52 protein-coding genes (1 of these 52 running past the window's edge) are annotated in these 56,975 nt (G+C 67.5%); 13 read left to right on the forward strand and 39 right to left on the reverse strand.

Annotated elements, in window-relative coordinates; all coding sequences use genetic code 11:
* Together H0523_RS13510 and H0523_RS13515 are read left to right on the forward strand one after the other, a co-directional pair.
* A partial coding sequence (locus H0523_RS13510; protein WP_218950879.1) for a hypothetical protein occupies positions 1-476 on the forward strand: 476 nt, incomplete at its 5' end.
* Between the two features lie 121 nt (positions 477-597).
* A complete protein-coding gene (locus H0523_RS13515) occupies positions 598-1,092 on the forward strand; it encodes a WG repeat-containing protein (RefSeq protein ID WP_231689820.1) in 495 nt (164 codons plus the stop codon).
* Between the two features lie 31 nt (positions 1,093-1,123).
* Here the strand turns inward: H0523_RS13515 and H0523_RS13520 are convergent, their stop codons facing one another.
* The 13 genes from H0523_RS13520 to glmS form a co-directional block, all read right to left on the reverse strand.
* A complete protein-coding gene (locus H0523_RS13520) occupies positions 1,124-2,428 on the reverse strand; it encodes an NtaA/DmoA family FMN-dependent monooxygenase (protein ID WP_054433827.1) in 1,305 nt (434 codons plus the stop codon).
* 26 nt (positions 2,429-2,454) lie between these two features.
* Positions 2,455-3,276: an ABC transporter ATP-binding protein gene (locus tag H0523_RS13525; protein WP_054433821.1), complete on the reverse strand. Its 822-nt coding sequence runs from the start codon at positions 3,274-3,276 to the stop codon at positions 2,455-2,457.
* 25 nt (positions 3,277-3,301) lie between these two features.
* Positions 3,302-4,339, reverse strand: a complete 1,038-nt coding sequence (locus H0523_RS13530) for a FecCD family ABC transporter permease (RefSeq protein WP_156333402.1) — start codon at positions 4,337-4,339, stop codon at positions 3,302-3,304.
* Position 4,340: 1 nt separating this feature from the next.
* A complete protein-coding gene (locus H0523_RS13535; protein WP_054433820.1) occupies positions 4,341-5,360 on the reverse strand; it encodes a FecCD family ABC transporter permease in 1,020 nt (339 codons plus the stop codon).
* The gene (gene fepB, locus H0523_RS13540) at positions 5,357-6,298 is read right to left on the reverse strand and encodes a Fe2+-enterobactin ABC transporter substrate-binding protein (protein ID WP_231689822.1); all 942 of its coding nucleotides are present in this window, start codon (positions 6,296-6,298) and stop codon (positions 5,357-5,359) included. The genes H0523_RS13535 and fepB overlap by 4 nt, the downstream gene beginning before the upstream one ends.
* Positions 6,295-8,514 (reverse strand): TonB-dependent siderophore receptor, encoded by a 2,220-nt coding sequence (locus tag H0523_RS13545; protein ID WP_231689823.1) that lies wholly within the window; start codon positions 8,512-8,514, stop codon positions 6,295-6,297. The genes fepB and H0523_RS13545 overlap by 4 nt, the downstream gene beginning before the upstream one ends.
* Before the next feature lie 128 nt (positions 8,515-8,642).
* Positions 8,643-9,494 (reverse strand): AraC family transcriptional regulator, encoded by an 852-nt coding sequence (locus tag H0523_RS13550; protein ID WP_180180075.1) that lies wholly within the window; start codon positions 9,492-9,494, stop codon positions 8,643-8,645.
* A gap of 188 nt (positions 9,495-9,682) precedes the next feature.
* A complete protein-coding gene (locus H0523_RS13555) occupies positions 9,683-10,456 on the reverse strand; it encodes a hypothetical protein (RefSeq protein WP_054433816.1) in 774 nt (257 codons plus the stop codon).
* Between the two features lie 73 nt (positions 10,457-10,529).
* Positions 10,530-12,011, reverse strand: a complete 1,482-nt coding sequence (locus H0523_RS13560; RefSeq protein ID WP_054433815.1) for a methylenetetrahydrofolate reductase C-terminal domain-containing protein — start codon at positions 12,009-12,011, stop codon at positions 10,530-10,532.
* 78 nt (positions 12,012-12,089) lie between these two features.
* Positions 12,090-12,599, reverse strand: a complete 510-nt coding sequence (locus H0523_RS13565) for a flavin reductase family protein (RefSeq protein ID WP_054433813.1) — start codon at positions 12,597-12,599, stop codon at positions 12,090-12,092.
* Positions 12,600-12,709: 110 nt separating this feature from the next.
* Entirely contained in the window at positions 12,710-13,738 is a 1,029-nt protein-coding gene (locus H0523_RS13570) for a methionine synthase (protein ID WP_180180076.1), read from the reverse strand.
* Between the two features lie 25 nt (positions 13,739-13,763).
* Entirely contained in the window at positions 13,764-14,747 is a 984-nt protein-coding gene (locus tag H0523_RS13575) for a DUF1852 domain-containing protein (protein WP_054433809.1), read from the reverse strand.
* A gap of 331 nt (positions 14,748-15,078) precedes the next feature.
* Positions 15,079-16,911 carry a glutamine--fructose-6-phosphate transaminase (isomerizing) gene (gene glmS / locus H0523_RS13580; RefSeq protein WP_054433807.1) on the reverse strand — a complete coding sequence of 611 codons (1,833 nt, stop codon included), beginning with the start codon at positions 16,909-16,911 and terminating at the stop codon, positions 15,079-15,081.
* A 151-nt stretch (positions 16,912-17,062) separates the two neighbouring features.
* Between glmS and H0523_RS13585 the strand changes: the two genes are divergently transcribed.
* Entirely contained in the window at positions 17,063-17,554 is a 492-nt protein-coding gene (locus H0523_RS13585; RefSeq protein WP_054433805.1) for an Lrp/AsnC family transcriptional regulator, read from the forward strand.
* 9 nt (positions 17,555-17,563) lie between these two features.
* Here H0523_RS13585 and H0523_RS13590 read toward each other — a convergent pair whose 3' ends face one another.
* From H0523_RS13590 to H0523_RS13615, 6 genes are all read right to left on the reverse strand, one after another.
* Entirely contained in the window at positions 17,564-18,625 is a 1,062-nt protein-coding gene (locus H0523_RS13590) for a glycosyltransferase family 4 protein (protein ID WP_054433803.1), read from the reverse strand.
* Complete coding sequence (locus H0523_RS13595; RefSeq protein WP_054433801.1) at positions 18,622-19,944, reverse strand: UDP-glucose dehydrogenase family protein; 1,323 nt, start codon at positions 19,942-19,944, stop codon at positions 18,622-18,624. Before H0523_RS13595 ends, H0523_RS13590 begins: the two co-directional genes overlap by 4 nt.
* Positions 19,945-20,067: 123 nt before the next feature.
* Entirely contained in the window at positions 20,068-21,459 is a 1,392-nt protein-coding gene (locus H0523_RS13600; RefSeq protein ID WP_054433799.1) for an MFS transporter, read from the reverse strand.
* The gene (gene glmU, locus H0523_RS13605) at positions 21,456-22,829 is read right to left on the reverse strand and encodes a bifunctional UDP-N-acetylglucosamine diphosphorylase/glucosamine-1-phosphate N-acetyltransferase GlmU (RefSeq protein WP_054433798.1); all 1,374 of its coding nucleotides are present in this window, start codon (positions 22,827-22,829) and stop codon (positions 21,456-21,458) included. Before glmU ends, H0523_RS13600 begins: the two co-directional genes overlap by 4 nt.
* A gap of 63 nt (positions 22,830-22,892) precedes the next feature.
* The gene (locus tag H0523_RS13610; protein ID WP_054433795.1) at positions 22,893-23,672 is read right to left on the reverse strand and encodes a PhaM family polyhydroxyalkanoate granule multifunctional regulatory protein; all 780 of its coding nucleotides are present in this window, start codon (positions 23,670-23,672) and stop codon (positions 22,893-22,895) included.
* 43 nt (positions 23,673-23,715) lie between these two features.
* Positions 23,716-24,381, reverse strand: a complete 666-nt coding sequence (locus H0523_RS13615; RefSeq protein ID WP_054460579.1) for an outer membrane lipoprotein — start codon at positions 24,379-24,381, stop codon at positions 23,716-23,718.
* Between the two features lie 131 nt (positions 24,382-24,512).
* Here H0523_RS13615 and H0523_RS13620 point away from each other — a divergent pair, with 131 nt between their 5' ends.
* Positions 24,513-24,734 (forward strand): DUF3717 domain-containing protein, encoded by a 222-nt coding sequence (locus tag H0523_RS13620; RefSeq protein WP_054433793.1) that lies wholly within the window; start codon positions 24,513-24,515, stop codon positions 24,732-24,734.
* A gap of 39 nt (positions 24,735-24,773) precedes the next feature.
* Here H0523_RS13620 and H0523_RS13625 read toward each other — a convergent pair whose 3' ends face one another.
* Genes H0523_RS13625 through H0523_RS13645 form a run of 5 tightly spaced genes read right to left on the reverse strand, consistent with a single transcriptional unit; the run spans position 24,774 to position 28,819 of the window.
* Positions 24,774-25,379 (reverse strand): SCO family protein, encoded by a 606-nt coding sequence (locus H0523_RS13625; protein WP_049070643.1) that lies wholly within the window; start codon positions 25,377-25,379, stop codon positions 24,774-24,776.
* An 18-nt stretch (positions 25,380-25,397) separates the two neighbouring features.
* Positions 25,398-26,288, reverse strand: a complete 891-nt coding sequence (gene cyoE / locus H0523_RS13630; RefSeq protein WP_006392377.1) for a heme o synthase — start codon at positions 26,286-26,288, stop codon at positions 25,398-25,400.
* A gap of 13 nt (positions 26,289-26,301) precedes the next feature.
* Positions 26,302-27,336, reverse strand: coding sequence for a COX15/CtaA family protein (locus H0523_RS13635; protein ID WP_054433791.1), 1,035 nt, complete (start codon positions 27,334-27,336; stop codon positions 26,302-26,304).
* A gap of 21 nt (positions 27,337-27,357) precedes the next feature.
* A complete protein-coding gene (locus H0523_RS13640; RefSeq protein ID WP_054433789.1) occupies positions 27,358-27,972 on the reverse strand; it encodes an SCO family protein in 615 nt (204 codons plus the stop codon).
* A gap of 49 nt (positions 27,973-28,021) precedes the next feature.
* Positions 28,022-28,819, reverse strand: coding sequence for an SURF1 family protein (locus H0523_RS13645; protein ID WP_054433787.1), 798 nt, complete (start codon positions 28,817-28,819; stop codon positions 28,022-28,024).
* A 36-nt stretch (positions 28,820-28,855) separates the two neighbouring features.
* Between H0523_RS13645 and H0523_RS13650 the strand changes: the two genes are divergently transcribed.
* Complete coding sequence (locus H0523_RS13650; RefSeq protein WP_006392373.1) at positions 28,856-29,056, forward strand: twin transmembrane helix small protein; 201 nt, start codon at positions 28,856-28,858, stop codon at positions 29,054-29,056.
* A 163-nt stretch (positions 29,057-29,219) separates the two neighbouring features.
* On the opposite strand, the gene H0523_RS13655 is transcribed toward H0523_RS13650, so the two are convergent.
* The 5 genes from H0523_RS13655 to coxB form a co-directional block, all read right to left on the reverse strand.
* On the reverse strand, positions 29,220-30,095 hold the full coding sequence (locus tag H0523_RS13655; RefSeq protein WP_054433785.1) for a cytochrome c oxidase subunit 3: 876 nt from the start codon (positions 30,093-30,095) through the stop codon (positions 29,220-29,222).
* Between the two features lie 38 nt (positions 30,096-30,133).
* Positions 30,134-30,358 (reverse strand): DUF2970 domain-containing protein, encoded by a 225-nt coding sequence (locus H0523_RS13660; protein WP_006392371.1) that lies wholly within the window; start codon positions 30,356-30,358, stop codon positions 30,134-30,136.
* A 6-nt stretch (positions 30,359-30,364) separates the two neighbouring features.
* Complete coding sequence (locus H0523_RS13665; RefSeq protein WP_006392370.1) at positions 30,365-30,493, reverse strand: cytochrome oxidase small assembly protein; 129 nt, start codon at positions 30,491-30,493, stop codon at positions 30,365-30,367.
* 35 nt (positions 30,494-30,528) lie between these two features.
* Complete coding sequence (gene ctaD, locus H0523_RS13670; protein WP_006392369.1) at positions 30,529-32,136, reverse strand: cytochrome c oxidase subunit I; 1,608 nt, start codon at positions 32,134-32,136, stop codon at positions 30,529-30,531.
* 101 nt (positions 32,137-32,237) lie between these two features.
* Positions 32,238-33,395: a cytochrome c oxidase subunit II gene (coxB, locus tag H0523_RS13675; protein ID WP_035359862.1), complete on the reverse strand. Its 1,158-nt coding sequence runs from the start codon at positions 33,393-33,395 to the stop codon at positions 32,238-32,240.
* A gap of 292 nt (positions 33,396-33,687) precedes the next feature.
* Here coxB and H0523_RS13680 point away from each other — a divergent pair, with 292 nt between their 5' ends.
* Positions 33,688-34,494, forward strand: a complete 807-nt coding sequence (locus H0523_RS13680) for an NUDIX hydrolase (protein ID WP_054433783.1) — start codon at positions 33,688-33,690, stop codon at positions 34,492-34,494.
* A 1-nt stretch (position 34,495) separates the two neighbouring features.
* On the opposite strand, the gene H0523_RS13685 is transcribed toward H0523_RS13680, so the two are convergent.
* On the reverse strand, positions 34,496-37,285 hold the full coding sequence (locus H0523_RS13685) for a cation:proton antiporter (protein WP_054433781.1): 2,790 nt from the start codon (positions 37,283-37,285) through the stop codon (positions 34,496-34,498).
* 233 nt (positions 37,286-37,518) lie between these two features.
* On the opposite strand from H0523_RS13685, the gene H0523_RS13690 reads away from it, so the two are divergent.
* On the forward strand, positions 37,519-38,313 hold the full coding sequence (locus H0523_RS13690; protein ID WP_502711663.1) for a phosphodiesterase: 795 nt from the start codon (positions 37,519-37,521) through the stop codon (positions 38,311-38,313).
* 343 nt (positions 38,314-38,656) lie between these two features.
* On the opposite strand, the gene rpoH is transcribed toward H0523_RS13690, so the two are convergent.
* The 3 genes from rpoH to fghA all read right to left on the reverse strand — a co-directional run bounded on the left by rpoH (position 38,657) and on the right by fghA (position 41,386).
* Complete coding sequence (rpoH, locus tag H0523_RS13695) at positions 38,657-39,541, reverse strand: RNA polymerase sigma factor RpoH (protein ID WP_006388088.1); 885 nt, start codon at positions 39,539-39,541, stop codon at positions 38,657-38,659.
* A 195-nt stretch (positions 39,542-39,736) separates the two neighbouring features.
* Complete coding sequence (locus H0523_RS13700) at positions 39,737-40,426, reverse strand: hypothetical protein (RefSeq protein WP_054433778.1); 690 nt, start codon at positions 40,424-40,426, stop codon at positions 39,737-39,739.
* A gap of 96 nt (positions 40,427-40,522) precedes the next feature.
* Positions 40,523-41,386, reverse strand: a complete 864-nt coding sequence (fghA, locus tag H0523_RS13705) for an S-formylglutathione hydrolase (RefSeq protein ID WP_054433776.1) — start codon at positions 41,384-41,386, stop codon at positions 40,523-40,525.
* A gap of 231 nt (positions 41,387-41,617) precedes the next feature.
* On the opposite strand from fghA, the gene H0523_RS13710 reads away from it, so the two are divergent.
* The 5 genes from H0523_RS13710 (at position 41,618) to H0523_RS13730 (ending at position 50,240) form a co-directional block, all read left to right on the forward strand.
* Positions 41,618-42,412 carry a hypothetical protein gene (locus H0523_RS13710; RefSeq protein ID WP_054433774.1) on the forward strand — a complete coding sequence of 265 codons (795 nt, stop codon included), beginning with the start codon at positions 41,618-41,620 and terminating at the stop codon, positions 42,410-42,412.
* A 369-nt stretch (positions 42,413-42,781) separates the two neighbouring features.
* Positions 42,782-47,521: a glutamate synthase-related protein gene (locus H0523_RS13715; protein WP_054433773.1), complete on the forward strand. Its 4,740-nt coding sequence runs from the start codon at positions 42,782-42,784 to the stop codon at positions 47,519-47,521.
* 8 nt (positions 47,522-47,529) lie between these two features.
* Positions 47,530-48,996: a glutamate synthase subunit beta gene (locus H0523_RS13720; protein ID WP_054433771.1), complete on the forward strand. Its 1,467-nt coding sequence runs from the start codon at positions 47,530-47,532 to the stop codon at positions 48,994-48,996.
* Between the two features lie 141 nt (positions 48,997-49,137).
* Positions 49,138-49,716, forward strand: a complete 579-nt coding sequence (locus H0523_RS13725; protein ID WP_054433770.1) for a chromate transporter — start codon at positions 49,138-49,140, stop codon at positions 49,714-49,716.
* Positions 49,713-50,240 (forward strand): chromate transporter, encoded by a 528-nt coding sequence (locus H0523_RS13730; RefSeq protein ID WP_054433768.1) that lies wholly within the window; start codon positions 49,713-49,715, stop codon positions 50,238-50,240. Before H0523_RS13725 ends, H0523_RS13730 begins: the two co-directional genes overlap by 4 nt.
* A gap of 64 nt (positions 50,241-50,304) precedes the next feature.
* Here H0523_RS13730 and H0523_RS13735 read toward each other — a convergent pair whose 3' ends face one another.
* The 6 genes from H0523_RS13735 to H0523_RS13760 form a co-directional block, all read right to left on the reverse strand.
* Complete coding sequence (locus tag H0523_RS13735) at positions 50,305-51,642, reverse strand: purine-cytosine permease family protein (RefSeq protein ID WP_054433766.1); 1,338 nt, start codon at positions 51,640-51,642, stop codon at positions 50,305-50,307.
* Positions 51,643-51,796: 154 nt separating this feature from the next.
* Positions 51,797-52,786, reverse strand: a complete 990-nt coding sequence (locus H0523_RS13740; protein WP_054433764.1) for a 5-oxoprolinase subunit C family protein — start codon at positions 52,784-52,786, stop codon at positions 51,797-51,799.
* On the reverse strand, positions 52,776-53,651 hold the full coding sequence (locus H0523_RS13745; RefSeq protein ID WP_054433762.1) for a 5-oxoprolinase subunit B family protein: 876 nt from the start codon (positions 53,649-53,651) through the stop codon (positions 52,776-52,778). Before H0523_RS13745 ends, H0523_RS13740 begins: the two co-directional genes overlap by 11 nt.
* Positions 53,648-55,036 (reverse strand): acetyl-CoA carboxylase biotin carboxylase subunit, encoded by a 1,389-nt coding sequence (locus H0523_RS13750; protein WP_054433760.1) that lies wholly within the window; start codon positions 55,034-55,036, stop codon positions 53,648-53,650. The genes H0523_RS13745 and H0523_RS13750 overlap by 4 nt, the downstream gene beginning before the upstream one ends.
* Before the next feature lie 3 nt (positions 55,037-55,039).
* Positions 55,040-55,282 (reverse strand): acetyl-CoA carboxylase, encoded by a 243-nt coding sequence (locus tag H0523_RS13755; protein ID WP_054433758.1) that lies wholly within the window; start codon positions 55,280-55,282, stop codon positions 55,040-55,042.
* A 38-nt stretch (positions 55,283-55,320) separates the two neighbouring features.
* The gene (locus tag H0523_RS13760; RefSeq protein ID WP_049070601.1) at positions 55,321-56,091 is read right to left on the reverse strand and encodes a 5-oxoprolinase subunit PxpA; all 771 of its coding nucleotides are present in this window, start codon (positions 56,089-56,091) and stop codon (positions 55,321-55,323) included.
* Positions 56,092-56,349: 258 nt separating this feature from the next.
* On the opposite strand from H0523_RS13760, the gene H0523_RS13765 reads away from it, so the two are divergent.
* Positions 56,350-56,975 carry the 5' portion of a LysR family transcriptional regulator gene (locus tag H0523_RS13765; RefSeq protein WP_054433757.1) on the forward strand. 292 nt of this gene lie beyond the right edge of the window, so the window shows 626 of its 918 coding nt (coding positions 1-626); it begins with the start codon at positions 56,350-56,352; its stop codon lies beyond the right edge, outside the window.

Raw genomic sequence — 56,975 nt, forward strand, 5'->3', positions numbered from 1 at the left:
CCTATGCGGCCGCCAGCGACACCGCCGTCGCGACCGCCGCCGACACGGCCGACGCGGCGGATCCCGCCCCCGCGGCGCAAGGCGCGACCCCGGCGCCGCGCGACGCCGCCAAGGGCGTCTCGGTGCCCGGCGAGCAAGACAAACCCGACGGCGCCAGCGGCGAGGACGACAAGTCGACGTCCGCCGCCGACTCCCGCCAGGAACGGCAGGTCGAGCAGAAACGCCGCCAGGACGATGCCCAGGCGGTGCGCGACGCCATCCGCGCCATGAAGGAACTGCTCGCCATGCTCAAGAGCAAGCTGCGCATGCAGGACAAGGCCACCCAGAAACAGGTCGCCGAGGTGCAGGACGCCCTGGCCGACGCCGAAAAGACGGCGCACGCGATCGAAGGCGGCGGCGCAATGAGCGGTCTGGACAGTGGCGGCCTGGGCGCCGCCAGCATGGATGCCGGCGGCGCCATGACGGCGTCGGCCTGACCCGGCGGCGTCTTGCCGCCATTCACGGCCCCGGGGTTTCACCCCGGCGCCGCGCGGCTCGCGGGAAGCGGCATATGATGACGCTCCGTCCCTCTTGTCACGGCCGTTGCCGCCCTCCGCGATGTCCTTCATCCGCCCGTTCCTGCTCGTCCTGCTGGCCCTGCCGCTCCCGGCCATCGCCCAGGCCGACATCGAAGACGCCGCCGCACAGGCCCGCGCGACCTTGAAGCAACAGGCCCTGGAGCCCGAATGGATAGACGAGTGCTTCCTCGCCAGCAATCCATTTCGCTACTGCATCTACCTCGACAAACAAGCCGGCGGATTCCGTGTCGCCGACGTGCAATTGCGCGAGCCCTACCAGGTCTACCTGTTCGACAACGGGCCTGACTATCCGCAGGACGGGCGCTACCGCATCCGCCTGAACGGCAAGATCGGCTATGCCGACGAGGAAACGGGCGCCATCGTCGTCGCCCCGGTCTACGACTGCGCCTTTCCGTTCAAGGACGGCAAGGCCAGCGTGGGCCATGGCTGCAAGAATGAAAGCGATGGCGAGCATCGCTGGTGGTCGGGCGGAGACTGGCAATCGATCGACCGGCAGGGCAAGGTCATTAACTAGCCGGCGGCGCGAACGCACGCGCCGTCGACCCTCACGCCAACCCCAGGTTGCCCGCGAACGTCGTGCTGGCATATGCGCGCCGCGCCAACCCCAGCGCCGCCAGCCGCGGCACCACCGCCTCCAGGAACAGGTCCAGCGACTGCATCGCGCCGCCCGGCAGGGCGATGAAGCCGTCTGCCGCCCCGGCGTCGGCACGCTGGCGGATCGCATCGACCGCATCGTCGACGGTGCCGACCACCGTCCAATGCGCCGACGCGCTGGCCTCGGGCCGCGCCAGCAATTCGCGCAGACAGGGTTGCTCGCGTTCGATCAGACGACGCAGCAACTGGGCATGCGTCGGGCTGCGCAACCCCTTCTGCGGCTGCCCCAGCATGCGCGCCGTAATGGGCGCCGCCGGATCAAGGTGCTCGACGTCCAGGCCGAGCGCCTGCCCGATGTAATGGCGCTTGCGCGACGCATCCTGGCCCGCGTGGGTCGCCTCATGGAGCGCCCGGGCCTGCGCCCGGGTGGGCGCCAGGTACAAGCTCAGGCCGGGCAGCATCCGTATCGCGTCCGGCTCGCGGCCATAGGCGGCCACGCGCCGCCGCAGGTCCTGCCGCAAGGCCTGGCCGCAAGCCACGTCGGGCGTTGCGGCAAACACCGCGTCGGCCACCCGGGCGGCGAAATCCCGCCCCCAGTCCGAGGCGCCCGCCTGGAACAGGGGAATGCGGCCGCCGGCGCGGGCGGGCACATTCAACGGCCCCTGCACACTGAAATACTCGCCGCGATGCGCGATCGGGCCAATGCGGGCCAGATCGGCGTACCGCCCGGATGTCCGGTCCGCCAGCACCGCGTCCTGCGGATAGCTGCGCCACAGCGCCTGCACCACCTCGGTGAACTCCAACGCCTTGCGATAGCGCTGCGCCGACGGCGGCAGCGGCGCATCGCCAAAGTTCTGGCTGCCGTCGAGCGCCGTGACGATGTTCCAGCCCGCGCGGCCATCGCTGATCCAATCGAGCGATTGCAATTGCCGCGCCACCACGTAGGGGGGATTGAACGAGGTGGCGGCGGTCGTCACCAGGCCGATGTGCCGCGTGTCCCGCGCCAGCGCAGCCAACAACAGCGCCGGGTCGAGGCTGCTGAAACCCGGGCCTTGCGCCAGCGCCGGCAGGTCCAAAAACAACGCATCGGGGCGGAACACGAAGTCCAGGCAGGCGTCCTCCGCGCGCTGCGCGACACGACGGTAGAAATCCAGGTCGCACAAGCGCTCGACCTGGCTGTCCGGCCGCCGCCATGCCGAGGCGGACAGCCACGTGGCGGCCAGGGACAATCCGATGCACAAGGGGGATGACTGCATGACGCGGAACTCCTTGAAATACGCATTCAATCGCCAGCGGCGCTGGCAATGGGCACGACCAGGGGCGTGCCGGACACGGGATCGGCCATCACCACGCAGCGGATGCCGAACAGGCGCTGCACCCGCTGCGGCGTGAGGACGTCGACCGGCGGCCCGCAGGCCTCGACCTTGCCGTCGCGCAGCGCGATGATGTGATCGGCATAGCGCGCCGCCTGGTTCAGGTCATGCAGCACCATCACCAGCGTCTTGCCCTGCTGCCGGTTCAACCGACGGCACAGGTCCAGCACCTCGAGCTGGTGGGCGATATCGAGATAGGTAGTGGGCTCGTCGAGCAGCATCACCGGCGCGTTCTGCGCCAACGCGAACGCCAGCCATGCGCGCTGGCGCTGCCCCCCCGACAGGGTGTGCACCGGCCGGTCGGCCAACGCGGTCAGGCCGGTCTGCGCCAGGGCCTGTAGCACCGCGTCGTCATCGGCCGCGCACCAAGGCCGCCAGAAGGTCTGGTGCGGATAACGGCCGCGCGCGACCAGCTCCCCTACCCGAATGCCGTCTGGCGCTTGCGGCGCCTGGGGCAGAAGGCTCAACCGGGCCGCCAGTTCGCGCGCGCCATAACGCTGCAGCGCCTTGCCCTCGAGTTCCACCCGGCCCGCCTGCGGCGCCAGCAGGCGGGCCAATCCTCGCAGCAGCGTCGACTTGCCACAGCCGTTGGGCCCCAGGATGACGGTGATGCGTCCGGCGGGAATATCCAGGTCCAGGTCCTGGCACACGGGCGACAGCTCATGCGACAGCGTGAGTCCGCGCGCGCGCAACACGACATCTGAGGGCGGAGGTGGAGGGCAGTCGCGCATGCAGGCTTTTCGCAATCGGATTGTGTCAGCGGGGGCCGCGGCGCAGCAGCAGCCAGATCAGGTAAAGCCCCCCCAGCAAGCCGGTCAGCTTGCCGATGGGCAGGTTCAATTGCCACGGATGCCGCTGGCCGAGCACGTCAGCGCCGATCACCAGGCAGGCGCCCATGGCGGCCGAGCCGATGATCGAGGGGCCCGCGCCGCCCAGCAGGCGCCGGGCCAGTTGCGGCGCGGCCAGCGCGATGAAGGCGATCGGCCCGGCCGCGCCCGTGGCCAGCGACGCCAGCATCACCGCGCAGAAAAACATCGTCACGCGCACCCGCGCCACCGGCACGCCCAGCTGGTTGGCCAGGTCATCGCCCATTTCCAGTAAAGCCAGACCGCGCGCCGACGCGCACACGAGGGGCAGGCACAACGCGAGGGCGCCCCCCGCCAGCCAGGCATGCGTCCAGGTGCGCGCATTGAGGGAGCCAGACAACCAGAGATTCGCCAACAGCGCATGATCCAGGTCGCCCTTGACCAGCAACAGGCCGTTCACGGCATGCAGCATCGCGCCCACGCCGATGCCGACCAGCACCAGCCGGCGCGCGCTCATTCCGCCACGGCGATAGGCCAGCAGCCAGACCATGGCAGCGGTCAGCAGGCCGCCGAGGGCCGCGCCTCCCGCCGCGCCGATCACGGACGGGCCATACAGGATGATGTGCAGCAAGGCGCCGGAAGCCGCGCCCGTGGTGAAGCCGATGAGATCGGGGGACCCCAGCGGATTGCGCGACAGCGACTGGAACACCGCCCCCGATACGCCGAGCGCGGCGCCCACGAACAGGCCGGTCAACACGCGTGGCAGGCGAAAGCCCAGGATCAGTTGCTCGCCAGACGTCGCCGGCGGGCCGCTGGCCAGCATGTCGAGCATGCGGCCCAGCGACAGCCCGCCACTGCCCGTCCCCAGCGCGACCAGCGCCAGGATCCCGGCCGACAGCAGCAACGCCAGGCCGGCCAGCGCGGCGCGCGGCGCCGCGCCGGCCACGCGCGGCCGCCACCAAGCCATCGAATGGATCGCGTCGCGCATGTCAGCCCATCCCGGCACGGCGCGCCAGCGCCACGAACAGCGGCCCGCCCAGCACTGCCGCCATGATCCCGGCGCTGATCTCGTCCGGCGCCGCGATCACGCGGCCCAGGGTATCCGCGGCCAGCAGCAGGCAGGCGCCCACCAGCGCGGCGCAGGGGATCACGCGGCGATGGCCGGGGCCACAGACATGGCGCGCCACGTGGGGCGCGGCCAGCCCGACGAAGGCGAGCGGGCCGGCGGCGGCGGTGGCCGCGCCAGCCAGCAACACAATGACGACGGCGGTCCCGATCCAGACCAGGCGCGGCCGCGCGCCCAGGGACTTGCCAAGGTCCTGTCCCAGCGCCAGCGCATCCAGCGCGCGCGCCAACGCCAACGCGCCCACCGAGCCCAGCGCCACGGCCGGCAGCACGGCCACCAGCACCTGGCCCGAACGCCCCTGCAACGAACCGACCACCCAATGGCGGAACTGATCGAAGACCCGCTCCTCGCTGTTGAGGGTGATGAGCTGCGTGACGGCCAGCAGGATCGCCGATATCGCCGCGCCGGCCAGAACCAGCCGCAGCGGATCGTGCGCGCGATGCAGCCCGCCGATCGCATAGACCAGCGCGCCGGCCGCCGCCGCGCCGGCAAAACCCGCCATCACCTGCCCCGCCGGCCCGTGCGCGGCGCCCAGCGCCATGGCGGCGGCGATCGCCGCCGCCGCGCCCGCATTGACGCCCAGCAGACCGGGATCGGCCAATGGATTGCGCGTCAGGGTCTGCATCAGCGCCCCGGCGACGCCGAGCGCCCCGCCCGCGACCAGCGCCAGCACGGTGCGTGGCAAGCGCAGATGGCGCAGCAGCAGGTGCTCGCTGTCACGCGCATCGAAGGCGGTGAGCGCGTGCTCCACCGTCGCCAGCGACAACGGCCGCGCGCCGACCATCAGGCTCGCCAACGCCAGCAGGGCGATCGCGATCATGCAGGCCGGCAGCAAGGTCCAGGCGAGGCGGCGGCGCGCGGCCGGCGGGTGCGGGAAGGTCATATGCCGAAGCGTTCGAGCAGAGTGTCGATGATCTGACCGGCGCTGTACGCATCGATGCGAAAGGCGTCGCGGCCAAGGCCGTAGACCTGCCCCGCCCGCACCGACGGCAGGTTGGCCAGCACCGGATCGCGCAGCAGGGCGCCGGCGCCCGCGGCGTCGGCGCGCAGCACGAAGGTGGTGCGCGCCGTCAGGCGCGTCAGCGCCTCGTAGGGCGCCCAGACGAAATCGCCCGGCGCGCCCAGCGCCACGTGCCAGGCCGGATCGGGCGCCTCGATCCGGAAGCCCAGCGAGGCCAGCAGGCGCGCATGCGGGCTGGCCGGCGTGGCGATGGGATTGTTGGTGCCCGGGCCGTTGTAGCTGACGATGTTGACGGCGCCTTCGGGGATGCGCAGGCGGGCGCGGGCCGCGGCGACCCGCGCGTCAAAGTCCGCGATGGCGCGCGCGGCGGCGGCCTCGATGCCGAGCGCCCGGCCCAGTTGCACCGCGAGCTCCTGCCAGGTCTGGTGGCTGTAATCGACCACGATGACCGGCGCGATGGCGCGCAGCGCATCGAGCTGCTCGCGCGCCGAGTCGGCACCGGTGGCCGAGACGATGATGAGATCGGGCCGGGCCGCATACGCCGCTTCCAGGTCGACCTGCCCGGCCGGCCACAGCGGCGTGAGGCCGCGTTCGCGCGCGACCGGCGCCCATTGATCGAAAAAGCGGCCATTGGCGCCGCCGGCGCTGGCAATGAGCGGCGCGTCGATGGCCAGCAACGTGCCGCTGACCGTCACCGACGTCGACAGCACGCGCCGCGGGGCCACGGTCAGCGTGGTCTGCGTGCCATCGGCATTGTCGAAGCGCCGTGGCCAATCCGGCGCCGTCTCCGCCTGCGCCGACGCCCCCAGGCCCAGCGCGAGCGCCATCAGCCACGCGGCCAGCCGGCGACGTGTCGTCACCACGACAGTCGCGCGGTCGCCATGACCGTGCGCCCGGTGCCGTAGTAGCACGAGGTGGCCGCCGAGCACGTGGCCACGTAGCGCTTGTCGGCCAGGTTGCTGCCATTGAGCGCCAACTGCAGGTTCATGCCGCCGATCTTGCCCGCGTCGTAGCGCAGGGCGGCATCGAACAGCGTGTAGGCCGGAATGTGCAGATTGTTGGCCAGGTCGCCATAGGTCGCGCCGACATAGCGCACCCCCGCCCCCATGCCCAGGCCGGCCAGCGGACCGCCATGGAAGGTGTAGTCCACCCACATCGAGCCCATCCACTCGGGCACCCGGATCATGCGGTTGCCAGTGTAGCCGTCGTTGTTGCGCACCACCTTCGAATCCATGCGCGTGACGGCGCCGATGACGCTCAGCCCCCGCAGCGGCGTGATGCGGCCCTCCAGCTCGACGCCGCGCACGCGCACCTTGCCGGTCTGTACCTGGTAGGCCTCGTCGGCCTCGTTGAGCGGATCGGCCGTCAGCACGTTCTGTTGCGACAGCTCGTAGGCCGACAACGTGATCATGCCGTCGATGTGGCGCGGTTCGTACTTCAGGCCCGCCTCCCATTGCGTGCCGGTGGTCGGCTTGAAGGCGCTGCCCGCGCGCGTCGTGCCGCCCGTGGGCTGGAACGACTCCGAATAGCTGAAGTAGGGCGCCAGGCCATTGTCGAACAGGTAGGTGACGCCGGCGCGACCCGTGAAGGCCTCGTCGCGGGTCACCTGGCGCACACCGGTCAGGCGGTTCAGGGAATCCATGCGCGTCCAGTCCTGCCGCCCGCCCAGGGTGAAGCGCCAGCGGTCCAGCGCGATCTGGTCCTGCAGGTACACGCCGTACTGCGAGTCGGTCTCGCGAGTGGACATCTGCTTGGCCAGCGTCGGCTCGAAATCGTAATGGGTATAGACCGGGTCGTACACATTGATGGCAATGACGGCCGGCGAAACGGTCGCGGCCTGGCGCAAGAAGGTCCAATCGGTCTTCTGCCAATCGAAGCCGGCGATCATCGTGTGGGTGAGCGGTCCGGTTCCGAACTTGCCCTCGATGCGCGTGTCGATGGTCTGCGCGTCGGAATCGCCTTCGCCCTGCACCGCGCGACGATTGAGGATGCGGCCGCCGATGAGCGTATTCAGGTTGGTGAGCGCGGCGCCGCGCACCCCGTTGCCCACCGTCGCGCGGTAGAGCGAATCCACGTGCGTGTAGCGCGCGTTCTGGCTGAACTTCCATGCGTCGTTGAACTGATGTTCGAGCTGCCAGCCGGCGGTCCAGATATCGCGGTTGTAGGTGTTCCAGTCGGGCTCGCCCAGGAACGTGGTGTTCTTGATGTAGCCCTCGGCGGCCGGCACCACCGTTCCCTGATAGGGCAGGAACTGGAAGGTGCTGCCGCCCCGATCCTTCTGGTACAGGCCGTGCAGCGTCAACCGTGTGGCGTGATCGTTGAAATACATCGTGGCGCTAGGCGCAATGAACCACTGCTCGTGGTCGGTGTGCTTGATCTGTGTCGCGCCGTCGCCATACAGGCCCACCAGCCGCCACAGCACGTTCTCGTCGCCGTTGGCGCCGCCCAGGTCGAACGCGGTCTGCCTGCGTCCGTGACCGTCGACCTGCAACTGCACCACCTGCTCCTCTCCCAGCGTCGGCAGCTTGCTGACCTGGTTCACCATGCCGCCCGGCGCCAACTGGCCATACAGCACGCTGGAGGGACCTTTCAGCACCTCGACACGCTCCAGGTTCCAGGTATTGAACGAGGTCCGGTTCCAGCTCAGGCTGCTGTCCGACGGCGCGCGCAATCCATCGAGCATCACGTTTGCGCCAAAGCTGCCGGCATCGAAGCCGCGGATATAGAGATCATCGACCCGGTTGTCGATGCCCTGGCTCTCGGGTAAGACACCCGCCGTGTAGCGGGTCGCCTCATTCAGGTTGCGCACGCCGCGCAGGTCCATCTCGCGCCGCTCGATCACCGACACCGATTGCGGCACTTCACGCAGCGGCGTGTCGGTCTTGGTCGAGCCGCCGATCGTCTCTGCGGGCCGGTAGGCATTGACCGTTACGGCTTCCAGGCTGACCGGTTCGTCGGCCGCGAAGACGACGCCAGCCTGCCCCGACAGGGCGAGCAACAGCGGATAGACTGCGCGGCGCCTGGCCGGACGAGCGGCGCGGCGGAAGGGGAGGCGCTTCGGCGCGAGGGCTGGCACGGGACTTCTCCTGCGAGTAAATAAGATTTGTTCTCACTGGAGTAGAGCATGGGGTGCCGATACGCGTCGTTCGTGAAAACGGCAGATTTGTTCGCGCAAACGGCGATCTGCCGCTAGCGCCGGCGCCGCTACAGACGCGCCCGCACCTGCCGCGGCGTCAGGCCGAAATGGCGCCGGAACGCTGTCGAAAAACTGCCGGGATTGGCGTACCCGGCGATTGCCGCCGCCTGCGTCACGTTGATCCCCTCCGCTTCGAGCGCCTGGCGCGCCAGGCGCAGGCGTTCCTGCTGCAGGAAGTCGAATACCGTAATGCCCAGCGCCTGGCGGAAATGGCGCTGCAAGGTGGTGGGCGTGGTGTTCATATGGCGCGCGATCTGCTCGATGCTCAGGGGCTCGCCGGCGTGGCGCCGCAACCACTGCGTCAGGTCCACCATGCGGCGGCGCAGAACGGCGGGCTGCGGCGCCGGATCAGTCGCCTGCCCGGCTGCCCCGCCATCGAGCGACAACGCCTCGATGACCAATTCGATGGCGCGGCTTTCGAGATACAGGCCGGCGACCTGCCGCGGCAGCGACGGTGGATTCAGGAGCTGCTCGGCCAGCAGCCGGGCCCGTGTCGAGGCGCGCCAGCTGCGCGTGGCCAGATGGGGAACCCCATGTGGTGCGAGCGCCCGGGTCTCGCCAAACGATTCTTCCAGCCACTGCCGATTCACGCCGATGCTGACGCGGCGCGACGATTCGCCGCCCAGCACCACTCGCCTGCATTCCTCGGGCTCGCGCAACGTCACCACCCCCGCGTCGACTCCTTGCCCGCGCGCCAGCCGCAGGGCGCTGCGTCCGTAGCTGACGTCGATGCGGCCGTCGAGCACCAGCACGATCCGCAGATGATCATCGACCATCGCCAGCCCGGTCGACGCGTCGCTATCGGTCTCGCAGGCCAGTTGCAGGCTCAGGCCGGGGCGCAAGTGGTGGATCTTCCGCAAGGGCGGCGCGCCGGTGGCACCGGGCGCGCCAGACAGAACGCTAGCCATGGGAGCATGGCGGCCCCGGAAGGTCTTCCAGGCCGCACCGTATCAATGAAAACGATTCTCATTGTATTTTTCGGATGTGAACCTGGCAAGCGTCGACGCCTGTTGTCGCGGGCGGTTCGGTTCGCCCGCCATTTCCGCGCCTACTCCACCCGAACCGATTTGACCGTCATGGTAGTCACCGACCTGGCCGTCGCGATCTCGGCGGTAATGGTGAGGCCGAATCGGCGCAGGAAGACGTAATGCAGCTTGCGGACCGGCACGCCGTTCTCGCTGGTCTCGACGCAGTTCACATCGAGCGCCTGCCCCGGGATCTGCGTCAGGACCCGGCTGGCGGGATAATCCGTGCCGCTGGCGCAGGTGAGCGTTTGCCTGGGCCCGGTCCTCCGCCCTTCCCATCCGCCCTCGCTCTCGAGCGTGAACCGGGCATTTTCCGGCGGATTGGCCAACACATCGCCCGGCCATTGCTGGATGTCGCGCACCATCCAGCGCGGCGGCACCTGCGCGGCCTTGAATCCGCCGGCCTGATGGATCAGCAGCGCCAGGCTGCGATAGTTGAGCGCCAACACATAGTTGACCGGCAGGCCATTGAGCTTGCCGATATAGATACTGCGCAACGTGCCATCGTCGCGGTCATTGTGGAACGTCAACTCATACTCGCTGTCCACCGCGACGTGGTCGATGCCGACGGTATGCTGGGTGCCCGTCAGGCGCAAGACGCGAAACCCCATGGGCTGCGTGCCCGCCGCCGGCAGCCTGGCCCGCACCGCGGGCGGCAGGGCATCGGGCGACAGGGTGCGCGTGGTGTAGCCATCGGCATTGAGCGCGACTTCGCGGGTCGACACAGGTTGCGCGCAGCCCGCCAGCACGGCAACGGCCGCCACCGCGGCCAGTCGGGAAATCGCTTCGGTACGCATGGGATGGGCTCCACTTCAGGCAACAGGCAGGCAAACGCCAAGGCGTGGTGCATTCTGAGGGAGCATCGAGGCGTCAACCAGACTTTGGCAACGATTGGCAATCATTGCCCGGCGTCGGATCCTCCGGCTTGAACCATTCGGGCCACGAGCTGCGATGCCGGTCGCCCGCTTCGATACCGGGAATCAATGTCTGCGCCAGCGCAGGCAACTGATCCGCGGACTTGGCGATCCGATACTTGACGCTGTGCACGCATTCCCGGTCGCCGAATTCGCACCGATTGAGCCGAGTGCCGCCGCAGGGGCCGTTCGCCAGCCCTTTGGGACAGGTCTCGGGGCAGACATAGAGCGTGTCCTGCAAGCGGCAGGTGCCACAGGTGTCACAACCGACCAGCGGCCGCTTGAGCGTCCGTTCGACCGCGTGCAGCGCCTGCGCCGCCACGCCGGTCTTCCAGAACGGCCGCGTCACACTCCAGCCAAAGGCGCTGCCGAGCCATCCCGTGCGATTGAAGAGCTGTTCATGCACCGTGGAAAGCAGCGCATAGCGCAAGCGCTCCCCAGGCGTGGCGGCGACATCGGACTGCCCCAGCTCCCACGTGTCAATGTCAGGGGCGAAGCCTGCCTGGGGCATGCCGGGCATCCGCCAACTCGCCTGCCATCGCTGCGCCCAGTCGGACAGCGAGGTCACCGCATCGCGTTGCTCGGCGATCGCCTGCTCCAGCAACAGCAGTTCGTCCAGCGTATGCACCCCGGACAGATGCACACCGGCATAACCCATCCATTGCAGGCCCACGATCTGCAACGCCAGCCGCTCGAGGCTGCGCGCGCTGGCATGGGCGGGTGATATCTGTTGCTCCCTGCCCAGCAATTCGCGCATGGCGTCAGTGATGACGATGCCGGGCACGTCCTGCAACGCCGCCGCGCGCCTGTGGGTCAGCTGCATCACACAGGCCAGCATGGGTTTGACGCGGCCCTGGGCGCGCATCCAGGCCTGGGCCTCGAGATGCTTGGCGGCGTCGAAACCCAGCTGCAGGGTCAGGAAATCCGCGCCCGCCAGCAGTTTCTTCTGCGCCTTCAGGTACTGCGCGGCGCCTTCTTCCTCGCGGTATTTGAATGGGTTCAACGCGGCGCCCAGCAGCCAGTCCGGGCCGCGCTCGCGGGCAATCTGCAGCGCGGGCACCGACTCCAGATAGCGCACGGGCGCCCGTCCCGGATCATGGCCCGGCAGGCGGTCCCCACTGAGGAGCAGCAGTTGCGACAGGCCCCGCGCCTGCATCGCGTCCATCTGGCGCAGCAGGTCGGCACGCGCGCGATCCTTGCCTGAAAAGTGCAGCAGGGATGAAGCCGGATCGCCCAACGCGCCGGCCCCTTGCAGCGGGCTCAGGTCAGAATGCAGGCCGACACGATCGGCGAAGGCCGGCAGCAACGGCCAGCCGGCCAGGCGCCCGCGCCGCACGATCCGCTGGAGTGCGGCCTGGCGCGCGGGCGCATGCTGGGGAATGATCTCCAGCACGCAGGCGAAGCGTCTCTCGCCCAGCGCCTGTTTCAATGAACTCAAGACAGCTCGATACCGTGTCGATCAAAGGGCGCCGCGCGACCTCAGGCCACCAAGGATGCGGCCAGCGGCGATACGCGCTCACGCCGCGCCGTGCGCGGCGATGTTGCGATATTGCCCCTTGAAATACAGCAATGGCTGCGTGGCGGCGGCTTCCTGCAGATCCAGCGCCTTCACTTCGCCAATCACGATCACGTGATCGCCCGCGGCGTGTTCCGCATGGATCTCGCAATCGATCCAGTGCAGGCTGCCGGCAATGAGCGGATTGCCCAGCGGCGATTCCTGCCAGTCGATACCGCGCCACTTGTCCGTGCCGCGCCGGGCGAACTGGTTGGACACCTCGACTTGCGCTTCCGACAGGATGTTGACGGCGAAACGGCCCGCCTGGCGAATCTTCGGATAGCTGGCCGAACTGGACATCACGCTGAACGACACCAGCGGCGGACTCATCGACACGCTGTGGAACGACTGGCAGGTGAAGCCGATCGGCTCGCCATCGATGTGCGTGGTGACCACCGTGATGCCGGACGCGTAGTGCCCGAGCGCTTCACGAAAGCGCAACGGCTCGATGGCGGGACTGAGGAGTGACATAGTAGGTACTGCCGAATACTGGCGACGGGGCGCAGCGCGAAAGCGCTACGGAAGGCCTTGCGAGTCTGGCCGTCGCAAGCAGCTTGCGACGGCCATTTGCCGTCTCGAAATCAGTTCGAGAGTTCGTTGCGGACGATCTCCGCGCCTGCGCTCAGGGAGCTCAGCTTGGCGCGTGCGATCGCGCGAGACAGCGGGGCCATGCCGCAGTTGGTGCAAGGATAGAGCTTGTCGGCATCCACGAACTTGAGCGCCTTGCGCAGGGTGTTGGCCACTTCCTCGGGCGTTTCGACGGTATTGCTCGCCACGTCAATGGCGCCCACCATCACCTTCTTGCCGCGGATGAGCTCGATGAGCTCCATCGGCACGTGGGAGTTGTGGCACTCCAGCGAAACGATGTCGATATTGGACTTCTGCAGCTTGGGGAAGGCTTCTTCATATTGCCGCCATTCCGAGCCCAGCGTCTTCTTCCAATCCGTATTGGCCTTGATGCCATAGCCATAGCAGATGTGGACCGCGGTTTCGCACTTCAGTCCTTCGATGGCGCGCTCCAGCGTGGCGACGCCCCAGTCATTGACCTCGTCGAAGAAGACGTTGAACGCGGGTTCGTCGAACTGGATGATGTCGACGCCGGCCGCCTCGAGTTCCTTGGCTTCCTGGTTCAGGATCTTGGCGAATTCCCAGGCCAGCTTTTCGCGGCTCTTGTAGTGATCGTCGTACAGCGTATCGATCATCGTCATGGGACCTGGCAGGGCCCATTTGATCGGCTGCTTGGTCTGCTGGCGCAGGAACTTGGCATCCTCGACAAAGACCGGCTTGCGGCGGGCGACGGCGCCCACCACCGTCGGCACGCTCGCATCGTAGCGATCACGGATGCGAACGGTCTTGCGGTTCTCGAAATCCACGCCATCGAGGTGCTCGATGAACGTCGTCACGAAATGCTGGCGCGTCTGTTCGCCATCGCTGACGATGTCGATGCCGGCGTGCTGTTGTTCCTGCAGCGACAGGCGCAGGGCATCCTGTTTGCCCTCGATCAGTCCGCCATCCTGCAATTTCCAGGGCGACCACAGGGTCTCGGGTTCTGCCAGCCAGGAAGGTTTGGGCAGGCTGCCGGCGGTGGAGGTGGGAAGCAATTTTTTCACGATAAGACCTGATGCTCTTTATTAATCAATGAGGGGTAGCCGCGGACCACTGCTCGAGAACCGCCTGATACGGTTTGATGAAGTGTTCCTCGACAAACTTGCCCTGCTCGACAGCCAGCCGGCTACGTTCTTCCCGATCGTAGACAATGCGCGTCAGGGAATAATCCTGGTGCTTCAGGCTCGGCTGATAGGACTTCCCCGCGGCCGAGTTGGCGTTGTAGATCTCGGGCCGATAGATCTTCTGGAAGGTGTCCATCGTGCTGATGGTGCTGATCAGCTCGAGATTGGTGTAATCGCCCAGCAGATCGCCGGTGAAGTAGAAAGCCAGCGGCGCGGCGCTGTTCGGCGGCATGAAGTAGCGAACCTTCATGCCCATTTTCTTGAAATACTCGTCCGTCAGCGAATATTCATCCTGCAGGTATTCGACGCCCAGCACGGGATGCTGATTTTCGGTGCGCTGGTAGACCTTGCTGCTCGACACGCTCAGGCAGATGACGGGCGCCTTGCTGAAGTTCTCTTTGTAGGCGCTCGAGTTCACGAAGCTCTTGAAGAGCTTGCCGTGCAGGTCGCCGAAATTCTCCGGCGCGCTGAATGCGGGCTGGTTCTTGTTGTGCTCCAGCAGCAGCACGCTGAAATCGTAATCCCGCACGTAGGAGGAAAAGTTGTTCCCCACGATGCCTGCGAAACGCTCATTGGTTTTCCGGTCGAGAATGCTGGTCTTCAGCACTTCGATCAGCGGCAGGCCATTGCCGCTGCTTTCGCCCTCGATATTCAGCTCGACGGAAATGATTTCAAGGTTGACGGCATAGCGGTCGCCCTTGGGATTGTCCCAATGCGCCAGGGCATTGAAACGATTGTCGATCATCGCCAGCGTGTTGCGCAGGTTCTCTTGACGGCTCGCGCCTCTGGCCAGATTGGCGAAGTTGGTCGTGATTCGCGTATTGTCCGCGGGACGATAATCCTCGTCGAAACAAATGCTCTTGATGGCAAATGTGAACTCTTTACTCATTCTGATCCGGCGCCCAAATTTCTGAAATAAAACCCGCGACTGTTTCCTGCTTTTCAGTAATTTCCAATGCTTTTTTGGATTTTTTTGATTTAGCAGTATTGACACTGTCAACATTCGGGTCGTATTTTATGTCGCGCCTTCCATGAATAAAAATGATTTTATTTCGATCAAATCATTAGTTCGGCTCATGATCCGGCGGGCGCGCACGAGACCTGGCAAACGGTCCTTGGCGGCCCCGCTTGGCGGCCCCGGAAACGACAAGGGGAAGCCGGTCCGGCTTCCCCTCATCAATTCAACGCGTTCTTGGCCAACGGCCTTGTTCGGACGCGGCTTACTCCACCGTCACGCTCTTGGCCAGGTTGCGCGGCTTGTCCACGTCGGTGCCACGGGCGCAGGCCGTGTGATACGACAGCAGCTGCAGCGGCACCGTGTGCAGGATCGGCGACAGCTTGCCGTAGTGCTCGGGCATGCGGATCACGTGCATGCCTTCGGCGCTCTGGATCTTGCTGTCGGCATCGGCGAACACGTACAGCTCGCCGCCGCGCGCGCGCACTTCCTGCATGTTGGACTTCAGCTTTTCCAGCAACTCGTCCTTGGGCGCGATGGTGACCACGGGCATGTGCTCGGTCACCAGGGCCAGCGGGCCGTGCTTGAGTTCGCCGGCCGGGTAGGCCTCGGCGTGGATGTAGCTGATTTCCTTGAGCTTGAGCGCGCCTTCCAGCGCGATCGGGTAGTGCATGCCGCGGCCCAGGAACAGCGCGTTTTCCTTGGAGGCGAAGCGGTCGGCCCACGCCATGATCTGCGGCTCCAGCGCCAGCACCGAGCCGATGGCCACGGGCAGGTGGCGCAGCGCCTTCAGGTGCTCGGTCTCCTGCTCCTCGGTCAGGCGGCCGCGCACCTGCGCCAGCGCCAGCGTCAAGAGGAACAGCGCGGTCAGCTGCGTGGTGAAGGCCTTGGTCGAGGCCACGCCGATTTCGACGCCGGCGCGGGTGATGTACGACAGCTTGCACTCGCGCACCATGGCGCTGGTCGACACGTTGCAGATGGTCAGCGTGTTTTCCATGCCCAGCGAACGGGCGTGCTTGAGCGCGGCCAGGGTGTCGGCGGTCTCGCCCGACTGCGAGATCGTGACCACCAGCGAGCGCGGGTTCGGCACGCTGTCGCGGTAGCGGTATTCGCTGGCGATTTCGACGGCCACCGGGATCTTGGCGATCGATTCGATCCAGTACTTGGCGGTCAGGCCGGCGTAGTAGCTGGTGCCGCACGCCAGGATCAGCAGCGAGTCGACGTCCTTGAAGATCTTGTAGGCGTCGTCGCCGAACAGTTCGGGCGTGATGGACTCGATATCCTGCAGCGTGTCGCCGACGGCGCGCGGCTGCTCGAAGATTTCCTTCTGCATGTAGTGGCGATAGGGGCCGAGTTCGGCCGCGCCCGTGTGCACGTGCACCGTGTGCACCTCGCGCTTCACGTCCTTGCCGTTGGCGTCCACGATCCAGACGCGAGCCAGCTGCAGGTCGACGACGTCGCCGTCTTCCAGGTAGATGATCTGGTCGGTGGTGCCGGCCAGCGCCAGCGCGTCCGAGGCCAGGAAGTTCTCGTTCTGGCCCACGCCCACCACCAGCGGCGAGCCCTGGCGCGCGCCAACCACGCGGTGCGGTTCGTCGCGGCAGAACACGGCGATGGCGTAGGCGCCATGCAGGCGGCGCACGGCATTCTGCACGGCCTCGAACAGGTCGCCCGCGTAAAGGTGGTTGACCAGGTGCGCGATCACTTCGGTGTCGGTCTGGCTTTCGAACACGTAGCCCACGGCCTGCAGCTCGGCGCGCAGTTCGTCGTGGTTCTCGATGATGCCGTTGTGCACCAGCGCGATGCGCGGCTCGTCGTTGCCCAGGCGCGAGAAGTGCGGGTGGGCGTTGTGCGTGGCGGGCACGCCGTGCGTGGCCCAGCGGGTGTGGGCGATGCCGGTGAAGCCTTGCAGGTGGTCCTGGGCGACCTGTTCGGCCAGCTCGGCCACGCGCTGGGTGCTGCGCGTGCGGCGCAGGTGGCCGTCGGCATACACGGCGACGCCGCAGGAGTCATAGCCACGGTATTCCAGCCGCTTCAGGCCTTCGACCAGGATCGGGGTGATGTCGCGCTGGGCGACGGCGCCAACAATGCCGCACATAGGAGAGACTCCGGAAAGTTCGAGTACGGAACGCATTGTGCGCGCAGCGCCAAGAAATTTGATTTCTTTATCTGCTCAGATTTGACAGTTTATTCACTTACATATTTGTGATTAAATAATATTTCATGAATAACGGATTGGTGAATTAATCATGCAAAATCCGCCGCTTTCCCACCCCGAACTGGATGATCTGGACCTGCGCATCCTGGAACAGCTGCAGGACGACAATTCGCTGACCAACCAGGAACTCGCCTCGCGCGTGCATGCCTCGCCGCCGACCTGCCTGCGGCGGGTGCGGCGCCTGGTGGAAGAAGGGGTGATTGCGCGCCAGGTGGCCATCCTGGCGGCCGAGAAGCTGGGCAGCACGCTGACCGCCATCGTCGAGATCACGCTGGACGTGCAGGCGGCCGAAAGCCTGGACGCCTTCGAACAGATCATGCTGGCCGAACCGGCGGTGCTGCAGTGCTACCGCGTGTCGCCGGGGCCGGATTTCGTGGTGATCGCGCAGGTCCGGGACATGCCGGCCTATCACGCGCTGGCGCACCGCGCCTTCACCGCGCACGCCAACGTGCGCAACGTGCGCACGTTCTTCTCGGTGCATCGCGCCAAGTTCGAGACCCGCATCGACCTGCGGGCGCCATAGCGACGCGCCTCAGCGGGCCGCCAGCAACCGCTCGAACTGCGCCAGGTAACGGTTGCCCATCTTCTGCACGTCGTGCTCGTCGCGCACGTAGTCATAGGCACGGTCGGTGATCTCCTGGCGGAACGCGGCATCGTCCAGGCAACGCGCCATGCCCTGCGCCATGGCATGGAAATCGGCCACCGCGCACAGCACGCCGCGGCCATCGGCCAGGCTTTCCTTCAAGCCGCCGGCGTCGGTGGACACCACCGGCACGCGCTGCAGGAAGGCGTCCAGCACGCTGCTGCCCAGCGCCTCTTCCTCGGAGCTCATGACGAAGACGTCGAGGACGCTGTAGAAATCCTCGACGCCCTTGCGAAAGCCCGCGAAGCGGTAGACGTCCTCGACGCCCAGCGCGCGCGCCTCGTCGCGCGCCTGCTGTTCGCGGTCGCCGCCGGCGCCGAAATGCAGGAAGACGAAGTCGCGCCGCGTCCTGGCCAGTTCGGCCACCGCGCGCACCAGCGTCACCGGATCCTTGTCGCGGATCAGCGCGGCCGACGTGGCCATGACCTTCTTGCCTTCCAGATCGAACTCGCGCACCAGCGCGGCGACGTTCGCCTGGTTGATCTGGTGCGGCTCGACCGCGCTGCGGATGATGACCGGGTCCAGCCCCAGGCGCCGCGGCTCGCTGGCCGCCATGTCGCTGATCGCCACGAACAGGTCGGTGTGGCGCCACTTGTAGCCGGTCTTCCATTCCTCGTTCGGCTTGACCACGAACGAGGTGCGGCGCGAGAACGCCACCGGGCGCCGGTGCAGCCACTTGGTCAGCACCGCCCAGGTGATGGTGTTGGCGGTCTGGGCATGGATGATGTCATAGCCGCTGCCCGCGCGCGCCAGGAACGCCAGCTGCGCCGGCACGTTGCGGACGGTGTGCGCCACGAAGCCCTCCTGGCGCACGCGTTCGGCCAGCGGGCCGCCTTCGCGGCACAGCACTTCGACCTGGTGGCCGGCATTGCGGAAGGCGCGCATGCAATACAGCGTCTGCCGCTCGCCGCCGCGCCAGCCCTTCTCGAAGTTGAGCTGCAGGATCTTCATGCGCGGCCGATGCCCGAGTACTCGAAGCCCTGGGCGCGCACGTCGGCCGGCGTGTAGAGGTTGCGGCCGTCGATGATGAGCGGGGTCTTGAGCAGGGCCTTGACGCGGTCGAAGTCGGGCGCGCGGAAGACCTTCCATTCCGTGGCGATCAACAGCGCGTCGGCGCCGTCGAGCGCGTCGTACATGTCGGTGGCGAAGCTCACGCCGGCCTGGCCGGCCAGCACGCGGCCGGCCTCGTGCATGGCCACCGGGTCGTAGGCGCGCACACTGGCGCCGCGCCGCGTCAGCTCGGCGATCACGGTCAGGCTGGGCGCCTCGCGCATGTCATCGGTATTGGGCTTGAACGACAGGCCCCACAGCGCGAACTTGCGGCCGCTCAGGTCCTCGCCGTAGCGCGCCACCAGCTTTTCCGACAGGCGGAACTTCTGCGCGTGGTTGGCGGCCTCGGCCGCCTCGATGACGCGCATCGGCAGCGCATTCTCGGCGGCGGTGTTGACCAGCGCCTGCACGTCCTTGGGGAAGCACGAGCCGCCGTAGCCGGCGCCCGGATACAGGAAGTGGTAGCCGATGCGCGGATCGGCGCCGATGCCGCGGCGCACCTGCTCGATGTCGGCGCCCAGCGCCTCGGCCAGGTTGGCCATCTCGTTCATGAACGAGATGCGGGTGGCCAGCATGGCGTTGGCGGCGTACTTGGTCAGCTCGGCCGAACGCACATCCATCACCATCAGGCGATCATGGGTGCGCTGGAACGGCTCATAGATACGGCGCATGACGCCGATGGTGTAGTCGTCGTCGGCGCCGACGATGACGCGGTCCGGGCTCATGAAGTCGTTGATCGCCGCGCCTTCCTTCAGGAATTCGGGATTGGACGCGACGCTGAACGGCACCTCGACGCCGCGCGCGGCCAGCTCCTGCTCGACCGCGGCGCGCACCTTGTCGGCGGTGCCGACCGGCACGGTGGACTTGTCCACGATCAGCTTGCGGGTGGTCATGTGGCGGGCGATGTTGCGGGCCGCGGCCAGCACGTACTTCAGGTCGGCCGAGCCGTCCTCACCCGGCGGCGTGCCGACGGCGATGAACTGCACGTCGCCGAACGCCACGCTCTGCGCCACGTCATCGGTGAAATGCAGCCGGCCTGCCTGCACGTTGCGCCGCACCAGGTCTTCCAGGCCCGGCTCGTAGATCGGAATGCCGCCCTGGCGCAGCAGGGCGATCTTGGCCGCGTCCACGTCCAGGCACATGACGTCGTTGCCCATGTCGGCCAGGCACGCCCCCGACACCAACCCTACGTAACCGGTACCCACGACCGTGATCTTCATGCCTGAACGCCTTAAAAATAGGTAATCATCGCGCCGGGGCATCCCACCCCAGCGCCGGTCGCCATTATAGAAGCGGGCCGGCCGGCGGGTCTGGCGCCGCCCGGCCCGGGAACGGAGGGCGCGCTACGGCGCCCGCAGCTTGCTGAAGCGCACCGTGTTCACCACCACCGCCAGCGCGGCGCAGATCGTGCCCAGCACCAGGGCCAGTCCGGGGCCATGCGCCACGCTGACGCTGAAGGCGATCGCCACCAGCGCGGTGCCGAAACTCTGCCCGAACACCCGGGTGGTGGCCTGCAGGCCGCCCGCCGCGCCGCTGCGCGAGCGCGGGGCGGCCGACAGCATGGCGCGGTTGTTGGGCGTCTGGAAGAAGCCGAATCCCACCCCGGCCACGAACATGCCGGCCATGATCGGCACGTTGCCCACGGCCGCCGGCAGCGCCGCCAGCCACAACATGCCCACCACCATGGTGGCCGCGCCCACGCCGCTCAGGGTGGCGGCGGAATAGCGGTCCGACAGGCGGCCCGCCACTGGCGCGATCAGCGCCGTGCCCACCGGCCAGGCGCCCATCAGCAGGCCGACCTCGAGATACGGCCGGCCCAGCACCTGCTGGAAATAGAACGGCAGCGACACATACGACGCCATCTGCGCCGCGAAGGTGCAGGCCGACGCCCCCACCGCGAACGCCAGCGGCCGGATGCGTAGCAGGTCCACCGGCACCAGCGGCGCGGGCTGGCGGCTGGCGCGGCGCACCAGCACCAGGCCCGCCACGGCCGCGATCGCCACCAGGCCGATGCCACGCAGCAGATCCTCGCCCATCATGTCGATGCCGGTGATGAACACGCCCAGCGTCGCCATGCACAGCAGGGCGCTGATCCAGTCCAGCTTCACGTCATTGCGCGGCACCTCGGGCAGGTGACGCAGGCCGAACATGGCCAGCACGCAGATCGGCAGGTTGACCGCGAAGATCCACGGCCACGGCGCCACCGACAGAATCGCCGAGCCGATGGTCGGCCCCAGCACCGACATCACCGCCACCGTGGTGGCGTTCAGGCTGATGCCCCGGCCCAGCATCTTGAGCGGATAGATGTTGCGCACCAGGCCGCCGAACAGACACATCAGCGTCGCCGCGCCCACGCCCTGGAACACCCGCGCCAGCGTCAGCTGCACCAGCGTGCCGGCCAGCGCGCAGCCCAGCGAGGCCAGCGTGAACAGCACCAGCCCGAAAGTGAACATGCGGCGAAAGCCGATGCGCTCGGCCAGCGCCGACAGCGGCAGCAGCATCATCACCACCGCCAGGTTGTAGGCGTTGACCACCCACACCGCCTGCGCCGGCGACGCGTTCAGGTCGGCGGCGATGGTCGGCAGGGCGACGTTGGCGATGGTGGTGTCCAGCACCGACAGGCTGATGCCCGTCATGACGGTCGCCGCGGCCCAATAGCGGCGCGGGACCGGCAGGCCGTCCGGCGCGGCGGGCCTGGCGCCGCCGGTCGGGGTTTCAGACGCCGGCGGCGTCACGACTTCTTGACCGGCCGTTGCCAACCGTCGATGGTGAGCTGCTTGACGCGCGACACCGTCAGTTTCTCGGCCGGCGCATCACGGGTCAGGGTGGTGCCGGCGCCCAGCGTCGCGCCGCGGCCCACGCGCACCGGGGCCACCAGCTGCGAGTCCGAGCCGATGAAGGCGTCGTCCTCGATGACGGTGCGGTGCTTGTTGACGCCGTCGTAGTTGCAGGTGATGGTGCCCGCGCCCACGTTCACGCGCGCGCCGATGGTGGCGTCGCCGATGTAGGCCAGGTGATTGGCCTTGCTGTCGGCGCCCAGCACGCTCTTCTTGATCTCGACGAAGTTGCCGACGTGGGTGCGATCGCCCAGTTCGGCGCCCGGACGCAGGCGGGCGTACGGACCGATGCGCGCGTCGCCGCCGACCTGGGCTTGCTGCAGGTGGCTGAAGGCCTCGATCTGCGTGCCCGCGCCGATGCTCACATCGCGCAGCACGCAATGCGGGCCCACCCGCACGCCGTCGGCCAGCGTCACCCGGCCCTCGAACACGCAGCCGACGTCGATGAACACATCACGGCCGCAGGTCAGCGTGCCGCGCACATCGAAACGCGCGGGATCGGCCAGCGTCACGCCGGCCTCGAGCTGGCGGCGGGCCTGCTCGGCCTGCCAGCGGCGCTCCAGTTCGGCCTGCTGCACGCGGCTGTTCACGCCCAGCGTTTCCCACGACGCGCCCGGCTGGGCCGCGCCCACCGGCACGCCGTCGGTAACGGCCAGGCCGACCACGTCGGTCAGGTAGTACTCGCCCTGGGCGTTGTTGTTGTCGATGCGCGAGAGCCAGTCCTTGAGCTTGGCGGTGGGCGCGACCAGGATGCCGGTGTTGACTTCCTTGATGGCGCGCTCGGCCTCGGAGGCATCCTTGTGCTCGACGATGCGGCAGACATTGCCGGCGGCGTCGCGCACGATGCGGCCATAGCCGGTGGAGTCGGCCAGCACTTCGGTCAGCACCGCCGCGCCGGCGCCGCGCGCCCGCAGCAGGCCGCGCAGCGTCTCGGGCTGCACCAGCGGCACATCGCCGTACAGCACCAGGGTCACATCGTCCTGGCCATCGCCTTCGAGCAATTGCGGCACGGCCTGCTGGACCGCATGGCCGGTGCCCTGCTGCGGCTGCTGCAGCGCGAAGCGCAGATCGTCCTGTCCGGAGAAGGCCTGCTTGACGCGATCGGCGCCATGGCCGACCACCACGATGACGCGGGCCGGCTCCAGCTGGCGGGCGCTGTCCAGCACGTGGGCCAGCATGGGTTTGCCGGCCAGGGTGTGCAGCACCTTGGGCAGGTCCGACTGCATGCGCTTGCCGAGTCCGGCGGCGAGAATCACTACATTAAGCATAAGTTCCGGTGTATCGAAAACGCCCGGGGCCGACGCGGCGGCCCCGGATCTGGATTGAAAAAATCAGGGCTTGCCGCCGGCAGGCCCGGTGTTCTTGGCGGCCGGCTTGCGCGCGGTCTTGCGGGCGGGCTTGGCGACCGTCTTGGCGGCCTTGGCCGCCGGGGCGGCCGCGGCCTGCGGACCACCCGGCTTGGCCTTGGGCTTGTCGGCCTCGGGCGCCGGCTGGCTGCCGGGCATCGATGCGGCCGTGGCCGCCGCGATCTGGTTGAACTGCTGTTGCAGCAGGTCCCACCAGGCCTTGGAGGCCGACTGCGCCGCCGCGCCCATCTGCTCGCTCATGCCGGGCTGGGCGCCGGCCGCGCCGCCGTCGGCCTCGGGCGCCTTGGCCTCGGCCTTCGCCGCGCCCGCGGCCTCTTGCGACGTGCCTTTCGGCGCGCTCTTGGCGGCGGGCGCCGGCTTCAGGCCCAGCACCACTTCCAGCGGCGACGCCGCCCCGCTTTCGCGCATGGCGCCCAGGTCCAGGTTGGCGGCCGAGTCGACGAAGGCGCGCAGGGTGCTGATGGTGGAACGCTGCACTTCCATGCCCTGGATCGTGCTGGACAGCATCGACAGGTTCATGCGCAGCCAGTTTTCCACCGAACGCAGTTCCGCGATGCGGCGGTCCAGGTCTTCCAGGTTCATCGGCGGCGCCATCGGCAGGCTGCTCGCCAACCCGCCCGGGCCGGTCAGGCCGGCCCAGGCCTGGCGCATCATTTCCATGCTGGCCAGCAGCGGATTGCCCGACAGGTCGGCATTCTGGCCCATGCCGGGCAGGACGAACGGGTTGCTGTGTTGGTCGCTCATTCCTGGTTTCCCATAGATCGCAAAGGGCTGCCGGCCGGCACGGTCATCCCGGCAGCAGCTGGTTATTCTCCACGCGCACGTGGTCGCCGGACGCAAACGCGAACGGCTGCGCGCTGCGGAACTGGCGCGTGCTGCCGTCGTTCATGCGGACCGTGAGCTCATAGTGCGTCACCGTTTGTTGCTGCCTGATATTACGCTCAACTTCACGGCCTGCCAAAGCGCCGCCCACCGCGCCCAGCACGGTCAGCGCGGTCTTGCCGCTGCCGCCGCCGAACTGGTTGCCGACCACGCCGCCGGCCACCCCGCCGGCGATGGTGCCGACCAGGTGGTCGCTATTGTCCTTGACCGGCACCTGCACCTGGCGGATGGTCTCCACCACGCCGCAGGTGCGGCAGGCCTGCGCCGCCGGCGGCGCGGCCGGCGCGGGCCGGCCCTGGGCCTGGGGCTGCGCCTGGGCAGCGGGCGGCCGCGCGCCCGGGGCTTGCGGCTGGCCGGGGGCTCCAGGCTGGGCCGGCGCCAGGTTGGCGTTTTCGGGGCCGGCCTGCGCCAGCGCGGGATCCTCGGGGTGCGGCGTAGCCGACGGCGTGGGCAGCCAGCCGAGCACGGCGGCGACGCCGACCGAGCACATGACGATGACCGCGATGGCGGCGGCCGAAACCAGCGGATGCAGGCCGCGGCGGGCGGAATCGGACTGGACGGGATTATTCATGACGATGCTCCATCGTTACTAACCGGCAGTGGTATAGCACCCGGATGCGGTTTCGGCATGTTGCGATGGTGACGCTTCATTGCTGCACCAATGCGATTGGACAGCCCCTGGCATTCGTGGACAATAGTGCCATGGATGCCATTACCTTGCCCCAGATCGAAGCGGCCATCAACTACTGGCGCAACGTCTCGCCGTCGGTCGGCGACGAATCACGCCTGTGCCCCGAGGCGGCCGCGCTGGCCGCCCCCTACGCCTTGATGATCATGTCGCACCGCCGCGAACTGCCCGCGGCCGAACTCGGCGACAAGGCGCGCGATGCACTGGCCCGCTGGAGCGCGGCAGCCGGCGCCTAGCGCCACGCGGTCGCGGCCCGCCGCCGGGCCGCCCGGCGATCAACCCTTGAGCAGGGCCTGGATGTCGTGCACCAGGGCATCGACCCCGATGTTGTTGTTGGCCAGCACCCGCGATTCGCCCTTGCCGTCGAGCAGGTAGAACGCCGCGGTGTGGTCCATGGTGTAGTTGCCGTCCTTGGTCGGCGCCTTGGCGTAATAGGCCTTGAACGAGGCCGCCGCCTTCTTCACCTGGTCCGGCGTGCCGGTCAAACCCAGAAAACGCGGGTCGAACGCCGTTACGTATTGCTTGAGCACTTCCGGCGTGTCGCGCTCGGGATCGACGGTGATCAGCAGCACCTGCACGCGGTCGGCGTCCGGGCCCAGCTTCTTCATCACCTCGGTCAGTTCGGCCAGCGACGTCGGGCAGACGTCCGGGCATTGCGTGAAGCCGAAGAACACCACCACCGCCTTGCCGGCGAAGTCCTGCAACGTGCGCGTCTTGCCGTTGTAGTCCGACAGCTCCAGGCCGCGGCCCAACTGGGTGCCGCTGATGTCGCTGCCCTTGAATTGGGGCGCGTTGTCGCCGCAGGCGGCCAGGGCGGCGGTGAAAGCGGCGGCCGTGGCCAGGCGCAGGGCCAGGCGCCGGCTGGCGGAAAATACGGACATCGACTTATCTCCAGGGGGTCAGATCAGCGCGACCCAGTGGTCCACCAGCAGGGCGCCGAACAGCAGCGCCAGGTAGAGGATGGAAAAACGGAACATGCTGCGCGCCAGCTCGTCGCTGTAGTTGCGGTACAGCCGCCAGGCGTACGACACGAACATGCCGCCCAGCACCAGCGCCGACGCCAGGTACAGCGCGCCGCTCATGCGGATCGCGGTGGGCAGCAGCGTGGTGGCGACCAGCGCGATGCTGTAGAGCAGGATCTGCAGGCGGGTGAACTGCTGGCCATGCGTCACCGGCAGCATCGGCAGGCCGGCCTTGACGTAGTCATGGTTGCGGTACAGGGCCAGCGCCCAGAAGTGCGGCGGCGTCCAGATGAAGATGATCAGCACCAGCAGCCAGGCTTCGGCCGGCACGGAATCGGCCACCGCCGCCCAGCCCAGCGCGGGCGGCATGGCGCCCGACAGGCCGCCGATGACGATGTTCTGCGGCGTGCGCGGCTTCAGGATGATGGTGTAGATGACGGCGTAGCCGACGAAGGTGGCGAAGGTCAGCCACATGGTGAGCGGGTTGACCAGCGTGTACAGCACGAACATGCCGGCGCCGCCCAGCAGGCCGGACAGGCTCAGCACCTGGAAGGCGGAAATGGTGCCGCGGGCGGTGGCGCGCCGCGCCGTGCGCAGCATGCGGGCGTCGACTTCCTGCTCGATCAGGCAGTTGATGGCGAAGGCGGCGGCCGCCAGCAGCCAGATGCCGAGGGTGCCGAACAGCACGCGGCGCATGTCCGGCACGCCCGGCACCGCCAGGAACATGCCGATCACCGCGCAGAACACCGCCAATTGGGTGACGCGCGGCTTGGTGAGAACGAAATACTGGCGGAGCAATCCGGATTGGGGAGCGGCAAGACTGGTCATCATGCACCCTATTTTAAACGCGCACCGAATTGGGGCCGTAGCCCCCGGCCGGCGCCCCGCCCGCAGTGGACAGGCGCACCATCAGGACCACCGCGGCCAGCGTCAGGCCGGCGGCCCCGCCATTGTGCAGCACCGCGATCAACAAAGGCCACTGGAAGAAGATCGTCGTCAGGCCGGTCAGCAACTGGGCCCCCAGCAGCGCCAGCATCAGCGTGGCCGGCCCGCGCAGGCCGCGGTCGGCCCGCAGGCGCCAGGCCAGCACGCCCAGGTAGGCGAACACGACGAAGGCGAAATTGCGGTGCACCCAGTGGATCGCCGTCAGCGCCGGCTGCGAGATCATTTCCCCGGACGGCAGTTCGCCCAGTCCGCGGATGATCGAGTAGCCACCATGGAAGTCCATGTCCGGCACCCATTTGCCGTGGCACATGGGGAAATCCATGCAGGCCAGCGCCGCGTAATTGGTGCTGACCCAGCCGCCCAGCGTCACCTGGATGAGCAGCAGCGCGAAGCCGCCGATCACCCAGGGCTTGAAGCGCCGCGCCGCGGCGGCCACCGCATGGTGCGGGCGTTCGCGCGCCGACAGCCAGGTCATCAGCGCCAGCACCGACAGGCCGAACACCAGGTGCGCCGTGACCACGGCGGGCATCAGCTTGTGCGTCACGGTCCAGGCGCCGAACGCGCCCTGCACGCACACGGCCACCAGCGTCGTCACCGCCAGGGCCGGCGAGCGGCCCAGTTCGCGGCGGTAGCGCCAGGCCATGTAGACGATGCCGATGATCAGCATGCCGAGGATCGAGCCGACGTACCGGTGGATCATCTCGATCCAGGCCTTGGACAGCGTCACCGGCCCGAACGGCATGGCCTGCGAGGCCTCGTGGATATCGCCCATCGCCCCCAGCGGCGTGACGCTGCCGTAGCAGCCGGGCCAGTCCGGGCAGCCCAGGCCCGAGTCCGTCAGGCGCACGAAGGCGCCGAACATGATCAGGTCCAGCGTCAGGAACCAGGTGAAGAAGACGAGTTTGCGATACCGCGCTTTGATGCGTTCCATGGAAATCAACTAAATACCGATTCAACCGATGCGCGAGTTATAGACCAGCTTGCTGATGTCCTTGCGCACCTTCACGCCGTCGGCGTCGGCGGGATACTGCATCATCAGGTTGCCCAGGGGATCGATCACCCAAATCGGCGCCTGCAAACCGGGCTGGCCGGCCGCGGCGTCGCGCGCCAGCAGGAAGCGCGCCAGCTGGTCCGGATCGGCGCGCAGCATGATCGTGCCCTGGTAGGCCTCCAGCACCTTGTCCGGCACCGGGCCGTCGTCGGTGATGAACCAGACCCGCGCCAGGCGGTCGACGTTCTTGCCCTGGCTGGCGTGGGTGTTGCGGGTGATGTAGAGCTTGCGGGCGCAGCTTTCCGGGCAGGCCGCGCCGTCGGCCGCGACCAGCAGCCATTTGCCCTTCAAGGTCTGCAGGTCGAACGGCTTGCCGTCCAGCGTGGTCAGCTTGAGCGCCGCGGGCGCCGGCACGGGCCGCTGCGGCTCGACCAGCTGGCCGTAGTTGCTGGCGTCGGCCGGCCACCATTGCGGATTCATGTAGACCACGAAGGCCGCCACGATCGGCGCCAGCGTGCACAGGAACACCAGCACCATGGGCGTCAGCGAGCGCCGGGCGGGTTGGGAAGCAGTCATGTCGCGAGCCACGTTGATTCGGAATCCTGTTGTCGGGAAAGGCGGCCGCTCAGGCCGCCGGGTCGTTGGCCGCGCGTTGGCGCATGCGCTTGATGGCGCCCCCCAGCACCACCAGCCACGCGATCGCGGCGAACAAGGCAAAAGAGAACCACTCTACCGCGTAGACCGTGTTCTGCTGGAAATTCACCGACGGCTGCGGCCAGTCGTGCACCAGGCCGTCGTCCTGGCCCAGGCCGAACTGGCTCACCACCGTGGGCAGCAGGGTCAGGCCGGTGGCGCGCGCCAGGGCGTCCAGCGGCAGGTTCTGCACCTGCGGCACGGCGCCGCCGGCCGCGGGCAGCGTGGCCGGCAGGCTGGAGGCATCCTGGCCGCCCAGCGACCACAGCTCGAACATGCGCGGCACGCGCGGCGACAGCTCGCCCTTGATGGTCTGCTCGCCCTGAGGCGTGGCCGGCAGCGCCGGCGCGCCCTGGCCCTGGATCACCCGGGGCAGCCAGCCGCGCAGCACCAGCACCGCGGTGCGCTTGTCGGCGTCCAGCAGCAGCGGCGTGGCCAGCCAGTAGCCGGGCCGGCCGTCATGGTTGCGGTTGTCCAGCAGTACACTGAATTGCGGCAGCCACGTGCCGCTGGCCTGCGCCACGCGCCACGGCTTCATGTCGGCCGGCGCGGTCGAGGGCGCCAGTTGCAGCGGCGCCTGGTTGCGGCCGGCCTCGATAGCCGCCAGAATGTCGCGTCGCTCGTCGGCGCGCCGCAGTTGCCATTGGCCCAGCGACGCCAGGATCACCACGGCGATCCCCAGCAGGAGCAAGGCGGCTACCGTGTAGCGGGTTGAATGCGGTCGGGCCATTTGTCTTCAATACATTCGATTTGTCCGGAGACCATCATGCGCGTTTTCGTCGTACTGGCCTTCATCGGGATTCTGGCCAGTCTGGCATCCGCCCTGGTCTACCTGATGCGGGACAAAGGCAGCACCAACCGCACGGTCAATGCGCTGACGGTGCGCATCGGCCTGTCGGTGGCCCTGTTCCTGTTCGTGCTGTTCGCCCACCACATGGGCTGGATCGAAAGCACCGGTCTTAGATAGGCCCGCGTCCGGCCGGTTCCCGCCAGATGCCGGCGGGTCCGGCCCTATTGGAACACGACCGCCCTGAAACGAAGGGCGAGGCCCGCGGCGCCGGTGTTGCCCGGCGGCCCGCCAGCCTCGCCCCGTGTCCCGCCAGTCGGCCCGGCAGCGCCGGGCCCCCGCCTCAGAACCAGTAGACGAACAGATACAGGCCCAGCCACACCACGTCCACGAAGTGCCAGTACCAGGCGGCGCCTTCGAAGCCGAAGTGATGGTCGGCGGTGAAATGGCCGCGCATCAGGCGGATCAGGATGACCGTCAGCATCGTGGCGCCCAGGATCACGTGGAAGCCGTGGAAGCCGGTCAGCATGTAGAACAGCGAACCGTAGGCGCCCGAATTGAACTTGAGGTTCAGCTCGGTGTACGCGTGGTGGTATTCAGCGGCCTGGCAGGCCACGAAGATGAAACCCAGGATGACCGTGGCGGCCAGCCAGAACATGGTCTTGCCGCGATGGTTCTCGCGCAGCGCGTGGTGGGCGATGGTCAGCGTCACGCCCGAGCTCAGCAGCAGCGCGGTGTTGATCGTCGGCAGCCAGAAGGGGCCAACGGTCTGGAAGTGCTCGACCACGCCGGCCGGACCGAAGTTGGGCCACACCGCCTGGAAGTCGGGCCACAGCATCAGGCGGTGGTCCATGTCGCCCAGCCACGGCGTGGTGATGGTGCGCACGTACCAGAGCGCGCCGAAGAACGCCGCGAAGAACATCACTTCCGAGAAGATGAACCAGCTCATGCCCCAACGGTACGACCCGTCGATGCGCTTGCTGTTCATGCCGGCCTCGGATTCCTGGATGGCGTCGCCAAACCAGTAGTACAGCACCACGATCAGCGCGATGAAGCCGGCCAGCACCGACCACTTGGCCCAGCTCACGCCGTTGATCCAGCCCGCGGCGCCCAGGCCCATGAGCAACAGCGCCACGGCCGTGCGCACGGGATGCCCCGAATCGGCGGGCACGTAGTAATAGGGTGCCTCTTTACCTTGAACCGAGTGGCTTGCACTCATGGCTTTCTCCCTGGTACTGATTTATAGAATTAAGTGATTCAAGTCAGGCTGGATACCGCCCAACGCACAATTAACACCAGCACGGTCACGAAGATCGCCGCCGCCAACAATCCCGCCACGATCACGTGCACGGGATTGAGCCTGGCGCTGTCCTCGCGGTAGCCCGCGCCCTTGCGGACGCCGAAAAACCCCCACGCCACCGCCTTCATCGTCTGAAGGAAACTCAGCTTGCGCTGGGCGGATTCACGCAGGTCGTCGCTCATGGTTCGCTAGCCGCCGATGGCCTTGCCCGTCAACAGCGCCGAACCGCGGAACACGGTCCAGGCGAACACGGCAATGACGAATACCAGCAGAATCAGTCCTGCGATCTTGTTGCGTCGGCGCTGCTCGGGGGTCATTGCCATGCTGCCTGTTGCGGGGTTGGAATCGGCGCTCACTTGACTTCGGGCGGCGTTTCGAAAGTGTGGAACGGGGCGGGCGACGGCACCGTCCATTCCAGCCCTTCGGCGCCTTCCCACGGCTTGGCCGTGGCCTTCTCGCCCTTGCCCATGTAGCAGCGCAGCACCGCCCACAGGAAGATCAGCTGCGACAGGCCGAACCAGAAGGCGCCGATGGTGGCGATCTGGTGGAAGGTCGTGAACTGCGCGGCGTAGTCGGCGTAGCGGCGCGGCATGCCGGCCAGGCCCAGGAAGTGCATCGGGAAGAAGGTCACGTTGAACGAGATCAGCGTCGACCAGAAATGCACCTTGCCCAGCTTTTCGCTGTACATGCGGCCGGTCCACTTGGGCAGCCAGTAGTAGGTGCCGGCGAACAGCGCGAACAGCGAGCCGGCCACCAGCACGTAGTGGAAGTGGGCCACCACGTAATACGTGTCATGCACCTGGATGTCGATCGGCGCCACCGACAGGATCAGGCCGGTGAAGCCGCCCATGGTGAACACGAAGATGAAGCCGATCGAGAACAGCATCGGCGTCTCGAACGTCATCGAGCCGCGCCACATGGTGGCGACCCAGTTGAACACCTTCACCCCGGTCGGGATGGAGATGAGCATGGTGGCGTACATGAAGTAGAGCTGGCCGGTCACCGGCATGCCCGTCGTGAACATGTGGTGGGCCCACACGATGAACGACAGCACGGCGATCGACGCGGTGGCGTACACCATCGAGGCGTAGCCGAACAGCTTCTTGCGGGCGAACGCGGGCACGATGGCCGACACGATACCGAACGCCGGCAGGATCATGATGTAGACCTCGGGGTGCCCGAAGAACCAGAACACGTGCTGGTACAGCACCGGGTCGCCGCCGGCGGCGGCGTTGAAGAAGCCGGTGCCGAAGTGGCGGTCGGTCAGCACCATGGTGATGGCGGCGGCCAGCACCGGCATCACGGCCAGCAGCAGGAACGCGGTGATCAGCCAGGTCCAGCAGAACAGCGGCATCTTCATCAGCGTCATGCCGGGCGCGCGCATGTTCAGCACGGTCACGATGATGTTGATGGCGCCCATGATCGAGGACGCGCCCATGATGTGCATGGCGAAGATGGCCAGGTCCATGCCCGGGCCCATCTGCAGCGACAGCGGCGCGTACAGCGTCCAGCCGGCGGCGGTGGCGCCGCCCGGCACGAAGAACGACGCCGTCAGCATGATCGCGGCCACCGGCAGCAACCAGAAGCTGAAGTTGTTCATGCGCGCGAAGGCCATGTCGGACGCGCCGATCTGCATCGGGATCATCCAGTTCGCGAAGCCCACGAACGCCGGCATGATGGCGCCGAACACCATGATCAGGCCGTGCATGGTGGTGAACTGGTTGAACAGCTCGGGACGGAAGAACTGCAGGCCCGGCTCGAACAGTTCGGTACGCAGCAACAGCGCCAGCGTGCCGCCTTCGAGCAGCATGACGAACGAGAAGATGAGATACATCGTCCCGATGTCTTTGTGATTGGTGGCGAAAAGCCAGCGGCGCCAGCCCGTGGGCATGGCGTGGTGGTGGTCATCGTGACCGTGGCCGTGGCCCGGCGACACGTGGTCTACAGTGACGCTGCTCATGATGGACTCCTTCCTGCTGAGTGCCGGCCCCGTTCCACGGAACCGGCAGGGTATCTCTGACTAAACGGAACCAGCTCTGGCGATGGGAAAGCGGGGCGCGATCAACGCGCGGCCGCCACGTCCTTCGGCATCACTGTCGGGTCCTGCCCCTTGCCGGCATTGCTCCAGGCATGGCGCGTATAGCTGATGACCGCGGCGATCTCGACATCATTGAGCTGCGGCCCGAACGCCGCCATGGCGGTGCCGGGCTTGCCCTTCAGCACGGTGTTGATCTGGGCGGCTTTCGGGCCCAGGACAACCTTGTCTCCGTCGAGCGCGGGGAAGCTGCCCGGGATGCCCTTGCCGTTGGCCTGGTGACAGGCCACGCAATTGGCGGCGAAAACCTTCTCGCCACGGGCAACCAGTTCGGCTTCCGTCCACTCTTTATTGGGATCGTCGGCGTTTGCCGCCATCTTCTTCTTTTGGTCTTCAACCCACTTATCGTAGTCCGGTTGCGACAGGACTTCCACGACGATGGGCATGAACGCGTGGTCCTTGCCGCACAATTCAGCGCACTGGCCGCGGTAGATACCGGGCTTTTCGGCGCGGAACCACGCATCGCGCAGGAAGCCGGGGATGGCATCCTGCTTGACGCCGAAATCGGGAATCATCCACGAGTGGATGACGTCGGCGGCGGTCAACATCACGCGGATCTTCTTGTCCACGGGCACCACCATGTGGTTGTCCGTTTCCATCAGGTAGAACTGGCCCTTGGGCTCACGGTTCTCGATCTGCGCGCGCGGGGTCGACAGGGTGGCCAGGAACTTGATCCCGGCGGCGGAGCCATCGAGATATTCGTAGCCCCATTTCCATTGGTAGCCGGTGACCTTGACGGTCAGGTCGGCGCTGGAAGTGTCTTTCATGGCGACGACCGTCTTGGTGGCCGGCAACGCCATGGCGATAACGATGATGAAGGGGATGACCGTCCAGGCCACTTCCACGCCGAGGTGTTCGTGGAAGGTCGCGGCCTTGTGTCCGCGGGATTTCCGGTGCGCCCAGATGGAGTAGAACATCACTCCGAAGACGCCCACGAAAATCACGATACAGATCGTGAGCAGTAGCCAGTGCAACCACATGACATCGCGCGTGATCTGCGTGACGCCTTCATGCAGGTTCAGCTGATTGACCTTCGGGCCGCCGGGCATGTCTTGCACCTGAGCGACGGCCACGCTGCCAATCAGCAGCGCACAAGCGCCCAGTATCCCTCTCCACTTCTTCATGCTTACCTCGAAACACGGCGCGAGGGCCCTTGTCGCCTAGTGGCACGGATGTCACTGCAACAGGACTACGCGCAATTATTAGATGGCAGGGCTAGGCAGGGAGATAGAGCGGCCCCCGCATTCCCACTCGAAATCACAAAGAAACTGGCGGATTATAGCGGACGCGCAAATGGATGTAAGTTTGTGCTCTTGAATTCATACCGCCTGCCCCCATCTGCGCGCGTTCGTTCACGACCCAGGGTAAACAGGGGTGGCATAAAATCGCGGACAGTCTTATTAACACTGCCTCACGATGCCCAAACAGCTGTCCGATCTGTATGCCGCCCTGAGCGCACGGGCCCAGGAACCCGCCCCGGTTGGCGCACACGCGCTCTATATAGCGGGGCGCCGCTGCGGCTGGGCCACGCATGCCGCCTGCGATGCCTTGCAAGGGGCCGCCCATATCGAGTCCGATGCCGACGCGTTGCGCATCGGCGCGACGCTGTCGCCCGGTCCCGCCCTCGACGCGGTGCTCGAACAGGCCGCGCAACTGTTGCGCCAAGCCAACTGCCTGCGCGGCTGGCGCGATGAATTGCTCGACGTGCTGGATGGCGACACCACGCTCGGCGTCATCGAACGCGCGGCGATGCGGCCGCTGGGCCTGTTGACCAAGGCCGTGCACCTGAACGCCTGGACGCCCGATGGCCGCATCTGGATCGCGCGGCGAGCGCTCAGCAAATCCACCGACCCCGGCATGTGGGACACCCTGGTGGGCGGCCTGGCCGGCCGCGGCGAGGACCTGGACGTTGCCTTGGTGCGCGAATGCGGCGAGGAAGCCGGCCTGGACGCGCCGGACCTGGCGCAGCGCTCGCCGCTGCGCACCATCCTGCGCATCCACCGCCGCCTGCCCGAGGGCTACCAGGTCGAAGACGTGCTGACCAGCACCTGCGTGCTGGCGGCGGACGCGCGGCCCGCCAACCGCGATGGCGAAGTGATGGAAATCGCGGCCGCCGACGTCGACACCGTGGTGCAACGCGTGGCCGATGGTGAATTCACGCTGGAAGCGGCGCTGGTGATCCTCGAAGACATCATGCAGCGCCGGGCGGCCGGCGAAATCTGAATCAGGCGCTGGCGCCTCCTGGCGCCGCGTCGGCTTCTCGCGCGTCGGGGTCTCGCGCGTCGGTCTTGTGCGCCTCGGCCTGGCGCGTCTCCACCTGCTGCAACGGCGCGGCGCGCGTCTCGACCTGCTGCAACGGCGCAGGGCGCTTATCGCCCTGCTGCGGCTCGGCCGCCCGCAGCGCCTGCACCGCCCGCGTATCGAGCCCGCTATCCGCCGCCCCCGCGGCCTCGGCCGCTTCCGCCGCCTGTGACGGCGTGAGCGCCGACGCCGGCGCGGGCGCGGGCGCCGGCGCCGCGTTGGCCTGCGAGAACTGCTTCCAGACCTCGATGGCGCGCAGGCGCTGCTTGGCCACCACCTGGATGCGCTCGCGCAGGTGCTCGTCGCGCGCCAGCAGGGCGTGGAAATCGCGCGACGACAGCATCAGCAGCTTGCTGTAGCCCAGCGAGGTCACCTCGGGCGCGATCTGCTGCTCGCCCAGCAGGCCGAGTTCGCCGAAGAACTCGCCGCTGCCCAGTTCGATCATGGTGTTGTCCGGCAGGTGCACCGCCACCGCGCCCGACGCCACGAAGCACATCTCTTCGCCATGCCGGCCCTTGGTCAGCACGCGCTGATCGGGCAGCGACAGGCGCGGCTTGAGCAGCTTGCTGATGGCGCGCAGCGAATCGGCCGACAGCCCCTCGAACAGCGGCACGCGGTTGATCAGGTCGGCCGCGCTCATCTCGATATCCAGCGGCGGATGCGTGTCGATATGCGCCCAGCGGCTCTTCAACTGCGCCATCAGGTCGGCGTAGACCTCGCCGCTGATCAGGAACTGTTCCAGCATGTCGCGGTAGCGGATCCGCTCCAGCTCGCGCGCCACCCGGCCCAGATAGCTTTCCTGCAGCCACTGCGCATACGACGGGTATTGCAGGTTCAGCGCCTGCATCGCGTTCTCGATCAGGTCCAGGCGGCGCTGGTGCAGCGACACGATGCGCTGCGTGGCGGTTTCCCCCAGCAGCGGCGTGATCTGCTCGCGCGCGAACACGATCAGGCGTTGCGCCACCGACCGCTTGCTCATCAGGTTGGCGAAACGATGGCCCAGCTCGCGCGCCAGCCAGCCCTGGAAACCGAATAGGTAGTGCAGCCGCAAGGCCAGCCGGAAGCCCGAGGAATAGCGCACGTCGGCGATGATGGCGCGCTCGAAGCCCGGCACCCCGCCCATGCGGATTGCGTCCTCCAGCCGTTCGGCCCGCGCCAGCAGCGTTTCCGCCATGCGCCAGTCGACGATCTGCGCCTTGAGAATGTCGAAGAACATTTCCTCCTCGCGCTGCGCCACGATCGCCAGGCCCACCGCCACCCGCTGCTCGTCGCTCATCTGGCTGACCTGGCCGTCGTGCACGCTGGTCAGGCTGGCGTCGAACACGGCGCGGATGCGGTCGCGCACCTCGCTGCCGATGTGCTCGGTCTTGGCGACTTCCTCGGTCTTGCCCTGCAGGTCTTCCAGCGCCACCGCCAGCGCCTGATTGCGGATGGTGCGCTCGACCGGCGACAGCTGGTTCAGCCCCAGCATCCGGATCAGCGGCCGCAGGCTGATGCCGTTGACGAACAGCGTCAGCAGCACGAAGCCGGTGGTGGCCACCGCGATGAACTGGCGCGCCTCCTCGGCCACGCCGGTCTGCTCGGTCACGGCCAGCGCCAGGGCCAGCGACACGGCGCCGCGCAGGCCGCCCCACAGCATCACCGCCTTATACGGGTTGCTGACCTTGGTGCCCAGCTTGGTCAGCCCCAGCAACGGCAGCAGGCCGAACACCACGATGGCCCGCGCCACCAGCGTCACCAGGAACACCACGGCCACCAGCACCAGTTCCTGCCAGTCGGCGGCCGCCATCAGCTTGGGGATCAGCATGGCCGCGAACAGGAAGATGAGGGAGTTGGCCCAGAAGCCGAATTGTTCCCAGGCGCTCGACAGGTATTCGAAGGTGGTCGGCGACATGCGGGTGCGGCCGGTCGACCCCACCACCAGGCCGGCGATCACCGTGGCGACCACGCCCGACACGTTCAGGTAGTGCTCGGAGATGAAGAAGGACAGATAGGCCAGCGTCAGCGTCAGCGTGATCTCGGCCGTGGGAAAGCCGCGCAGCCAGGCGAACAGGAAACAGGCCAGGCGCCCCATGGCGAAGCCGGCGATGCCGCCGCCGATGAAGTGCACGATGAAGTCATTGAAGATGCCGCTGACGGTCAGTTCGCCATGGCCGCCCAGCACGGCCAGCAGCACCGAGTACAAGGCGATCGACGCGGCGTCGTTGAACAGGCTTTCGCCTTCCACCAGCGTGGTCAGGCGCTTGGGAGCGCCCACTTCGCGGAAGATGCCCACCACCGCCACCGGATCGGTGGTCGCCACGATGGCGCCCAGCAGCAGACAGACCACCAGGCCATAGGACGAGATCGCGTCCAGCGTCACGCCGACCACCACGGTGCACACCACCACCGCGACGATGGCCATCATCAGGATCGGGCCGATGTCGTCCATCAGGCGCCGCACGTTCATGGACAGCGCGGTCTCGAACAACAGCACCGGCAGGAACACCATCAGGAAGGTCTCGGAGGAGATCTCGAACCGTTCCAGCGAGTCGAGGAAGTCGCCGATCCAGCTCGGCGCCCAGCCATGGACGTGCACGATGATGCCCAGCAAGCAGCCGACGATAGCCAGCAGCACCGAGTAGGGCAGCTTGAGGCGGCCGGCCAGCGGCGGCATGAAGCACACCAGGGTCAACAGCCCGGCCAGGCCGAATACGAGAAAACCTACATCCATGGATAACGCCGCGTCCCGATCATGAAGCTTGTGAGAAGTTCCACAAGAATAGCGGGTTTTCCGGTCGATTCCGGCGAACAGATATTTCCGGCGCACGTTTCGTTACCCCGATCGGGCCGGGCGATGCGCGCCGCGCCATGTTTTTTCGGTAAGGTAGGGGCCGTGCAGAAACTTCGCAGGAGCCGCACTTGGCACGCGTCCATACCCTGGCCCGGCGCACCGACGCCCCGGCCATGCTCGTCCAGCTGACCGATTGCCACCTGTTCGGCGAGCCCGACACCGTGATGCTCGGCGTCAACACCGATGCCAGCCTGCGCGCCGTGCTGCGCCAGATCGAGGCCGACGGCAAGCATCCCGACCTGCTGCTGGCCACCGGCGACCTGTCCCAGGACGGCGAGCCCGCCGCCTACCAGCGCCTGGCCGCCATACTGGGCGCCGCGCCGGCGCTGGAAGGCGCCCGGATCCGTTGCCTGCCGGGCAACCACGACCTGCCCGTGGCGATGCGCCATGAACTGCCCGAATGGTCGGTGCCGGTGACGGACGTGGGCGCCTGGCGCGTGGTCTCGCTGGACACCACCGTGCCCGGCTCGAACGCCGGCCACCTGCCCGACAGCCAGCTCGACCTGCTGGAAGCCGCGCTGGCCGAGGCGCCCGGACGGCACACGCTGCTGGCCATGCACCACAACCCGATGCAGATCGACAGCCACTGGCACGACTCGATGATGATCGACAACCCGCAGGCGCTGTTCAAGCTGCTGACGCGCTGGCCGCAGGTGCGGGTGCTGCTGTGGGGCCACGTGCACCACGAGTTCGACCGCCGCCGCCACAACCTGCGCATGCTCGCCACGCCGTCCACCTGCTTCCAGTTCAGCATCCGCGACGGCAAGCACGTGGTCGACAACCTCGCGCCCGGCTATCGCTGGATCAAGCTTTACCAGGATGGCTCCATGGCCACCGGCGTGCGGCGCGTGCAGGACGCGCTGTGGCAGGCGACGCAGCCCGGCCCCGACAGCGCGCAAGCGGCCTGAGCAGGCGCCGCGCGTTTCGCGCGCGCAATAAAAAACGGGGCACCATATGCGTGGTGCCCCGCAAGCATCCGTCTCATAGGGGAGGGGAAAGAGGAGAAGCCGAGACGGATGACAAGACTGCCAACCAAAGTTTGCGGTCTACGTGAAGTTAGGCGGCGCCCACCTCATTAAGTTTCTGAAATGGCCCGTTATTTCGCGGTGAATTTGTATCAATTTATTGGTGCGTCGCGACAACGGCCGCCACGGCCCCTTCCCACGGGCGCGCACAGGCGGCGGAACCAAAGAAAAGGGCCGCGAATCGCGGCCCTGGGCATGGATGCGGCGGGGAGGATGTGGCGGAGAATCAGGCGGCCAGGTTGCCGCGCATCTTCTTCAGCGCGGCCGCCTCGATCTGGCGGATGCGCTCGGCCGACACGCCGAATTCCTGCGCCAGTTCATGCAGCGTGGCGCCGCCGTCGTCCTGCAGCCAGCGCGCTTCGACGATGCGGCGCGAACGCGGGTCGAGCGCTTCCAGCGCGCTCGACAGGCCCGAGCTCTGCAGCTGGTCGCGCGCGGCGCGTTCCAGCACGCGGGTCGGCTCCTGGCGGCCTTCGTCGGACAGGTAGGCGATGGGCGCGTAGCTGTCGTCATCGTCGTCCTGGTTCTCGAGCGACATGTCGCGGCCGGACAGGCGCACTTCCATTTCGCTCACGTCCTCGCGGCGCACGTTGAGTTCGCGCGCGATGTGGTCGACCTGTTCCGGGTCCAGCGTCTGGCCGTCCGGGCGCATGCTGCGCAGGTTGAAGAACAGCTTGCGCTGGGCCTTGGTGGTCGCTACCTTGACCAGGCGCCAGTTGCGGATGATGTATTCGTGGATCTCGGCCTTGATCCAGTGCACGGCGAACGACACCAGGCGCACGCCGCGCTCGGGGTCGAACCGCTTGACGGCCTTCATCAGGCCGACGTTGCCTTCCTGGATCAGGTCGGCGTGAGGCAATCCATAGCCCAGGTACTGGCGCGCGACCGACACCACCAGACGCAGGTGCGACAGCACCAGCTCGCGCGCGGCGCCCAGGTCTTCGCTGTCGCGCAGGCGACGGCCAAGTTCGGTTTCGCGTTCGGCCGACAGGACCGGCAGGCGGTTCACGGCCGAGATGTAGGCGTCGATCGTGCCGAGCGCGCCCGGATTGGCGATGGCCAACGCCAGGGCGTTGCCGGACGTGGCCAACGAAGTACTGGGTTGTTTCATTGCGACGGTCTCCGGAAGGCGAAGGGGTAAAGACATGGATTCGATGTTAGCACTCTAGTAAAGGGAGTGCTAATTCGACTATTGCGGCGCGTCAAAGTTTCCTTTCCTTGATACGACCCCATTTTAAATCCCCGGCTGTCGGCAGGGCTGGGGTCCGGCTCGCCAGGCGGGTCCGCCACGGGCCAAACGGCCCGGCTACCAGCCCAGGCGCTTCAGGCCGGCCGCGGTGGCCTCGCCATCCGGACGCGCGAACAGCGCGCCGCGGGGATCCATATAGACCTGGTACTTCGCGCCGTCGAACAACGGCATGTAGGCCGCGCTGCCGAATTGGACATCGACAAAGGGGAACCAGTTCGGGAAGCTCTGCTTGAGCGAGCCCAGGTCCGGCGCCGGCCAGTCGTCCAGCGCGTGCACCGAACGCGTCGCAGAGGCCTCGCGCACGGCGTCGCTGTAGCGGCCCGAGAGGCGCTCCAGGCGATACAGGGGCGACACGCCGGCCATCAGGGCCGGCAGACGCCAGCGCACCACGCGGGCGTCGATCTGCCACTGGTCGCCGTACAGCACGTACTGCTTGGTGCCCACGCCTGGCGCGGTGGCGCTGACCTGGAACTGGCCCTCCGCCTGCTGGCGGATCTCGATCCGGGCGACCGGTTCGTCCGTGGTCAGCTTGAAGAACTGAACCAGCGACAGCGCCAGCAGCCCCGACACGCCGCCCAGCAACAGCAGCAACAGGCCGAACACGCGCCGCACGGGCCGGAACTGGAAGGTGCGCCGGCCGCGCTCGTCGCGCGGGCCGCCCTTGCCCAGCAGCATCGCCAGGCCCGGCAGGAAGACGACCACCGCGGCCAGCAGGATCCAGACGAAGGGAGCGATTCCGTTGATCAAATCAGGCGATCCTATGCAAAGAACGCCACGGCCGGGGACCGGGCGGGGGACGCCGCGGGCCTGCCACGGCAGGCCGCCCAGTATAGAAGCGGGGCGTCAGGCCGCCGGCTTTCCAAGCCGCTCGACGTGAAACCGGATGTGATCCTCGATGAAGGTCGAGATGAAGTAATAGCCATGGTCGTAGCCCTCCTGGCGGCGCAGCACCAGCGGCTGGCCGGCGCTGGCGCAGGCGGCCTCGAATACCTCGGGATACAACTGCTCGGCCAGGAACTGGTCGGCGGTGCCCTGGTCGACCAGGATGCCGTCGGGGAACGGCTGGCGCAGGCAGCGCATCAGCGCCGAGGCATCGTAGGCGGCCCAGTCGTCGCGGTTCTCGCCCAGGTAGGCGCCGAACGCCTTCTGGCCCCAGGGGCACTGGCTGGGCGCGGCGATCGGGGCGAAGGCCGAGACCGAGCGGAACTTGCCCGGATTGCGCAGCGCCAGCACCAGCGCGCCGTGGCCGCCCATCGAGTGGCCGAAAATGCCGACGCGCGCGGCGTCGCCGGGCAGGGCGGTGGTGACGATGCCATGGAGCTCGCGGGTCACGTAGCTGTCCATCCGGTAGCGGGCGCGCCAGGGCGCGGTGGTGGCGTCCAGGTAGAAACCGGCGCCGGTGCCCAGGTCCCAGCTTTCGTCTTCGCCGGGCACATTGGCGCCGCGCGGGCTGGTGTCGGGCGCCACCAGCATCACGCCCAGTTCGGCGGCCAGGCGCTGCGCGCCCGCCTTGATCATGAAGGTTTCCTCGGTGCAGGTCAGGCCGGCCAGATAGAACAGCACCGGCACCGGGCCGTGCTCGGCCTGCGGCGGGACGAACACCGAAAACCGCATCGGCAGGCCGATCTCGGCCGACTCATGGCGGTAATAGCGCTGCGAACCCCCGAAACAACGATGCTGGGAAATGAGTTCCAGGGAGGCGGGCATGGGAAGTCTCCGGGTCTGAGGCTGAAGAAAATTCGGTCGGAATTAGGGTATATCCACGGTACGAGGATCCGTCGCCGAATGTTAACCTGCCCGAATTGGAGTCCTTTCCACAAAAAGTAGCGATTCCGCGCCCATATTGTGATCGCGGGGCTTGACCAGCGTTCACCGTGGCACTATTTATATACGTGAGAGAAGACAACCCGTTCTTCTGGAAGCGCAAGCCCTGACACTATGGCCCGTCTGCCCCGTCTGTACGCCCCTGGGCTGCCCCAACTGGTGCAGGCCAACTTCATTCAGCCGCTGGCGGCGGCATCACAGCCCGCCCCGGCCGATATCCTCAACCAGCTGGCCACGTGGCTGGGCGAATCCGCCCAGCGCCACCGCGTGTCGGTGCACGGCTGGCTGCTCGCCAACGACCGCATCCTGCTGCTGGCCACCCCCGCCGACGAGGAAGGCCTGCCGCGCCTGATGCAGACGCTGGGGCGCAACCTGGCGGCGCGCCTGCGCGGCGGCCGGGTGTTCGCCGGACGCTACCGATCGGCCCTGCTCGAACCCGGCGCCTGGGTGCTGCCCGCGCTGGTCTGGCTGGAAACCTACCCGGTGCGCAGCGGCGCCTCGCAGGATCCCGATTCCTGGCCCTGGTCGTCGGCCTCCAGCCATACCGGCAACACCACCGCCGCGCCGGCGCAGTGGCAGTCCGACCACGCCGACTACTGGGCCTGCGGCAACACGCCGTTCGATCGCCAGGCCAACTACCGCAAGCGCCTGCAGGACGGCCTGTCGCGCGAGGAAAGCCAGCGCATCGATCAGGCCGTTTCGGGCCAGTGGGCGCTGGGCGGCCCGAGTTTCATCGCCAGCCTGGCCCACACCGCCAGCCGCCGCGTGGCCCCGGGCCAGCGCGGACGCCCGCGCAAGAAGCCGGCCACGCCGGCCGCCGCCGAGTCCGACAGCGATGCCGCGGTGTCCGCACCGTCGGCGTCACCGCCGCCCACCAGCGGAACCTCCGGAAGCGGATCGTCTTCCTGACACAGCGCCTTCGGGCGCTTTTTTCATGCCGCCGCGAGCACATCGCGGCGGCATGATCGCGTGCTCCAGCTCGGCCCAACGGGCGTCGAACGACCTGCCGGATTTGCCAAAAAGCATCACAATAATTGGGGACTGAACATAGGGAAAATGGGGGATTTATCCCCCCAGGGTCGATGCCGGCCGGCACACCCCCTTGGCAAGCCTTGATTGGCGCGGCCGTTGTTGCGTCCCCATATTAATGCTCTATGACGGTGCATCTAATTAATTAGGGTCACACCCCTTATATTCCTATTGCACCCTACTGCTCTCGGGGGTATTGTCCGTTCCTGCACTGCAACATTAGAACGCAGTCTTACTGCGGAGCGCGCCATGCCCCAAATCACCCCGAACGAATCCTGTCCCACCCCCAAGGCGACCCCGATCGATGCCAGCCGCATCGGCCTGCCGCCTGCCCAGGGCCTGTACCACCCCAAGAACGAACATGACGCCTGTGGCGTGGGGTTCGTGGCGCACATCAAGGGCAAGAAAAGCCACGCCATCATCCAGCAAGGCCTGAAGATCCTGGAAAACCTGGATCACCGCGGCGCGGTGGGCGCGGACAAGCTGATGGGCGACGGCGCCGGCATCCTGATCCAGATCCCCGATACGCTGTACCGCGACGAGTTCGCGCAGCACGGCATCACCCTGCCCCCGCCCGGCGAATACGGCGTGGCCATGGTGTTCCTGCCCAAGGAAACGGCCTCGCGCCTGGCCTGCGAACAGGAACTCGAGCGCTCGGTGCGCGCCGAAGGCCAGGTCGTGCTGGGCTGGCGCAACGTGCCCGTGGACGTCGACATGCCCATGTCGCCCACCGTGCGCGACTGCGAACCCGTGATCCGCCAGTTGTTCATCGGCCGCGGCGCCGACGTGATGGTGCCGGACGCGCTCGAGCGCAAGCTGTACGTGATCCGCAAGACCGCCAGCCACGCCATCCAGAACATGCACCTGGCGCACGGCAAGGAATACTTCGTGCCCTCGGCCTCGGTGCGCACCGTGGTCTACAAGGGCCTGCTGCTGGCCGACCAGGTCGGCCGCTACTACCGCGACCTGGCCGACCCGCGCACCGTGTCGGCGCTGGCGCTGGTGCACCAACGCTTCTCGACCAACACCTTCCCGGCCTGGCCGCTGGCCCACCCGTACCGCATGATCGCCCACAACGGCGAAATCAACACGGTCAAGGGCAACTTCAACTGGCTGCGCGCCCGCGAAGGCATGATGCAGTCGGCCGTGCTGGGCGACGACCTGAAGAAGCTGTACCCCATCGTCTATGAAGGCCAGTCGGACACCGCCACGTTCGACAACTGCCTGGAACTGCTGGTGAACTCGGGCTACTCGCTGGCCCACGCCATGATGATGATGATCCCGGAAGCCTGGGAACAGCACACGCAGATGGACGAAAGCCGCCGCGCTTTCTACGAATACCACGCCGCCATGATGGAACCGTGGGACGGCCCCGCCGCGGTCGCGTTCACCGACGGCCGCCAGATCGGCGCCACGCTCGACCGCAACGGCCTGCGCCCGGCGCGCTACCTGGTGACCGACGACGACATGGTCATCCTGGCTTCCGAAGCCGGCACCCTGTCGATCCCGGAAAACCGCATCATCAAGAAGTGGCGCCTGCAGCCGGGCAAGATGTTCCTGATCGACCTGGAACAGGGCCGCATCATCGACGACGCCGAGATCAAGCTGCAGCTGGCCAACAGCCGTCCGTACCGCCAGTGGATCGAACGCCTGCAGATCAAGCTGGAATCGCTGCCGGCCCCGCGCCAGGCCGCCGTGCCCACGCAGTCGCCGGTGGCGCTGCTGGATCGCCAGCAGGCCTTCGGCTGGACCCAGGAAGACTACAAGTTCATCCTGGAACCCATGGCCTCGACCGGCGAGGAAGTGATCGGCTCGATGGGCAACGACGCCCCGCTGGCCGTGCTGTCCGACCGCGCCAAGCCGTTCTACAACTATTTCCGCCAATTGTTCGCCCAGGTCACCAACCCGCCGATCGACCCGATCCGCGAGCAGATGGTGATGTCGCTGGTGTCGTTCATCGGCCCCAAGCCCAACCTGCTGGACATCAACAACGTCAACCCGCCGCTGCGCCTGGAAGTGTCGCAGCCGGTGCTGGACTTCGCCGCCATGGCGCAGATCCGCGACATCGAACAGGTGACGGGCAAGAAGTTCCGCAGCTTCGAGCTGGACATCACCTACCCGGCCGCCTGGGGTCCCGAGGGCATTGAAGCCCGCGTGGCCGCCCTGTGCGCGCGCGCCGTGGACGCGGTGCAAAGCGGCTACAACATCCTGATCGTGTCGGACCGCCTGGTCGACGGCGAGCGCGTGGCCATCCCCGCGCTGCTGGCCACCTCGGCGGTGCACCAGCATCTGATCCGCGCCGGCCTGCGCACCAACACCGGCCTGGTGGTGGAAACCGGCTCGGCCCGCGAAGTGCACCACTTCGCGCTGCTGGGCGGCTACGGCGCCGAGGCCATCCACCCCTACCTGGCGCTGGAATCGCTGGGCAAGATGAGCGACCCGGAAAAGGCCGTCAAGAACTTCATCAAGGCGATCGGCAAGGGCCTGAACAAGGTGATGTCCAAGATGGGCATTTCCACCTACATGTCCTACACCGGCGCCCAGATCTTCGAGGCAGTCGGCCTGCAGAGCAGCCTGGTGAACAAGTACTTCACCGGCACCGCCTCCAACATCGAAGGCATCGGCATCTTCCAGGTGGCCGAGGAAGCGCTGCGCCAGCACCGCGCCGCGTTCAGCAGCGACCCGGTCCTGGCCAACGACCTCGACGCCGGCGGCGAATACGCCTACCGCGTGCGCGGCGAAGAGCACATGTGGACGCCGGACTCCATCGCCAAGCTGCAGCACGCCTCGCGCGCCAACAACTACCGCACGTACAAGGAGTACGCGCAGATCATCAACGACCAGAGCCGCCGCCACATGACGCTGCGCGGCCTGTTCGAGTTCCGCTTCGACCCGTCGCGCGCCATTCCGCTCGATGACGTCGAATCGGCCAAGGACATCGTCAAGCGTTTTGCCACCGGCGCCATGTCGCTGGGCTCGATCTCGACCGAGGCGCACTCGGTGCTGGCCGTCGCCATGAACCGCATCGGCGGCAAGTCCAACACCGGCGAAGGCGGCGAGGACGAACTGCGCTACCGCGCCGAAATGCGCGAAGGCCGCAGCACCATCAAGGACGGCGACACGCTGGCCTCGCTGCTGGGCCCGGAACGCATCGAAGCCGACGTCGAACTCAAGAAGGGCGACTCGCTGCGCTCGAAGATCAAGCAGGTCGCCTCGGGCCGCTTCGGCGTCACCGCCGAGTACCTGTCGTCGGCCGACCAGATCCAGATCAAGATGGCGCAGGGCGCCAAGCCCGGCGAGGGCGGCCAGCTGCCCGGCCACAAGGTCTCGGAATACATCGCCAAGCTGCGCTATTCGGTGCCGGGCGTGGGCCTGATCTCGCCGCCGCCGCACCACGACATCTACTCGATCGAGGACCTGGCGCAGCTGATCCACGACCTGAAGAACGTCAACACCAAGGCCTCGATTTCGGTCAAGCTGGTGTCGGAAGTCGGCGTTGGCACGGTGGCCGCGGGCGTGGCCAAGGCCAAGGCCGACCACGTCGTGATCGCCGGCCATGACGGCGGCACGGGCGCCTCGCCGGTGTCGTCCATCAAGCACGTCGGCACGCCGTGGGAACTCGGCCTGGCCGAGACCCAGCAGACGCTGGTGCTGAACCGCCTGCGCAGCCGCATCCGCGTGCAGGCCGACGGCCAGATGAAGACCGGCCGCGACGTCGTCATCGGCGCGCTGCTGGGCGCCGACGAGTTCGGCTTCGCCACCGCGCCGCTGGTCGTCGAAGGCTGCATCATGATGCGCAAGTGCCACCTGAACACCTGCCCGGTGGGCGTGGCCACGCAGGATCCGGTGCTGCGCAAGAAGTTCCAGGGCAAGCCCGAGCACGTCGTCAACTTCTTCTTCTTCATCGCCGAGGAAGTGCGCGAGATCATGGCCCAGCTGGGCATCCGCAAGTTCGACGACCTGATCGGCCGCGCCGACCTGCTCGACATGCGCTCGGGCGTCGAACACTGGAAGGCGCAGGGCCTGGACTTCGCCCGCGTGTTCCACCAGACCCAATCCGACGCCGACGTGCGCCAGACCGAAGAGCAGGACCACGGCCTGGCCGGCGCGCTGGATCACCAGCTGATCGAGCGCAGCAAGCCCGCGCTGGAACGCGGCGAGAAGGTCTCGTTCATCGTGCCGGTGCGCAACCGCAACCGCACCATCGGCGCCATGCTGTCGGGCGCCGTGGCCGCGCGCTACGGCCACGACGGCCTGCCGGACGACACCATCCACATCCAGTGCAACGGCACCGCCGGCCAGAGCTTCGGCGCGTTCCTGGCCCATGGCATCACCATGGACCTGGTGGGCGAAGGCAACGACTACGTCGGCAAGGGCCTGTCGGGCGGCCGCATCATCGTGCGCTCGCCCAATGACTTCCGCGGCTTCGGCCCCGACCACATCATCGCCGGCAACACCGTGCTGTACGGCGCGCTGGCGGGCGAAGCCTTCTTCAACGGCGTGGCCGGCGAACGCTTCGCGGTGCGCAATTCGGGCGCCGCCACGGTGGTGGAAGGCACCGGCGACCACGGCTGCGAATACATGACCGGCGGCACCGTGGTGGTGCTGGGCGCCACCGGCCGCAACTTCGCCGCCGGCATGTCGGGCGGCGTGGCGTACGTGTGGGATCCGGAGCGCACGCTCAAGCATCGCGCCAACCTGTCGATGGTCGAACTGGAAGCCGTGGTGCCGCACGCCGAGCAGCAGGCCCAGAACAACATCGACGTCTGGCACAGCGCGCAGCGCGGCGGCGAACGCGAAACGGATGAAGCCATCCTGCGCCGCCTGGTGGAAGACCACTTCCGCTACACCGGCAGCTTCCGCGCCCGCGAAATCCTGGGCGACTGGGAAGCCTCGCGCGGCAAATTCGTAAAGGTCATGCCGACGGACTACCGCCGCGCATTGGGTGAAATGTGGCGTGCAGCCAACCCGCAACAACTGGCTGCGTGAGGGATACCATGGGAAAGATTACCGGCTTTATGGAATTTCAGCGTCTGCAGGAGGCCTCCGAGGCCCCGCAGAAGCGGCTGAAGAACTGGCGCGAATTCGTGCTGCACCTGACCGACGACCAGGCCAAGCAGCAGGCGGCGCGCTGCATGGACTGCGGCATCCCGTTCTGCAACAACGGCTGCCCGGTCAACAACATCATCCCCGACTGGAATGACCTGGTGTACAAGCAGGACTGGCGCCGTGCGCTGGACGTGCTGCACTCCACCAACAACTTCCCGGAATTCACCGGCCGCATCTGCCCGGCGCCGTGTGAAGCCGCCTGTACCTTGAACATCAACAGCGACGCCGTGGGCATCAAGTCCATCGAGCACGCCATCATCGACAAGGGCTGGGCCGAAGGCTGGGTCGCGCCGCAACTGCCGGCGCGCAAGACCGGCAAGAAAGTCGCCGTGGTCGGCTCCGGCCCCGCCGGCATGGCCTGCGCGCAGCAGCTGGCGCGCGCCGGCCACTCGGTCACGCTGTTCGAGAAGAGCGACCGCATCGGCGGCCTGCTGCGCTACGGCATCCCCGACTTCAAGCTGGAAAAGCACCAGATCGACCGCCGCATCTCGCAGATGGAAGCCGAAGGCGTGGAATTCGCGCCCTCGACCTACGTCGGCAATCCGTCCGACCCGGTGGCCGACGGCCTGACCGTGCGCACCCCGGACTCGCTGCTGGCCGAGTTCGACGCCGTGGTGATGAGCGGCGGTTCGGAAACCCCGCGCGACCTGCCGGTGCCGGGCCGCGAGCTGTCGGGCGTGTACTTCGCCATGGACTTCCTGCGCCAGCAGAACAAGGCCGTGGCCGGCGACCGCCTCACCAACCAGACGCTGGCCAAGGGCAAGCACGTGGTGGTGATCGGCGGCGGCGACACCGGTTCCGACTGCGTTGGCACCAGCAACCGACACGGCGCGGCCTCGGTCACGCAGTTCGAGCTGATGCCCCAGCCGCCCGAATCCGAGAACAAGACCATGACGTGGCCGTACTGGCCGCTGAAGATGCGCACTTCGTCCTCGCACGAGGAAGGCTGCGAACGCGACTGGTCGGTGACCACCAAGCTGCTGCAGGGCAGCAACGGCAAGGTCGAGAAGCTGGTCGGCGCCCGCGTCGAGTGGTTCAAGGACGAAGCCACCGGGCAGATGAAGATGCGCGAGGTCGAAGGCTCGGAATTCGAGATCAAGGCCGACCTGGTGCTGCTGGCCATGGGCTTCGTGTCGCCGGTGCAGACCGTGCTGGACGCCTTCGGCGTCGACCGCGATGCGCGCGGCAATGTGCGCGCCAACACCGACGACTACCGCACCAACGTGGAGAAGGTCTTCACCGCCGGCGACATGCGCCGCGGCCAGTCCCTGGTGGTCTGGGCCATCCGCGAAGGCCGCCAGTGCGCGCGCTCGGTGGATGCCTACCTGATGGGGTCGAGCGAACTGCCGCGCTGATCGCGCCGCGTTGCCAGGCCGGCCATCGGCCGGCCCCCGCTTTCGCCGCCCGGCACGTCGTGCCCGGCGGCGAAATTCTTTCAGCCAGCCGACATTTCGCATTGCGTAAGATGCGGCATCGACCCCATCGCGCCGCCCGCCATGTCCGCCGCTGACCCCGCCGTTGCCGCACCGCCGACGCTGCCGCAGATTTTCCTGGCCTTCGCCAAGGTCGGCCTGACCAGCTTCGGCGGCGGGCTGAGCGGCTGGATGATGCGTGAATTCGTGCAGCAGCGGCGCTGGCTGTCCGAATCCGATTTCCTCAGCGGCCTGGCGCTGGCGCAGTCGTTCCCCGGCGTGAACGTGGTGAACCTGGCCATCTGGATCGGCTTTCGCCTGCGCGGCGGCCCCGGCGCGCTGCTGGGCGGCCTGGGCATCACCGTGCCGCCGATGCTGGTGGCGATCGCCGCCGCGGCGCTGTTCGCCCGTCTGGCCCAATCGCACGGCCTGCACGTGGCGATGGCGGGCGTGGCGGCGGCGGCGGTGGGCGTATCGCTGCAGACCGGCCTGCGCGCCGCCCGGCGCGCGCTGCAGGGCTGGGTGCCCGCCGCGGTCATGGGCGTGACCTTTGCCGCCATCTTCCTGCTGCGCCTGCCGTTGTTGTGGGTGGTGGGCGTCATGGCGCCGCTGTCGATCGGCATCGCCTATTCGCGCCTGCGGCGCCGGGAGCGACAGCCATGAACCTGGCCACGCTGCACGACCTGTTCGCGGTCTTCACGCCGCAGTCGTTCCTGACGGTGGGCGGCGGCCAGAGCATCCTGCCCGAAATCCACCGCCAGGCCGTCGACAACTATGGCTGGATCACCGAAGCGCAGTTCCTGGACTACTTCGCCCTGTCGCGCATCACGCCGGGGCCGGCCTCGCTGCTGGTGACGCTGATCGGCTGGCAGGTGGGCGGCTGGGCCGGCGCCATCGCCGCCTCGATCGCGATCTTCCTGCCCTGTTCGCTGCTGATCTATGCGCTGGCGCGGGTCTGGGCGCGATATCGCCACGCCACCTGCGTGCGCGCCATCGAGGCCGGACTGGTGCCGGTCGCCGCCGGCATGATCCTGGCCTCGTCGTGCACGCTGCTGCGCGCCGCCGAGGGCGGCGCGTGGGCCTGGGGCGTGGCCGCCGCCTCGACGCTGGCGCTGGTCTACACCCGCGTCAGCCCCTTCCTGATGCTGGCGCTGGGCGCGCTCGTGTTCCTGGCCGCGCTGGCCTGACACGCGACGGCGCCCATCGTTGCGCCGCGCACCGTCGACGCGGCGCCCACCGGACGGCATGGCGCTAGGCGCCGCCGCCCTGCATGCGCTGGCCCGACACCGCGGCCTGCCCCAGCCAGTACACCACGCCCGCCACCACGAAGCTGGCCGGCGCCGCGAACGTCGCGGCCAGGCCGCTCACGTGCATCAACGCCAGGCCGCTCGCGGCGCCCGCGAACCAGGCGCCCAGGCCACGGCGGTTGTAGGCGCTGCCGCCGCCCGGCGCCGGCGCGGACTCGCCCGCCGCCAGGATGTGCACCAGCGCCACCGCGACCCACGCCACCACGAAGATGCCCTGGTAGGCCAGCGCCTGCAGCAGATAGGAGAACACGTCGAACAGCATCAAGGCGTACGACACCAGCCCCACCACCACCGCCCACGCCGCCTTGGGCCAGCGGCCCAGGCCGAAGCGCGCGAAGAAGGCCTGCATGTTGATGGTGGCCAGGTAATAGTTGGCGGTGTTGATGCGGGTCTGCGTCACCCAGACGAAGAACAGGCCGCCCAGTCCCATCAGCTTGAGCAGCGCCAGCACCACCGACACCTCGCTCAAGGCGCCATCGCCGGGAATGATGGCGACCAGGTAGATGCCGGCCACGCCGTTGAGCAGGAAGGTGACCAGGTAGAACGGCATGCCGAAGTTGTAGCGGCCGTGGTAGCGCGCATCCTCGCGGCGGCCGAAGCGCGCGTAATCGAAGGTGAACATCATCAGGATCCAGACGCCCATGTAATACACGTAGGCGTCCCACCAGCCGCCCGCCACCGGCCCGCCGGCCGGGCCGAACGCCAGCCAGGCGTCGCTGTAGCCGTACTCGCGCGTGGCCAGCGCCACCGCCAGCAGCAGGCCGCCCAGGTAGAACGGCAACAGCACGCCGTTGAACTTGTCGAGCCAGCGCTGCACGCTGCCGAAGATCAGCAGCACGCTGTAGATGACCACCAGCAGCGCGAAGGCCCAGTACGGCACGGCCGGGAACATGTGGTGCGCGGCCACCGCCATCACCGAACCCTCGAACACGGCGTAGTAGATGGCGGTGGCGAAGAAGATCAGGGTGGCCAGCGCCGCGCCCGAGGTGCCGAACACGCCGCGCGAGAACAGCGCCACCGACTGGCCGGTGCGGATGGCGTAACGCGAGATCACGGCGTTGATCAGGCCATAGGAAATCACCGACAGCACCATGCCGATGATGGCGTTGCGGGCGCCGTAGTTGAGCGCCAGCGTGGCGCCGACCACGATGTAGAAGATGGCGCTGCACACGGCCCACCAGGCCATGGTGAGCGGGAATCGGCCCATGCGGTCGGCATCGGCCACAGTGGCTAGGGAAGTGTCCCGGTCGGAGGACGAGGAGCTGGAAGCAAGGTTGGCCATGGAGGCTCTCCTGACGTGCTGAAGAACCGCGGAATGCGGACGAGTACGGCGTGCAGCGTGTGAAACTCGAAAAGCACAGGCGCAGGCGCGCCCGCCCGGCCTGTCGGAACAGGCCGGAAGGAAAGCAACGATCAACGGGGAAACGGGGCGGGGATCAACCCATGGCGGCACGCAGCCTGTCGAGGCGGGCGCGGTAGTCCTTGCGGGCCTGCAAGGCCGTTTCCAGCGTGACCCGTTCGAAGCGGGCCTGCTGGTTGGGCTGCATCTGGCCGACCTTGTCGAGATCGGCGCTGATCACGGTGCCGATCATGGCGTAGCCGCCGCCGGACACGGCATCACGATGCAGGATGATGGGTTCCACCCCCGCCGGCACCTGGATGGAACCGATGGGATAGCAGGCGTCGACGATGTTGGACGGATCGGCGCCCGCGCCGAACGGCTGCTCGCGCGGCTGGAACTTCAGCGCGCGGCCCTTCTTGTAGCGGTAGCCGATGCGGTCGGCCTCCGAGGTCACGCTCCAGGCGTCCTCGTAGAACGAGGCGGCCGATTCCGGCATCAGGCGATGGTCGTACAGGCCCGGCACCACGCGCAGTACCTGCTCCTTCGGGCATTGGCTGGCGAGCTCCGGCGGCAGCGCGCGGCCGACCCGCGTCCCCGGGCGCGGCACGCCCACGCGCAAGCGGTCGCCGGCCTGCAGGCGGCGGCCGTCGAAGCCGCCAATGGCGCCCAGCGTGTAGGTCGAGCGGCTGCCCAGCACCTCGGGCACGTCGATGCCGCCGGCGATCGCCAGGCAGGCGCGCGCGCCGGCCTGCACGAAATCGAACGACAGCCGGGCGCCGGCCGGCACCGCCAGCGCGGTGTTGCAGGCCTGGGCCTGGCCATCGATCCTGGGCATCATGGTGGCGCCGGTGACGGCGATCACCGCGGCGCGCGTGAAGCGCAGCTCGGGGCCCATCAGCGTGCATTCCAGCACCGCCGCGTCCTCGGGATTGCCCACCAGCAGGTTGGCGGCGGCCAGCGCGTACTGGTCGAGCGCGCCCGAGGGCGGAATGCCCAGGTGGTAGTAGCCCTGGCGGCCACGATCCTGGACCGACGTCGCCAGCCCGGGCTTGATCACTTCGATGAGCGGTTCGTCATGCGGCATGGAGCGTCTCCAGAAGGCGGGCGTTGTACTGCTCGGGCGCCGCCATGAATTCGGACAGCGAGAACGACACGGGGCGGATGTCGAGCTGGAAGGTGCCGGCCTCGACCCGCGCCACCGCCGCGTCGTACTCGGCGCGGCTGATCGGCTTGAACTTGACGATGTCGCCGGGGCGGAAGAACACCATGGAGTCGCGCAGGTGCGCCTGGCGCTGCGCGGGCTCGAAGATCGGCGCGGGCGTCACGCCGAACATCTGGTAGCCGCCGGCGCCGCGCACGGAATAGATGCAGGCGAAGCAGCCGCCATGTCCCACCGTGTGCTTGGGCGTGTCGGTGCGCGGCCGCAGGTACTTGGGCACTTCGAGCTGGCGCTCGCGCTCGACCATCTGGAACATGAACGGCAGGCCGGCCACGAAACCAACCATCGACACGAACCAGGGCGCGCTGGAATGCGCCGCGATGAATGCATCGGTATCGGCAAAGCCATTGATGCGCGCGGCGTACTCCAGGTCGGTCGAGGCCGGGTCCTGGTGGCGCTCGCGAAAGCGCATCAGCGTCTCGTGGGTCCAGGGATCGTTGTAGAGCACCGGCACCTGGATCACGCGGGTGTCGAGCCGCAGGTTGTCCAGGTCGATGGTGGCCTCGATCTCGCGCAGGATGGCCAGCATGGCCTCGGGCGCGACCTGGTCGGGGTCGTAGCGGATCTGGTACGAGGCGTTGGCCGGGCAGATCTCGCTCACGCCGGGCACGGCGCGCTCGCGCAGCGCGCGCGTGATGGCCATGCCCTTGAAGAACGCGGCCAGCGACATCGATTCGCTGATCTCGGCGAAGATGAATTCATCGCCGCCATGGGTGTAGCGCACCGTCATTGGGTCCCCTCCCGCTGCTGCATCCAGCTTTCCAGGTAGTTGGTGTGATAGTCGCCCGCCAGCACGCCCGGATCGGCCACCAGGGCGCGATGCAGGGCCAGCGTCGACGGCACGCCCTCGAATTCGGTTTCATCCAGCGCGCGCGCCATCCTCGCCAGCGCGGCGTCGCGGTCTTCGTCCCACACGATCAGCTTGGCCAGCAGCGAATCGTAGTAGGGCGGCACCACGCTGCCGGCGTACACCATCGAGTCGATGCGCACGCCCGGCCCGGCCGGCCAGCGCACGTGCGACACGGTGCCGGGGCCCGGCGCGAAGTTGCGCGCCGGGTCTTCGGCGTTCAGGCGGCATTCGATGGCGGCGCCGCGCATGGCGATGTCCGCTTGCTTGAAACGCAGCGGCTCGCCGTCGGCGATGCGCAGCATCTCGCGCACCAGGTCGATGCCGGTGATGGCTTCGGTGATCGGATGCTCGACCTGGATGCGCGTGTTCATTTCGATGAAGTAGAACTCGCCGCGGGTCTCGTCGTACAGGTATTCCAGCGTGCCCGCGCCGCGATAGCCCACCGACTCGGTCAGGCGCAGCGCCGATTCGCACAGCGCCTGGCGCAGCGCGGGGCTCAGCGCCGGCGACGGCGCTTCCTCGAACACCTTCTGGCGCCGGCGCTGCAGCGAGCATTCGCGCTCGAACAGGTGCACCGCGCGCTCGCCGTCGCCCAGCACCTGCACCTCGATGTGGCGGGCGCGCGGCAGGTAGCGCTCCAGGTAGACGCCGCCGTCGCCGAAGGCGGCGCGCGCCTCGGCCTGGGCCATGGGAATGGCTTCGCGCAGCTGCGCCTCGTCGGCCGCCACGCGGATGCCGCGGCCGCCGCCGCCGGCGGACGCCTTGATCATCAGCGGATAGCCGATCTGCGCCGCGTGGCTCAGGGCCTCGTCCAGCGAGCCCACCACGCCCTCGCTGCCCGGCACCGTGGGCACGCCCGCCGCCTTGGCGCAGGCGCGCGCGGCGGCCTTGTCGCCCATGCTGCGGATGGTGCTGGCGTCGGGGCCGACGAACACCAGGCCGGCGTCGGTCACGGCCTGGGAGAAATCGGCGTTCTCGGCCAGGAAGCCGTAGCCCGGATGGATCGCGTCGGCGCCGCTCTCGCGCGCCGCGGCCAGCAGGGCCTCGGCATTCAGATAGCTGCGGGTGGCGTGGGCCGGCCCGATGTGGACGGCGGCGTCGGCCAGGCGCACCGCCAGTGCGTCGCGGTCGGCGTCGCTGTAGACCGCCACCGTGCGCATGCCCAGTTCGCGCGCGGCGCGGATCACGCGCAGCGCGATCTCGCCCCGGTTGGCGACCAGCAGGGTCTGGATGCAGCGCGGCCGGTAGAAGGAATGCACGCCCATGCCTCAGCCCTCGATCCGCAGCAGGGCCTGGCCCGGTTCGACCGGATCGCCGTCGGCCACCAGGATCTCGGCGACCACGCCGCCGATCTCGGCCTCGATCTGGTTGAACTGCTTCATCACCTCGACGATGCCGACCACGTCGCCGGGCTGGATGGTGGCGCCCACCTCGACAAACGGCGCGGCGTCGGGACTGGGCCGGCGATAGAAGGTGCCGGGCAGGGGGCTCTGGATCTCTTGCTGCGACATGGGTTTTCTCCTTGGAATGTGTGGGAATGATGGGCGGATCAGGACAGCCGCGGCGGCGCGATGCGGATGCCGTGCGCCTCCAGGCGGGCGCGGGTGGCCTGCACCAGCGCCAGCGCGCCGGGCGTATCGCTGTGGATGCAGACGGAGTCGAAGCCGATCGGAATGTCGCGGCCGTCCACGGTGCGCACCTTGCCGTCGGTACACGCGCGCAGCACCTTGTCGGCCACCTGCTCCGGATCGAGCGCCTGGGTGTAGCGCGTGAAAACGATGGAGCCGCTGGCGTCGTAGTCACGGTCCGCGTAGAACTCGCGCACCACCGGCAGGCCCAGCTCGCGCGCCACCTTGCAGGTCAGCGAGTTCTCCATGCAATACAGCATCAGCGTGGGCTCCAGGTCGCGCAGCGTCTGCACCAGGCGGCGCGACAGGGTTTCGTCGCGCGCGGCGCGCATGTAGAGCGCGCCATGCGGCTTGACGTGCTGCAGCCGCAGGCCATAGAGGCGGGCGAATTCGCGCAGCGCGCCGACCTGGTAGACGATGTCGTTGACCAGGCCCTCGGCGTTCTCGTTCAGGTCGCGGCGGCCGAAGCCGACCAGGTCGCGAAAGCCGGGATGCGCGCCGATGCCGATGCCATGCTCGCGCGCCATCACCACGGTGCGGTTCATGATGTTGGGATCGCCGGCATGAAAGCCGGTGGCGATGTTGGCCGAGCTGATCAGCGGCATGATGGCGTCGTCCACGTCATCGCCGATCTTCCAGGAACCAAAGCCCTCGCCCATGTCGGAGTTCAGGTCTATCGTCGCCTTGCTCATGAAACAGGATCTCCTTCTTCTTGCAGGCCGGCTGGCCGCGCAATGCCTGCACAGTAGCGAAGCGTCCGAGGGATAAAAAGTTCTTTTTTTGGATCAATCCTTATCTGAATTTCAGATGCCCCACGTTACGCACCAAATCGGAGCGATCGATAAATTCCTATGAAATTTCAGGGATTTCCCTGAGATTTGCCGCACCCCGATGGCGCGGATAAACAGATATTCTGGTGGCTACCTATCTATTAATCAGATATTGCCGCCATGTCGCTTACCCTCCGGCAGCTCAAATATTTCGTCGCGGCCGCCGAACTCGGACAGATCTCCCAAGCGGCGATCCAGCTGGCGATCTCGCAATCCGCCGTCACCACGGCCATCCGCGAACTGGAAGAGATCGTGGGCTCGCCGCTGTTCCAGCGCAGCGCCAGCGGCGTGGCGCTGACCGAGACCGGACGCGGCTTTCTCAACCACGCCTACAACATCCTGTCCTCGGTCGACGAGGCGCTGCGCATGCCCAGCGCCGATGCGCGCGAAAGCGGACGCCTGCTGCTGGCGGCGTCCTACACCGTGATCGGCTACTTCCTGCCGTATCACCTGCAGCGCCTGTCGCAGCTCTATCCCAACCTGGACATCCAGCTGCACGAGCTCAACCGCAACGCCATCGAGGAAGGCCTGATCGCGCACCGCTACGACATGGCGGTGCTGCTGACCTCGAACGTGGTGAATCCGGAATTGGCGGTCGAGCACTTCTTCGGCTCGCCGCGGCGGCTGTGGGTGCCGGCGCGCCATGCGCTGCTGGCGCGCGACACCGTCACGCTGGAAGACGTGGCGCACGAACCGTTCATCATGCTCACGGTCGACGAGGCCGCGCACACCGCGCTGCGCTACTG

The sequence above is a fragment of the Achromobacter insuavis genome (assembly GCF_902859645.1).
Lineage (GTDB): Bacteria > Pseudomonadota > Gammaproteobacteria > Burkholderiales > Burkholderiaceae_B > Achromobacter > Achromobacter insuavis.

Excerpts from the sequence above, each read along its gene's own strand:
- H0523_RS13515 (WP_231689820.1), top strand. The coding sequence starts at position 598 with ATGTCCTTCATCCGCCCGTTCCTGCTCGTCCTGCTGGCCCTGCCGCTC.
- H0523_RS13520 (WP_054433827.1), bottom strand. The coding sequence starts at position 2,428 with ATGCAGTCATCCCCCTTGTGCATCGGATTGTCCCTGGCCGCCACGTGG.
- H0523_RS13525 (WP_054433821.1), bottom strand. The coding sequence starts at position 3,276 with ATGCGCGACTGCCCTCCACCTCCGCCCTCAGATGTCGTGTTGCGCGCG.
- H0523_RS13530 (WP_156333402.1), bottom strand. The coding sequence starts at position 4,339 with ATGCGCGACGCGATCCATTCGATGGCTTGGTGGCGGCCGCGCGTGGCC.
- H0523_RS13535 (WP_054433820.1), bottom strand. The coding sequence starts at position 5,360 with ATGACCTTCCCGCACCCGCCGGCCGCGCGCCGCCGCCTCGCCTGGACC.
- H0523_RS13555 (WP_054433816.1), bottom strand. The coding sequence starts at position 10,456 with ATGCGTACCGAAGCGATTTCCCGACTGGCCGCGGTGGCGGCCGTTGCC.
- H0523_RS13565 (WP_054433813.1), bottom strand. The coding sequence starts at position 12,599 with ATGTCACTCCTCAGTCCCGCCATCGAGCCGTTGCGCTTTCGTGAAGCG.
- H0523_RS13575 (WP_054433809.1), bottom strand. The coding sequence starts at position 14,747 with ATGAGTAAAGAGTTCACATTTGCCATCAAGAGCATTTGTTTCGACGAG.
- glmS (WP_054433807.1), bottom strand. The coding sequence starts at position 16,911 with ATGTGCGGCATTGTTGGCGCCGTCGCCCAGCGCGACATCACCCCGATC.
- H0523_RS13585 (WP_054433805.1), top strand. The coding sequence starts at position 17,063 with ATGCAAAATCCGCCGCTTTCCCACCCCGAACTGGATGATCTGGACCTG.
- H0523_RS13590 (WP_054433803.1), bottom strand. The coding sequence starts at position 18,625 with ATGAAGATCCTGCAGCTCAACTTCGAGAAGGGCTGGCGCGGCGGCGAG.
- H0523_RS13595 (WP_054433801.1), bottom strand. The coding sequence starts at position 19,944 with ATGAAGATCACGGTCGTGGGTACCGGTTACGTAGGGTTGGTGTCGGGG.
- glmU (WP_054433798.1), bottom strand. The coding sequence starts at position 22,829 with ATGCTTAATGTAGTGATTCTCGCCGCCGGACTCGGCAAGCGCATGCAG.
- H0523_RS13610 (WP_054433795.1), bottom strand. The coding sequence starts at position 23,672 with ATGAGCGACCAACACAGCAACCCGTTCGTCCTGCCCGGCATGGGCCAG.
- H0523_RS13615 (WP_054460579.1), bottom strand. The coding sequence starts at position 24,381 with ATGAATAATCCCGTCCAGTCCGATTCCGCCCGCCGCGGCCTGCATCCG.
- H0523_RS13620 (WP_054433793.1), top strand. The coding sequence starts at position 24,513 with ATGGATGCCATTACCTTGCCCCAGATCGAAGCGGCCATCAACTACTGG.
- H0523_RS13625 (WP_049070643.1), bottom strand. The coding sequence starts at position 25,379 with ATGTCCGTATTTTCCGCCAGCCGGCGCCTGGCCCTGCGCCTGGCCACG.
- cyoE (WP_006392377.1), bottom strand. The coding sequence starts at position 26,288 with ATGACCAGTCTTGCCGCTCCCCAATCCGGATTGCTCCGCCAGTATTTC.
- H0523_RS13635 (WP_054433791.1), bottom strand. The coding sequence starts at position 27,336 with ATGGAACGCATCAAAGCGCGGTATCGCAAACTCGTCTTCTTCACCTGG.
- H0523_RS13640 (WP_054433789.1), bottom strand. The coding sequence starts at position 27,972 with ATGACTGCTTCCCAACCCGCCCGGCGCTCGCTGACGCCCATGGTGCTG.
- H0523_RS13645 (WP_054433787.1), bottom strand. The coding sequence starts at position 28,819 with ATGGCCCGACCGCATTCAACCCGCTACACGGTAGCCGCCTTGCTCCTG.
- H0523_RS13650 (WP_006392373.1), top strand. The coding sequence starts at position 28,856 with ATGCGCGTTTTCGTCGTACTGGCCTTCATCGGGATTCTGGCCAGTCTG.
- H0523_RS13655 (WP_054433785.1), bottom strand. The coding sequence starts at position 30,095 with ATGAGTGCAAGCCACTCGGTTCAAGGTAAAGAGGCACCCTATTACTAC.
- H0523_RS13660 (WP_006392371.1), bottom strand. The coding sequence starts at position 30,358 with ATGAGCGACGACCTGCGTGAATCCGCCCAGCGCAAGCTGAGTTTCCTT.
- H0523_RS13665 (WP_006392370.1), bottom strand. The coding sequence starts at position 30,493 with ATGACCCCCGAGCAGCGCCGACGCAACAAGATCGCAGGACTGATTCTG.
- ctaD (WP_006392369.1), bottom strand. The coding sequence starts at position 32,136 with ATGAGCAGCGTCACTGTAGACCACGTGTCGCCGGGCCACGGCCACGGT.
- coxB (WP_035359862.1), bottom strand. The coding sequence starts at position 33,395 with ATGAAGAAGTGGAGAGGGATACTGGGCGCTTGTGCGCTGCTGATTGGC.
- H0523_RS13680 (WP_054433783.1), top strand. The coding sequence starts at position 33,688 with ATGCCCAAACAGCTGTCCGATCTGTATGCCGCCCTGAGCGCACGGGCC.
- H0523_RS13685 (WP_054433781.1), bottom strand. The coding sequence starts at position 37,285 with ATGGATGTAGGTTTTCTCGTATTCGGCCTGGCCGGGCTGTTGACCCTG.
- H0523_RS13690 (WP_502711663.1), top strand. The coding sequence starts at position 37,519 with ATGCTCGTCCAGCTGACCGATTGCCACCTGTTCGGCGAGCCCGACACC.
- rpoH (WP_006388088.1), bottom strand. The coding sequence starts at position 39,541 with ATGAAACAACCCAGTACTTCGTTGGCCACGTCCGGCAACGCCCTGGCG.
- fghA (WP_054433776.1), bottom strand. The coding sequence starts at position 41,386 with ATGCCCGCCTCCCTGGAACTCATTTCCCAGCATCGTTGTTTCGGGGGT.
- H0523_RS13710 (WP_054433774.1), top strand. The coding sequence starts at position 41,618 with ATGGCCCGTCTGCCCCGTCTGTACGCCCCTGGGCTGCCCCAACTGGTG.
- H0523_RS13715 (WP_054433773.1), top strand. The coding sequence starts at position 42,782 with ATGCCCCAAATCACCCCGAACGAATCCTGTCCCACCCCCAAGGCGACC.
- H0523_RS13720 (WP_054433771.1), top strand. The coding sequence starts at position 47,530 with ATGGGAAAGATTACCGGCTTTATGGAATTTCAGCGTCTGCAGGAGGCC.
- H0523_RS13725 (WP_054433770.1), top strand. The coding sequence starts at position 49,138 with ATGTCCGCCGCTGACCCCGCCGTTGCCGCACCGCCGACGCTGCCGCAG.
- H0523_RS13730 (WP_054433768.1), top strand. The coding sequence starts at position 49,713 with ATGAACCTGGCCACGCTGCACGACCTGTTCGCGGTCTTCACGCCGCAG.
- H0523_RS13735 (WP_054433766.1), bottom strand. The coding sequence starts at position 51,642 with ATGGCCAACCTTGCTTCCAGCTCCTCGTCCTCCGACCGGGACACTTCC.
- H0523_RS13740 (WP_054433764.1), bottom strand. The coding sequence starts at position 52,786 with ATGCCGCATGACGAACCGCTCATCGAAGTGATCAAGCCCGGGCTGGCG.
- H0523_RS13745 (WP_054433762.1), bottom strand. The coding sequence starts at position 53,651 with ATGACGGTGCGCTACACCCATGGCGGCGATGAATTCATCTTCGCCGAG.
- H0523_RS13750 (WP_054433760.1), bottom strand. The coding sequence starts at position 55,036 with ATGGGCGTGCATTCCTTCTACCGGCCGCGCTGCATCCAGACCCTGCTG.
- H0523_RS13755 (WP_054433758.1), bottom strand. The coding sequence starts at position 55,282 with ATGTCGCAGCAAGAGATCCAGAGCCCCCTGCCCGGCACCTTCTATCGC.
- H0523_RS13760 (WP_049070601.1), bottom strand. The coding sequence starts at position 56,091 with ATGAGCAAGGCGACGATAGACCTGAACTCCGACATGGGCGAGGGCTTT.